Raw genomic sequence first — 57671 nt, 5'->3', positions numbered from 1 at the left:
GATGAAAGAATATGCATTGCTAGGCTTACGTCGAGGTATCGCATTAGTGGATGTTTCAGACCCCGTAAACCCGGTCATTATCAACGCAATTCAAGGTCAAAACACCACTTGGCGTGATATTAAAGTGCTTCAGTATTTCAATCCCGACGCCAACAAATGGGAAGCCTACGCTTATGCAACAGCCGACAGTACCGCTGAGGGCTTAAGCATTATAAACTTAAGCAACCCAGAAACTGGCTTAGTCTTAGTCAGCCGTGATGTAACTGATGCCTCAGCCCACAATATTTATATTTCCAATGTCGATTATGGACTCAACATTAAAGATTCAACGGCCTTACCGCAAGTCCATATATTGGGTTCAAATCAATTTGGCGGCGCAATGCGCAGCTATAGCCTGACCGATCCGGAACAACTCCAACCCACCTATATTCTTTCCGGAGCTACTCGCAGCGACTATTCACACGACGCATCATCATTTTTAGTCAATGACGAACGCGCTGAGCGTGATTGTGTTAACACCACCTCGGCCGGCTGCACTGTTCTGCTCGACTTCAATGAGCAAACATTGCGACTATGGGACCATTCCAACCTTGGAAGTGCTGTTGAGTTATCCGCCGTTAGTTATCCAGATGCAGAATACACGCATTCAGGTTGGTGGAGTGAAGACCGTCAATATGTGATTTTACATGACGAACTCGACGAACAAAGAAGAGGGTTAAATACAACGGTTCATATTTTTGATATTTCTGATTTAAACCAGCCAACGCTAGTATCTACATGGAGTGGCCCAACGCGCGCCATTGATCACAATGGCTTTGTTCGTGGCAATAAATATTACATGTCCAATTATGAGCGCGGCGTAACAATACTCGACTTATCAAACCCATTAGCACCCGCTGAACTGGGTTATTTTGATACCTTCCCATCGTCGACTAATGCTTCATTTAACGGTGTTTGGGGTGTGTATCCTTATCTGCCCTCAGGCATTATATTGGCCAGTGATATACAAGGCGGTTTGTATATTTTAAAAGATGAAACTAACAGCGACGCGAGAGACGATATTAACTTCTCATCTGCGTTATATGAAGTAACAGAAGGCGGCGTTATTGATATATCCGTCATACGCTCGGGCACAAGAGCAGTTTCAGTTGATTATAAAATCATGCGAGGCGCAGCAAATGGCAATGACTTTTTAGCCCAAGAGAGCGGCACACTCACTTGGAATGCCGGCGACTCCGTTGCGCAAACCATCAGCATTGAAGCGCTTGATGACGGCAATGGCGAAGGGCTTGAGTCACTATTTATTCGCTTGGAAAATGCATCACCGAGTGCTGAACTAGTCACGCCAAATATTGCCAAAATAGATATTCAAAGTTTAACCGGTCTCGCATCTTCAATCGTGTTGGACCAAGACACCTTGACTGTAAAAGAAACTGACAGCAGCATTACGCTAACGGTGACTCGTTCTGGCGCATCTGATCAAGTCGCAGCTGTCGGTTTACGTATTGAAAATGGCTCCGCCCAAGCGGATGCTGATGTCACGTTAGCGATCGACACGCTGGAGTGGGCTGCCGGCGAATTAGGCGGCCAAAGTTTTGCTATTACGATCGTCAATGATGATGTAAATGAGGAAAATGAAAGCTTCGCCCTTGTCTTAGACAATCCCCAAAACGTCACGATTGCAGGTTCAGACAGAGTTGCAGTAACTATTCGTGATGATGACTCAAATCAAGCGCCACAGGTAAATACTGAAACTAGTTTGAATGTGAACACCCTTCAGTCAATTACATTAACAGCCTCGGCGACTGATCCTGAGGGGCAGAGCATGACGTTTGCTTGGGCACAAACATCAGGTACAAACGTAACGTTGGCAAACGCCGATAGTTTATCAGTGAGCTTTACTGCCCCCGATATAGCTGGCAGTTTAGGCTTTACTTTCACTGCAACTGACGACTTCGGCGTTGCAACGTCAATGAGTGTTAATGTGACTGTTGAAGCGCCAGCACCCGCACCTTTGCCAGTGCCAACACCCGTCAATGCGACTAGTTCCGGTGGCGGTGCAATTTGGTTGATCAATATTTTGCTTTTATTAACCTTGGTGAGAAGAGTGAAATAACAAATTTGACCTTATTTAGAGATAAAGAGTATTAATAAACACGTTATAATACAGCTTAATCAACCCCAAAAGGCACTTCATTGAACAGCAGTACTTCAATACTCTCATGGCTATTTTCACATTTACGTCCATACACGAGCAAAGTTGTTTTTGCATTAATAGCACTGGTCGTCGGCGCCATGGCTTGGTTGGTTTTAGGCCAAGGCATTAAGTTAGTAGTTGATCAAGGCTTCGTCGCGGGTGATGAGTCGATGCTGTTCAATTCGCTTTTACTGGTGTTAGTTATCGCCTTCATTGGCAGTATTGCTACCTACTGCCGATTTTATCTGATGGTTTGGCTAGGTGAAAGGGTGTGCGCGGATATTCGCAAGGCCTTGTTTTCACATTTAGTCACCTTGTCACCAAGCTTTTTTGCTGAATCTCGCACAGGTGAGGTTATATCTCGCTTCACCAGTGATACAACACTACTGCAATCGGTGGTTGGCACCGGTGTTTCAATGGCACTGCGCTCATTTGTTATGTTTGTTGGTGCACTCGTTTTAATGGCGATCACCAGCACCACATTGACCCTTTACGTGTTTATTGCCGTGCCCATCATTTTATTACCGATAAAATTACTTGGCAAAAAAGTCAGGTATTTCGCTAAAGTAAGCCAAGACGATGTCGCCAGTATGGGCACATTAATTGACGAAAGCCTACACGAAATCCATACATTACAATCATACAATCACGAAGACCAAAGCGTTGAAAGTTTTGACGCCAGCGCAGAACAAATAATGCAAAGTGCTTCAAAGCGCATCCATTATCGCGCCCTCCTAATTGCGATGATCATGTTTATCAGCTTAAGTTCTATATTTATTGTTGCTTGGGTTGGTGCATTAGATGTTATATCTGGTGCTATTACGCCTGGTGAACTCGCGGCCTTTGTTTTCTATGCCGTACTCGCAGGGGCGTCTATTGCCACCATAAGCGAAGTGATTGGCGATCTGCAAAAAGCGGCGGGTGCCAGTGAACGTATCGTTGAATTGATGAATACGTCATCTGATATTCCGATCGGGTCAACATTTCCGGACGCCACCTTAGCGCCATTTGAGCCTATTGAAAAGCAACCGCTAAATGTCAATATCAAAGGTTTCAGAGTTAACGAGCAAGCATTAGTTGATGCCAACAAACCCATATTAACCCTGCATAATATCGGATTTAGCTATCCTAGTGTGCCTGAAAAACAAATTATTCATGAAGTCTCGTTTAGTGTCATGCCCGGCCAAAAAGTGGCGATTGTAGGCCACAGTGGTGCTGGTAAATCGACGTTATTTGATTTACTTATGCGCTTCTATGATATTGATTATGGTGAAATTTTGATTGGTGACTCAGCGCAAAAGACCATTAGCACCTACGATATCCGCCGCCAATTTGCGCTGGTACCGCAAGATGCGGTTATATTTGCCACCACGGTACTCGACAACATTCGTTTATCTAACACCACAGCCACTAAAGAAGAGGTAATTGAAGCAGCAAAACTTGCCTTCGCACATGAGTTTATTTTGGATTTTGTAGACGGTTATGAAACTCAATTAGGCGAACGTGGCGTTAAACTCTCAGGTGGTCAAAAACAGCGTATTGCCATTGCCAGAGCCATCTTGGCCAAACGCCCTATTCTATTATTAGATGAGGCAACCAGCGCATTAGATGCAAGCAGTGAAAAATACGTCAAACAAGCGTTAGATTCACTGATGACCAAAACCACCACATTGATCATTGCACACCGTTTATCCACCGTGATCAACGCCGATAATATTATTGTGTTAGAAAAAGGAAAAGTAATAGGACAAGGCAAGCATGCCGAGTTGATGGCAGCGAGTCCTGTTTATAAAGAGTTTGTTGAATTGCAGTTAAGTTAAACTATTTTTTTGAAAAAATGAAAAGTTTTGTAACAATTAAGCTACATATTAAGCGTAAAGCGAACTAAAAGATCCAGCCCAAAGTAGTAAGATAACGGACTTGCTTCAAAGAAGCATCCGCGCCTTCGACACAAAGGCACAGACTAACTAGCTTGGGATGGCATCATGTTTGTAAACTTGACACGAAAATCACTACTCGCCCTCTTTTTATCCTCGATGGTATTTGTTGCCATTGCCGAAGATGCAAAAGATGAAAAGAAAGAAGATGAAAAAGAGAAAGAAACACTTACCGAAGTATTAGACAAAAAAGATGCTTTTAAAGGCTTCGTCGATATTTACCGTGATAAAGAAGACGGTAGTGGTTTAGTTGTCTTTGATGAATCACAATTGAACAAACCGTTTTTGTACTTTGTATCCACTGTTGATGGCGCAGTCGCCGCAGGGACTTTTAGAGGCCAATTTAGAGGCTCTCGTTTAATTGAATTTCGTCGCAACTATGATCGCATAGAAGTAGTATCAAAAACCCCACGCTTCTACTTTGACCCAGAAAAAGCCATCAGCCGAGCTGCTGAAGCGAATATTAGTGAAGCTATTTTACTGTCAACTAAAATAGAGCACGAAGAAGACGGTAAAATCGCTATTTCTTTAGGCGAATTATTCGCAAATGAAGACTTGCACAAAGTTTCCCAAACGCCTTCAGACGACCCCAAAGTAGAAAAACGTCGATTTAAGCCAGGTAAACTCTCAGAGGACAAAACCTCTATTAGCGAGATCAAGAACTTCCCTGAAAATACCCACGTGGTTGTCCGCTACGTTTACGAGAATAGCGATCCTAAAGTAGACGGCGGTAATGAGGTTTCTGACTCACGTTATACCACCTTGCAAATTCAACATGCCTTTATTAAAGCGCCTGAGAACGACTTTCAGCCACGCCGTGACGACCCAAGAATAGGTTACTTTTCGCAACAGTTTGATGATCTAACCTCTGACCAAACGGCAAACTATCGTGATGTGATCAACCGTTGGGACTTGCAAAAGAAAAATCCGGGTGCTGAGTTATCAGACCCCGTTCAACCCATTGTTTGGTGGATTGAAAACACGACCCCAGTCGAATGGCGTGACACCATTAAAAACGCAACACTGGCGTGGAACACCTCGTTCGAAAAGGCCGGTATAAGCAATGCTATTGAAGTCAAAATTCAAGCTGACGATGCCGACTGGAGCTCGGATGACGTGCGTTACAACGTGCTGCGTTGGACTTCTTCACCGCGTCCCCCATTTGGTGGCTACGGTCCAAGCATTGCGCATCCATTGACGGGTCAAATCATTGGTTCTGACATTATGCTGGAATACAGCTTTATGAAAGGCCGTTGGATTGCGGGTGAAATGTTCACCGATGGTTACGCTTCATTGAATGACGGTTTACAAGGCGATGAGCGCATGAACTGTTCACTAGGCCATGCACTAAACCTTGGCATGATGTTTGGTCAATATGCTGGCATGGCAGATGGTATGGGCAAAATTGAAGAAGAAAAATTACTTCGTCAATCCATGGCATATCTTATCCTGCATGAAGTCGGTCATACATTAGGCTTGAACCACAACATGATGGCGTCGCAACTGCATGGTCATGATGAAGCGCATGATGCTTCGGTTACTCAGGGCATACTTGCTGGTTCAGTTATGGATTATCCATCAGTTAACTATGCGCCAGTAGGCAGAGAACAAGGCGACTTCTACACTGAAAAGCCAGGTCCATATGATGATTGGGCTATTTTGTATGGTTACTCAGAAGCCCTCGCCGATCCAACTGCTGAAGAAAAGCGTCTTAGCACTATTTTAAGTCGCTCTGCAGAGCCACAATTAGCCTTTGGTAATGACGCTGACGATATGCGTGCAGTTGGCCGTCATGTCGACCCTCGTATCAATATTTTTGATATGTCAGGTGAGGCTGTTGATTACGCGCAAGACCGCTTTGAATTAATCAAGCATATGGCCGGTAAACTAAAAGAAAAAACATTGGTTGATGGTCGTTCACATAACGACTTAACGGTTGGCGTAAATGTATTGTTTGGTGAATTTGCGCGCCAAGCTTCAGTGGTATCGCGCTATATTGGTGGTGTTTATGTAAACCGCGCTTTTGTGGGTCAAGCGGGTTATACACAGCCATTAACGCCGGTCCCAGAAGCCGAGCAACAAAATGCGATGGATACGCTAAGCGCGTTTGTTTTTGCACCTGATGCGATTGATGAAATGGCCCCCTTATTTGCTTATATTCAGCGCCAACGTCGCGGTTTCAGTGGTTGGGGAAGAGACGAGTCACCTCGCCTACATGACATGTTGCTAGGCGCTCAAAAGAACGTACTTGATCATGTGATGCACCCAAATGTATTGATCCGCCTGACTGACACCACCTTATATGGCAATACGTTTACCGCTGAGAAAATGCTGGCCAATTTAACTGACTCTATGTTCAAAGCTGACATCAAAGGTGATGTGAACTCATACCGTCGTAACCTGCAGGTTGAATACGTAGAGCGTTTGATTGCAATGTCGGGTTTAGAGGACAAGAGTAAGTACGACAACTTTGCTCAAGCTTCTTCTATGTATCAGCTTGGCAGAGTAGCCGATATGGTTAACAAGTCACGCGGTGATCAGGCCACTAAAATCCATAAGGCGTTCTTAAAGGACCGTATTGAGCGGGCTTTTTATAAGGGTTAAGCCCCTTTTAAATTTGCTGATTGCGCTCTTTTTGATTTATATTGGTATTCAAATCGAAAATTGGGAACAAGAACTTGAAACATAGTTTTTTTACGGGTGCGTTGTTGTTACTGCTCTGGATGCTTCTAGTTATGGTTATGGCTATGTCTATGGTTATGAGCTCTGGGGCTGCGTATGCACAGTCTTCGAACCAGTCGATAATGAAGACGTCAACAGCTCACTCTCTTGCTCCCCCAGTAATTACTGCTTCTGGCTTATACATACGTGAAAATCATTTCTTTAATGCGGTGGTCGATGCGCTGCATTAAGCTTGAGGGTCTTATCCTGTTATTCGGTTATAATAGATGATACTCGTCAGGCGGTTAAGGCAAACATTGATTGACGTTTATTTACCTTTCAAATTTTACTATTAACTTAGCTCCGCCTAGTTTTTCCGATTCACCAATACTGACCTCAGCTCTATGCCAAGCGGCTATTCTTGCCACTATAGCCAAACCCATTCCATAACCCGTTTGCTCAGCGGTATTTTGCCCTCTGGTGAAGGGACTGAATAATTCAATACGTTTTTCAGGAACTATCCCCGGACCGTCATCACAAATAGTTAAATACACAAATCCATCGATATTTTGTGTGCTGACAAGGATATTTTGTTTGGCGTATTGCTGCGCATTATTAAGTAGATTATTAATTAACATACTTAAAAAATGAATATCGCCCTTGATGATTGGCTGTTTGGCTTGAAGGCTAAAATCGGTATTTTTGAGCTTACTAGTATGCATTGACTGATTAAAATGAATACATTCTTCGACTAGTGAATTCAAATTCACCGGTATACGCGCCACGCTAACCATGCTTTGTTCCAGCCGAGCGTAGTTGAGTAACACTGCGACAAGCTTTTCCATTTCAGCAATGTCACTGTTTAGATGCTGAATATATTTTTCTTTAGCTTCAGGCTTATTGGTTTCACTTAAGGCTTCAATACCAAAACGCAGTCTGGCCAGCGGCGTGCGTAGATCGTGCGACACCGCATTACTTAATAATTTATTGTCTTCTATTAAGGTTTCAATCTTTATTGCCATACGATTAAATTCATTTTCAATATCAACAATATAAGAGGTAGAAGAAATATGAATACGTTTAGAAAAGTCACCTTCTCCAAAGGTTTTAGCGGTTATTCTAAGCAGTCGTAATCGTTTTATTAAGGGATAAAGCCATATAAATACACACAATAAAATGCCCGCATAAAACACGGTGGTCAAGGCAACTTGTAATCCTAAGTTGTCTTCTTGCTTGCTTTGTTGATAGATGCTCAGGCTTAACACTTTTTGCTGTAAGGGCAAAAGCTGGTTCACGGTAATGACATTCTCTGATTCGAGAACCAGTGGTTCGCCTTTATAGAAATTATCTCGAAGACTCGCTGGTAAGGGAAACTCTGCTAGCGGGATAAGCTCGAGTTTCTGCTGGTTGTGCTTTTGCCATGTGGTGACAAATTGTTCAAGTTTGTCACTTTTATCTAAGGTATTAGCCAGTGGCGTTATGATTTCTCTGTAGGCACTAAATTCATCAGCGCCTTTTTGTTCTTGATATTCATTAAAAAACGTATCCAAACCCCATCCTAAAAAAATGATGGCAGTGAGTATGGCAACGACGAGCGAAAGTGTAAGTTTTTTCATTGATCACCGAAACGTGAAAATTCAATAGACGCTACGACCATGAATCTGCCACTAACAAATATCCTTTTCCCCAAATAGTTTTTATTCGATATGGGTTGTTTGCATCATCGCCGAGTTTCTTGCGCAGCCTAGAGATAGTAATGTCGACGCTGCGGTCAAAACCATCGTAATCAATACCACGGAGTTGGTGCACAAGTTCGGTACGATTCACCACCTGACCTGCTGATTTAGCTAAATGCCACAGCACATCAAATTCGTTGGACGAAATGGCAACTGACTTTCCGTTTAACTTTGTCGTGCGCGACAGAGCATCTATATGAAACTGTCCAAATTGTATGTGATTTTCGCTGACGCTTACATTATCGTTTGAGGTATTTGAGCGCCGTAACAAGGCTTTTATTCGGGATAACAATACGCGGGGTTTGACGGGTTTAGTCACGTAGTCATCGGCGCCTAATTCAAGGCCTAATACTTCATCCATTTCTTGATCGCGTGCAGTCATCATTAAGATCGGTCCGTGATAGAAGCCGCGAGCTTCTCGGCACACATCGAAGCCGTCTTTTACTGGTAGCATAATATCTAACACTACTAGGTCAGGATTATCTGTTTTTATCAATTCAACTGCGACATCACCACGGTTTACTAAAGTGACCATATAACCGTGTTCAGTCAGATAGTCGCTGAACCATTCGGCCAGAGACATATCATCTTCGACCAACATAATATGTTGGCGCTCAATCTCTTCAATCAAAATAATTTCCAACTGGCTTTTGGGCGCTTAGAGGATTGAAACACCCAAGACACGGTAATAGTGATTGTGGAGAGATTAATCTGTTCATCTTTTTTGCGTATTCCATAAGTTAAACTAGTATCAGACTGAAAATCAAAATTAACTTCGCCCGTGTTTACTTGTGACCAACATTTTATATTGTTCAGGCTGGATAACTCCACCAGGCAGTAATTTCCCATTTCTGCCTGATGCCATTTAATGATGACCTCTTGGTAGCAAACTTGACCTTGCCGTAAGGCGACGCAGCGTAAAGGAATACCGACCAGTTCACTGTCTTTTACATTATTACCTTGGGCATGCGTACTGCCCGTAAATAAGCAGACAGTGACACACAAACTAAAAGATAATATTGGTAAGTATTTCTGATAGGTGAGTTTCATCGTCTGGATACTCAACTAGAAAACGTAATTAATGCTGGTACTGATACCAGAGTCAAAGTTTCTTCTTTTCTCAAACAAGGTGCTATCATTTTGTCCAAAGTTTGAACTAACACTAATATCCGCGCGGTAAATCCAGTTTTCACTCAGTGGGTAAGTCACTCCTACAGACGAGCTGAAGTGTATTGATGCTTTACCATCGTAGCTTTCGATACCGGTTACTACCGACTCTTCTTCCGACACTCCTAGGTAATAATCATTGAACTTAGAATCTGATATATTTAAGCCTATCAAGCCGTGGAAGTTCCAATTCCTGTATTGCCAATTACGTCCTAACAAGGCCGTGGCAACTGTACCATCACTGATGCCTCTGACATCACGTTTGAGTGATACTTGTAGAATGTTTTTTCCAAAATATCCGGTTAAACGTGCGCCCACCATAGTGCTACTTTGTCTTTTCATGATACCGATAAAACGATCGTCTGTGTCTTCAGATACTCCGCCTTCGGTCGTGCCTAACACCAAGTCAAAAGACCACTTATCACTGTTGTGAAGATTATATCCTATGACCAGAGGTTCGGCTGTTTCTGAGCCTAAATCAATGAAGAACCCATTCCAGTTATAACTAGAACTTAGGTTAATGAATAAGCCAAGGCCTTTGGCTTTCTCGTCAATCAAAGATGAACCAATGCCAAGCGACGCACCCAAGCCGATCTCTATAAAATTATCGGGATCATTATTATCTTGGGTGTTGGCACGCAATGTGTGGGCAATATCTGCTGAATGAGTAAAGGATGAAAACGCGACTAACACTATCGCAACCAGCGATAGTTTAGTTATGGGGGAATACAACATGTTAACTTCCATAATTCTGAACACCCATAGAGTATATGTTTAACTAAATACTAGATACGTATCAAGATACAGCGTCTTTAACAAAACAAAGTGTAGCATAAGATCATTCAATGTGAGTGATAACTGCCAAGCTTCAACTATATAATTTAATTATATTTGCTTTAAATAAACTCATTATTGCTGCTGCATAATCCACGCCTCGGCTTTTTCCAAGCCTAAATCAATACCTTGTTCACGTTGTTCTAAGGTAAAAAATGCCTGTTCAATATCCACCGGTACTCCCACGCCTTCAAACTCTTCATTGTCTGGTGTGAGGTAAAATTCATTCGACAAACTAAATTCAGTGCCATGGGGTAGTACTTTATCAAGTCCATCAGAGAAACCACCGGCAGTTGCTTCGCCTACTAACGTGGTATTTGCTCGTTGACGCATGCTCATGGCAAAAGTTTCAGCCGCACTAGAGGTGGATGCACTCGTCATCACTGCTACAGGTCCAAGAAACTGTCTACTACCTTGGGAGCCAATGATAACTTGTTGCAGGGGCGTGCGACTGTCACCCAGCCTCGCCTGTTTACTGTACACATGTAAAAATTTATCAATGAAGCGGCTGACGATCATCGTACTCGCAAAATCATCTCCGCCAAGATTGTATCGCACATCAATAATGACGCCGTCTACATCAGCAAAGTATTCCATCACCTCATCCAAGGTCTCAGCCAACAGCGCTTTATTTTGTTCCACGCTATTATCGCTATCTCCAATTTCATTTAAGTCCATAGTGTCCACATTTAGATAACCAATATTATTCTCAAATGTTGCCCAAAACAGAGTTTCGTTGTCATCCGTTTCAATATCCGAGTCAATCACAAAATGGCTGCCAATGGCTTCACGATATTGCTGTTCAGCATTTTCAAAGTAAATCTCAAAGGCCTCTTCTTGCTCCGGCTCAAAGGGTAATTCAACTTGCTGGGTAAACATAAAGTCTTGTAGCGCTATGTCGTATAGATTGTCTTTTCTGTGCACCGAAAATTGGATATCTAATTCTTCGTTGTTCACATCCACATGAAAATCTTGTAAGGGCTCCACCATTTGAGTCAATATATCAACTAATTCAGCTTCAGTGGTCTGAGGGCTAATTTGGTTATTAGCTAATTGAAAGACTTCGTCCCAATCTACATCTTCAATGTCAAAAAATGCATAGTATTGACTAAAGGTTTGCCAAAATATTTCAAAATCTTGCTGCGCATCGAATTGATAATTGGCTTCGCCTTTGTTTGCTGTTAAGTCGTTTACACAAAGATCGGGCAAGCTATTTTGTTTGTGCATCACGATGCCAGGATTTTTGACACCGGTAAAAGTGTTAACAATAGAGTTGTTATCATTACTGACCTGCATACTGCTTTTTAATTTATCATGCGCCATGTCAAATTCAATTCTTTGGCAAGACACGGAGGTAAGCTGATATAACTGATGGCTGTCGGCTTGCATATCTAGCACTTGCCCGTAGGCGGGTGCTTGCCAAATTCCAACTAATGGATCAGCACTGGTAGCTGGGATATCCGGTGTATTATTATCATCTTTACAGCCACTTAGGATCAAACTAAGTGTGATGCATGAGAACCAGGTTAATTTTGCAAATTGCGAATGTCGCATGGGTATATTCCTGTAATTTTAGGTGTTTTTTTGTTTTCTAAATGCCCCCGAATTGTTCGAGGTATCATTTAGAAAAGTAGTAAGTGACGTTAATGAAAAAGGGCTATATTTTGCTTAGCATCTTAAAATTCGTAGGTAATACTTGAACTAATACCCGTATAAAAGTCTCTCTTTTCGCTAAACAAAGGGCTGTCATTATATCCAAAATCTGAGCCTACATGAGCCGCTGCTCGAAACTCCCAACTTTCTGAAATAGGGTAAGTAACACCGACTGATGAATTAAAGTGTACTGAGACTTTGCCATCGTATGCTGCAAAGTTAGTTTGGTTTGATTCTTCGTTTGATACACCTAAGTAATAATCGTTGAACTTAGCATCCGCCACAGTTAGCCCTGCTAAGCTCTGAAAATTCCAGTCATTAACTTGCCAATTGCGCCCTAACAATGCTGATGCAACCGTACCTTTACTTCGGCCTCTGACATCATGCTTAATGGATACCTGCAAAATATTTTTTCCAAAATATCCAGTTAAGCGTCCGCCCAACATAGTGCTACTTTGTCTTTTTATGATACCGATAAAACGATCGTCGGTGTCTTTAGATAGACCCCCTTCGGTCACGCCTAATATTAAGTCAAAAGACCAGTTATCACTTTTGTACGCGTTATATCCTATGACCAATGGTTCGGACGTTTCCATCCCGACATCGATGAAAAAATCATTCCAGTTGTAACTTCCACTGAAGCTAATGCCCAAATCAGATCCTTTGCCATCGTCGTCAGTGAAAGATGAGCCAACTTCAAGTTCTGCATTTACGCCTATCTCAAAGAAATTTTCAGGAACGCTATTGTTATCTGCATTGCTGCGCAATTCGCGTGCAATATCTGCGGAGTGAGTAAATGGTGAAAAAGCGACTGACAACATCGCAACAAGTGATAATTTTTTTATGTGTGAAGACTGCATGTTTACTTCCTAGTTAGTTGAATACCCATGCAGTATATTTTTCATTAAACACAAAAAACGTATCAAGATGCAGCGTTTGTAACAATGTGTAGCCTCACTTACGAAGGCTATTTTTTGATTGTTGATAATGTAGACGTGGGGGGACTTACCTTTTGGTTAATTTCTTGGCCTGTTGCCAAAAACACCAAGAAACGCTTGCCAATCATCCTGATTAAATACGTCAAACTCGCGGCTACTCATTGCGGTGTCTTTATAGCGTATTCGCGTTTCGCCTATGTTTCTAATTTCAGGTTCGCCGTTTACAAAAAACAATGATTGGGGTTTTGAACGCAGGTTATCTACTACAAATACGGAGTTATTGAAGCTAGCAGTCAAACTATCTATGGAGTTGTGACCTACGACTATTCGTTTAATATCAAAATGTGCTTTCGTTTGTTGAATTAATTCAGCGTTTGCTAATGGATATTCATCTCCGGCTTGCACATATCCTCGATATTGAGTGGGCGATTCATTACCATGCATTAATGTAAATTCATCATCAACTACATCGTCTTTTGTTGCATAAGCTTTTAAGACCCTAATATGCATGTTGTTAATCTCTGTTAATGATAAACCAGCGGCGAGTAAGGTCGGACTGATGCCCCCGTGAGTAAACAAAATATCACCTAATTTGAGGACAACGGGCTGAGCGAGTAGCCACTTCCCTAAAATTGTTTTTTCACTGTAGACGTCAGCATAACCTAAGGGCGAAACAGCTGCTAAGCCGGCGTGGGTTTTGCTTATTTGTGATGCAGCCCACAGGTGCTCTGTTTCGACACTTTTTATTTGGCTTACAAATGCATATTGTTCATGGTTACCAATTAGCATATGCACACGCCCGCCAGCATCAAATGCTTGTTGCTGCAGATGATACAAATGCCACAATAAGTCAAATACTTGTCGCCCTCTATCCACGCTATCGCCTGCGATGACTAAGTGACCATCGCCAAAAGCCCAGTTACCATTTTCATCGGTCACACCGGCTAAGCGCGCCCATTCATTAAAAAATGCGGCATCACCCTCTAAGTCACTTATTACCGCAATGTCATTAGGCATAGCATATTCTGCCTTGGCGAAGGTTTCAGATAACAATGCAGTGTGCAATTGATAAGAGTAGGAACGGTCTTGGCATTCAATTGAGAATGCAGGTTTACTGGTTTTGACTTGTACTTCGCTTGCGCAAATCCAATGCGCTACATATTCGTTGTTATCAACATAAACGATAGGTCCTTGTAAAGAAGCTAAGTTGGGATTTTCTGCATGTATTGAAAAATTAGCTCGCCATTTTATCCCGCCTCCGTCAAAACCAATGGGAAGAAGAATAGAATGATAAATATCGCCCGATGTTTTTATTACCGTTGACTTCGAAAACCAAATAGCCGTCGAAAAGGCGATAAAAATAATGATGCTAAAAAGTAAAATTAGAATTTTTTTCATATAATGTCCGTATCTTTTTGCAAACCACACATGTGCTCGCTTGCAATTCCCAAGGTAAAGAGCGAATTCAATGCAAACAGACTACATCGAATTAAGTTAACGAGAGCTTAACTTATTATCACTTGGTTCCTATTGTCGTCCAAATCTACGCTGAACTGGGCATAATAGGATGGGCATTAATAAAAACCATATCTCGACCCTGTGGCGACGAGATAGCCTTCCTCTATCGTGCACGTGGCAGTCAACTAAAGTAACCGCCATGAAGGCGCAGCATGTGGGCATAAAAAACCGAGGCGTCATCAAATTAGGTGCTTTTGCTGACCTCGTATTATTTGACGCTAACGCGGTTATTGACCAGGCAACTGTGGAAAACGTGATGCGATTATCAGGAGGGAACTCCTCAAGCCTATAAGTATATCTGCGCCAATGATCATCCTTAATCTCTTTGGAAATTGGCGTAGCTATCTGTCGAGTTAGGTTCGTCGATAACCTTGATAATGATGCACTATGACTCAGTCATTTTTTGCAATTTGGTGATCTTACGCTTAACACCCACTTTCGCATCGAGTGCTAAAGCCGTCTCGTAATAGTCTAAAGCGGACACCACATTATCATTGGCCTCATACAACTCCCCGAGCAATCGGTAAGTTTTTGCACGAAGCTGATCATCAGCGTCGACATGATTGGTTAGCGCAATAATATCATCGACAATCGTGGGTAATTTAGGCCCCGGTGACGCGCAATAGGCTCGCGCTTCTATTTCATATAAGTTATAGAGTGCATAAACGTCATGCGTATCTGGTTTAACCTCGACTTCGGGATCAACAGTTTCTGCTCGCAACTCTTCAACAACATCAGCCTCTTTTGCTTCTTCAGATGTTGATCCTGACGTAGGAACGGACGCAGAGACCTGATCGATCGTGACACCTTTGCTCGAATAAGTCACATTGGAGCCCTTTCCGAAATAACGCAGATAAAGCCAAACTAAGCCAACGGCGGCAGCCAGACCAGCAAAAATAACAAGGCCGGTCATTAGTAAGTAAAAACCCACTACAATTACTGCTAACAAAACTAAAAAACGAATTATTTTCTTCATGATATCCTTAAAAACGATGACTTTAGGGAGTAATTAAGTGCAAGCTAGCCATAAATCGGCGTTGAATCTTTATTCTTACTAGATTAGTACAAAATTTAACACATTTCCGCTCCTCGTTACAGTCGGAGCAATTCAAGAGCTTCGTCAAGAAAAGGTAGCATGGCAATAGGAGTTTGAGTAGAAAACACGCCGGGTTTGTTTTTAGCAATATTGTAAAAAAAGGCTGATTTTTGAGCGTCCAAATACACGGACAGAATAGGGCAATGATTAACCTTGGCTATTCTTAAAAAGCCACTTTGCCATTTTGTGCCGCGAATACCATACGGGCGTAATCTAGATACTTCTCCAGCAGGAAAAAAATCAGTGCGCCTCCATTCCGCAGATGTAGGTTAATGTTTTGAATATTCTCTTCGGCTTAGTTCTTTACAAAAAAGTGAACCGTTAGTGACATTTTTATGACACTGCATTTGCTTTGGCTCAACTTGGTTTGATAGCTAAATTAGTGTGGAAGTTTGAAGTGCACGCTTCTATATAGCAGACATTGCATCTTGTTTAAAGCCTATAGAGCTAGGCAGTCTTAGATGTCTTAACGTCAATTTATTGCTTTTGTAATCCCCGAATGCCTCGTCTTTCCGATATCGCTCTTCAAAGAACGTGCATCGTTTATAATAGGTTGCTCATTCACTCAATTTTTTCAAAACACCGCAATCTTTTATTTTACCTTCACCATCACACGCACTCGACATCCCAAGCAATGTTACTTTTAATGCTGTTAAATCTTCAATCCGAGCGCTTACTTCTGCAAGATGCTCCTCTATAGTGTCCGTAATTGAGGCACAGCTACTTTCAGGATTTTCTCGGTTTTCGATCAGTTGCTTTACCTCCTGAATTGACATGTCTAGCGCCCTGCATTGCTTTATAAAAGTCAGGCGCTGGAGAGCGTCTTTCCCATACAGCCGATAGTTGCCTTGGGTGCGCTTCGTTTGGGCAAGTAGTCCTTCACGCTCATAGTATCGAATTGTTTGTATAGAACAGCTAGTTTGTTTTGATAACGCACCAATTTTCACGAAGACCTCAATAAAGTATTGACTCTATACTAAGTATAGACTTTACAATCATTCTATTCAATTGCAGTACGATAATTCAGTATGTGTGGATGTGATTGCGGCGTACAAATTAATGATGCCTCGCAAAACAAAGTTTATATCAGATTACTCATTAGAGAAGAACAAACATGACCTTTAATCAAGCAGCAAAACCATACATTGAAGATAAGTTTAAACAAGCTTCGAAGGCTCAGGCGTGCCGTAAATACGATAAAAGCTTTGCATTACTTGAAGATGCTCATGTTATCGGGCAGCAGTCGACATATTTCCATTCGCTTGTGCATCTTAAGATGCTGCGACATGGACTAGCAATGCGTAATTACAAAGAAGTCACCGGGCAACTATGTAGACTAATCGGCGCGTTCACAAAAACGGCGATAGGACTCATTCCCACAGGCAATACCGGTGGCGCCAACGTCAATCCGTTTAGACCGATGCCTATATCAGCACAAAACAAAGAAACGATAGCGAGAATTAAACATGCACAGTCACGACCATAGCCATCAGGGTAGTGGCGATAATGCTTCGAAACGCATTGGGTGGGCGTTTTTTCTTAATGTTGTATTCACTATCATCGAATTTATTGGTGGTTGGCTCACTAACAGTACGGCCATCATGGCCGATGCCGTGCATGATTTGGGCGATAGTTTATCTATTGGCACTGCATGGATACTTAATAAGCTCAGCGATAAAGAGGCTAACAACACCTTCTCTTATGGCTACAAACGCTTTTCATTGCTCGGTGCGTTGATTAACGGCTTAGTACTCACGGTTGGTTCTGTGTGGATATTATTTGAAGCAATTCCTCGACTCGCAGCACCTGAAATGCCTCACGCTGAAGGCATGCTGTTGCTGTCTATATTCGGGATGGCTGTAAATGGATTTGCTGCCTATAAATTAAGTGATGGCGACTCTTTGAATGAACGTGTTCTCAACTGGCACTTACTTGAAGACGTGCTAGGTTGGGTAGCTGTTTTTATTGTATCGGTCGTCTTGATGTTTAAACCTTGGCCTATATTAGACCCTATATTATCAATCGGTTTTACCCTGTTTATCTTATTTAATGTTGTCCGCAATTTAAAAGAAACACTCTTGCTTTTTTTGCAAGCGACACCCGATAGTAAGCAAGTTGAAAAAGTGCGCAGCGTATTACTCTCAAAGTCAGAGGTAGACGCGCTTCATCACTTTCATATATGGTCATTGGACGGCGAACAAAACGTGATGACGGCGCACTTAGTGTTAACTAATGAGGCTACTGTATCGCAGATTCAAACGCTTAAACGTCAGCTTCAAGAGGAGCTTGCTGTATTTGAATTTGTGCATACGACGATTGAGCTAGAGTTTGCTGATGAACAATGCCGAGATGACAATACAAATGCGTAACTATACGAAAGTAATCATGGTGGGCTTTTCAAGCACATTGATTTCCACTATAGTGCCAAACGAAATGACTATTACCTTAACCATGGCTTGTACATGACACGTCAACGAATAATCGGATACTGCACAATACTGCTGATTTTGTTTCAGTCATTTTCTGCTGTCGCCAATTCATTAGACTTTCATGCAATGGATACAGAGCATTTACAACAAACGCATCAGCACAGTGTTGATGACAAAACGCCAAGCACCCCGCTTCAGCAAGTTGATGATAAGAACGATACAACGGTTAATCAGCATAATCCGGCTGACTGTCATCACTGCGGCCACTGCCATGGCACCCATGTACAATGGGTCACTCAACAACATTCTCAAAAAATCCTATTGGTGGCGCAGGTGCATGAATTTTTCTATCTCAAAACCATGATTGACGGCCAAGTCAGTCGATTATTACGCCCCCCAAAAGTTTAGCTCACTATCAATATTATAAAAAAATAGATAACAACAAATGCCTTTGGGTTTTGTTGCTCGTTTTATATTAATTAGATCATGAGTTCAAATAATGACATATACATCAGTAAAACATACTGGAGCCTTAATATGCTTCGGTTTATCTGTGATTTTTTCTCAGAGCATAAGTGCTGCGCAGGAACAATCTACAGATAAAACAAAAGAAGTATGGTTGGCCCTTCAAGTTAACAAACATCCAGATATTGTGGCTGCCAGAGAAACCATGAATGCAATATTTTCTATGGCACTGGGGAACAAGCAACCTCTATATAATCCTGAATTACAAACGGGATATGAACGAGAGGGAGATGCTAATAATTTCACTATCGGTATAAACCAAAAGATTGATTGGTGGAATAAACGAGAAACCAAAGCACAAATAGCTGATTTCAGTTTAACGCAAGCGAGCAAACACTTTAATTACCTAGTGCAAGAAAAAACCGCTCAAGCATTACAAGCATTAGTTACTTGGCAGGCAACTAAAAAGCAATCCGTTGTCGCGCTGGAGCAGGAAAAGCAACTAGGTACCATCCTTGACTTAGTCACAAAGCGTCAACAATCCGGTGATTTAGGGCAAATTGATGCCGAATTAACTTTCTTGAGTTTAACTCAAATATTGAACGTAACGGCAAAAACTCAAGTTCAACTAAAGCAAGCTCAAGCTCAAGTTAAAGAGTTATTGCAAGATTGGACGCCCGACACAGTTGTTTTGCCTGCACAAGGTTTAACGTTCAGTAACTATGAATCATCACCGCAGTGGCTTGAACAACACCCCTTGGTAGTTGAAGCAAAAGTACAGTGGCAAATAAGCAAAGGTGATGCTCAACTTGCAATTCTAAACACCAAAGCAGAACCAACCATTGGTGTTAACGCAGGCAAAACAGCTAGAGAAAATACGCTGGGTCTCACTTTTTCTATGCCACTGAATATCCGCCAAGATTTCTCGGCTCAAGCAAAGGCTGCAAACCAGCAGTCTATAGCGGCAGAAGCTAATTTTCGCTCGGTGTTTCGCAAACAAAAGTATGCGATCCAAGCGGCAGCAGACACTTTAATGGTTTATCAACAGAACTATCAACGTTGGCAAAAATTAATGGAAGGCAGAGGTGAGCGTAGTGGTGATTTACTGCATAAACAATGGCAAAGCGGTGACTTAAGCACGACAGAGTACTTACTTGCTCTACAACAACGTGCAGAAGGTCTTAATGCGGGTATTGAGTTACAAAGCCAATACCATCTAAGTCAAATCGAATGGCTATTGCAAGTTGGACAGGTAAATCAAGCAATCGAGCAAATGTCGCATTGATAGCATTACTTAACTTGGTTTTCAGCATAGAAACAAATTTTGGAAAAATAAATATGAACAAGAAAATTACATTAATTGCCCTCACCAGCTTATTTTTTGGATTGGCTTCTCTAAGCGCTATATCATCAGCGAATAGTCAAGGGGCTGAAAAAGCGCCTAAACATCAAGAAAATGCCGGCGTTCATGAAGCAGAGCAGGTTACTGAAGGTAAAGATGACCACACCACTGAAGGAAAAGATGACCACACCACTGAAGGAGAAGGAAAAGGAGAAGATGAGCATGGTCACGGTGGTAAAGAGGAAGAAAGTGCTGGTGTTAAGCTTACCAGTGGCCAGCTTTCATTAGCTGAAATTGAAACAAAGCCACTGTCTTTACAAACGCTATCATATGATATTTATGCACCGGGCGAAATAAAGGCTAATGATTACACTAGCTATTTAGTGTCACCCCGGGTTGATTCTATCGTACTTAAGCGCCACGTAGCCTTAGGAGATCATGTTGAAAAAGATCAAGTCTTAGTCACACTTTTTAGTGAATCGGTAGCTGACGCCCAGGCAAGTTATTACGTCGCTAATGCAGAATGGCAACGTGTGCAAAAATTAGGACGAAAAGCGGTTGGTGATAGACGTTATGTTGAAGCACAAGCTGATTTTGAATCTGATTATGCCCGTTTATCAGCCTTTGGTTTATCCACAGCGGCCATTAAAACCTTAACAAAATCACGGATGAAAAAACTCGGCGAGTATACGCTAAATGCAGAAATAGCGGGCGCGGTGCTTTCAGATAATTTTCGCCAAGGACAACACTTTGCATCTGGTGACACCTTAATTGAGTTGACTAATGAGCAGACTCTATGGGTTGAAGCGCGTTTAGCACCCACCATGCAGCTTTATATTCCAGTAGGCTCTGCTGCCCAAGTTGTGATTGGCGACACCAGCTACACCGCAAGCGTTACCCAAAAAGCACACACTATAGACCCAATAACGCGTACGCGTATTGTTCGTTTACAAGTTGAAAATGATGATCATAAGCTTCATCCGGGCTTATTTGCCGATGTTTACTTTTCTTTTGCTACCGAGCAGCAAGTGTTTGCAGTACCTGAAGAGGCACTCATGCGCGGTAGTGATGGCGACTGGCAAGTATTTGTTGAAGAAAACGGCCAATACAAAGGCGTTGAAGTTGTATTAGGACGTACCTTATCTGATATGGATACCTCACAAAAAATGCGTGAAATATCAGGCATCACCGCCGGTACAAACATTGTTGTAAAAGGTGCATTTTATGTTGCAGCAGAAATCGCCAAAGGCGGCTTTGATGCCCACAACCATTAGGAGTAAGACAGATGCTAAACAAACTTATTGACTGGTCTGTCACAAATCGACTATTGGTGATCATCGCCTTAGTTGCCTTGACAGCATCGGCCCTATTTATGATCCCTAAATTAAATTTAGATGCTTTCCCTGATGTAACCAATATACAGGTTACTATTAATACCGAAGCGCCAGGACTTGCTTCCGAAGAAGTTGAACAACTGATAACCTTCCCCATTGAAGCAGTTATGTACGCCCTTCCCGATGTAGAAGAAGTTCGCTCAATTTCCAAAACCGGGCTTTCAGGCATTACTGTTGTTTTTAAAGAAGGTACCGATATTTACTTTGCCCGATCGCTTGTATTTGAACGCTTGCAATCAGCCAGAGAAATGATCCCCGATGGCGTTGGCACGCCTGAAATTGGTCCTAACACTTCAGGTTTAGGGCAAGTATATCAATACGTACTGCTTGCTGATAAAGACTCTGGCTATGACAATATGTCATTACGTAGTTTGAACGACTGGGTTGTCAAACTTTTACTCATGCCTGTTGACGGTGTTACTGATGTATTAGCCTTTGGCGGACATGTTAAACAATACCAAGTCAATGTAAACCCATCAGGTTTGCTTGCTTATGAGTTAACTCTAGAAGATGTGGCTAATGCACTAGACGCTAACAACGGCAATGCGGGTGGCTGGTATATGGACCGGGGCCAAGAGCAACTGGTTATTCGTGGTGTTGGTTTGTTAAGTGCTAACCAACTAGGTTTAAAAGAAATAGGGCAAATTCCGTTAAAGACCATTAATGGTACTGTGATTAAAGTATCTGATGTGGCTAGCGTAGAGTTTGGTAGTGAAATTCGCCAAGGCGCAGTCACCATGACTAAGCGCACTACTGATGAACAAGGACGTGAAACAGGTATTAAACACTTAGGTGAAGTGGTGTCGGGTATTGTACTTAAACGCATGGGTTCAAATACTAAAGTGACTATTGATGGTATTAAATCTCGTATCCCGTTAATTCAACAAGCTTTGCCTGATGGTGTTACTTTTGAGCCTATTTATGACCAAGCTGATTTAATTGAAAAAGCCGTTAGTACGGTAACAACCGCACTAGTACAGGCTTTCATCTTTATTATTATTGTTTTAGCGTTGTTTTTGCTTAATGTCCGTGCGGTAATTTTAGTTTTAATCTCCATTCCATTGTCAGTTGGCATGGCATTAACGCTCATGGCTTACTATGGTTTATCAGCAAATTTAATGTCATTAGGCGGTTTAGCAGTCGCTATTGGTATGATGGTGGATGGCGCTGTTGTTATGGTGGAAAACATCTTTAAACATTTGTCACAACCTGATCGCCGCCATGAAGGCAGTCATCACTTTGACGCGGGTGAAGATAGAGGCGTTGGTCTGAGAATTCAGGTAGCTGCACGTGAAGTTGCCAAACCTATTTTCTTTGCGGTAAGTATTATTATGGTGGTTTTTGCGCCATTATTTAGTTTAGAAGGCGTGGAAGGTAAGTTATTCCAACCCATGGCCATGAGTATTATGCTCGCCATGGTCGCCTCTTTAATGGTGGCGTTAATCGTTGTTCCTGCGCTGGCCAGCTTTTTCTTTCAAAAAGGTATTTCTCTTGGCAAAGAAAAAACGAAGGTTAGCCCGATTGTTGCTTATTTAGAAAAAGCGTATCGAGCAAGCTTAAGTAAAGCAATGCAATCAACCAAAGCCGTATTGATAGGTTCGGTATCATTGTTAGTTGCCGCTTTATTATTAGTAACGCAACTTGGTACCGAGTTTGTGCCTGAGTTAGAAGAAGGCACTATTAACTTGAGAGCAACAATGGCACCTTCAACCAGTCTAGAAACCGCATTGAGCGTTGCCCCTAAGCTTGAAAAAATTCTAATGACATTTCCAGAAGTGACTTATACAACTAGCCGCATTGGGCGTGCTGAAGTTGGTGGCGACCCTGAGCCGGTCAGTAATATAGAAATATATATCGGCTTAAAAGACCATAAAGATTGGGTCAGTGCGTCAACACGTCAAGAGTTACAAATATTGATGGAACAAAAGCTTGAGCAATTTCCAGGTTTACTACTTAACTTCTCACAGCCTATTGCCACGCGCGTTGATGAATTGTTATCAGGGGTAAAAGCGCAATTAGCAATAAAACTTTTTGGCCCTGATTTAGACGTACTAGCACAGCAAGGCCAAGCTATCGTCGACGCAATACAAGGGGTCGAAGGTGCGCGTGATATAGCGATGGAGCAAATTGCAGGTGAATCACAATTAGTGGTCATGCCAAACCGTCAACAACTCTCTCGATATGGCTTATCGGTGAGCGATGTTATGGAATTGGTACGAGATGGCATTGGTGGCCGCCAAACAGGGCAAGTGATCAACGGTAACGAGCGCTATGACATTTATTTACGCCTTGCTAAAGAATTTCGCGAAGATCAACAAGCGATTAGCAATTTACGTTTACAAGCGCCCTCTGGTGCATGGGTTCGTTTAGGTGATGTGGCTGATATTTCAATACAATCCGGTCCACCACAAGTACGTCGTGACGATGTGCAACGTCGAGTAGTTATTCAGGCCAATGTACAAGACCGAGATATGGGCAGTGTAGTAACGGACATTCAACAAGCCATTAAAGATAAAGTGGATTTACCTACGGGTTATTCGGTTGATATTGGCGGGCAGTTTGAAAACCAACAGCGGGCGCAGCAGCGTCTCGCCATTGTTGTGCCATTGTCTATTGCTATGATTGCTCTACTGCTTTATTTTGCTTTTGGTAGTGTAGGACAAGCAGCATTAATACTCGTTAATTTACCACTGGCGATGATCGGCGGTATTGTTGCTCTTTATATTTCTGGGCAATATTTGTCTGTGCCGAGTTCGATTGGCTTTATTACACTATTTGGTGTCGCCGTTCTAAACGGCGTGGTGATGGTAGAGTCAATAAACTTAAGAGTAGAAAGGGGCACGGACAACATTGTTGACTCGATTTACGAAGGAGCAATATCAAGACTTCGCCCGGTATTAATGACCGCAATAACAACAGCGTTAGGCCTAATTCCCATGATTTTATCAAGTGGTGCTGGCGCAGAAATTCAACGCCCGCTGGCTATTGTTATTGTCGGTGGCTTAGTATCTGCAACCTTCTTAACCTTATTTGTATTACCCGTGCTCTATGCATGGTTTTCAAAAGATAAAATAGAAGAAATGCAGAGATAGTAATTTCGCTTTACTCTAAAGGTCAAATTGCAGCCACAATTTGACCTTTTTTTTAGCAACTACTTTTACGCATCAATTTTATAAAAATCTTTATACCATTCAACAAAAGCAGCAATACCGTCATCTAGGTTAGTACTTGGGCGATAACCCACTTCCTTAACCAATGCTTCAACATCAGCGTAGGTTGCCACTACGTCACCTGGCTGCATCGGCAATAAATTCTTTTCAGCGGTTTTACCGAGTGCTTTCTCTATCGTTTCAATAAACGTAAGCAGGTGTACTGGTGTTTGTGCACCAATGTTATAAATACGCCATGGGTTTTTGCTTGAACTAGGAGAAGGTGACTTAGCGTCCCAGTTTGGATCAGGCTTAGCGACATGCATCATGGTTTTAATAACGCCTGATACAATGTCGTCAATATAGGTGAAATCACGGCGATGATTGCCAAAATTATAAACATCGATAGGTTCACCCGCGCTGATCGCCTTGGTAAATTTAAACGGCGCCATATCAGGGCGGCCCCAAGGACCATATACCGTAAAGAAACGTAAGCCGGTTGTTGGTAAATTATATAAATGGCTATAGGTGTGAGCCATCAATTCATTGGCTTTCTTGCTAGCTGCGTAGAGTGAAACCGGATGGTCAACATTATCGTCAACACTGAATGGCATCGTTTCATTAGCGCCATAAACCGAGCTTGATGAGGCATACACTAAGTGCGCTACCTCATGATGGCGACAACCCTCAAGTATATTCATAAAGCCAACAATATTAGCGTCGATATACGCATGTGGGTTTTCAATCGAAAACCTAACGCCCGCTTGTGCTGCAAGATGAATAACACGATCGAATTTATGCGCTTCAAACAAGGCTTCCATTGGATCACGATGCGCAATATCCATCTTTATGAATTCGAAACGAGCGGCATTTTCATGCTCTGCTATCCAATCCAACCGCGCTTGTTTAAGCGATATGTCGTAGTAATCATTGATGTTGTCTATACCGATGATATCCATGTCCATATCAAGTAATTGACGACATGTGTGGGCGCCGATGAAACCTGCTGCGCCGGTAACTAAAATTTTCAATTTATTTCCTTGGTGACAAATTATCGTTCGATTGAACATCTTTCGGGGTAAAGATATGCTCGCCGAATATTTTCTCAATAATACCCCGACCCGACTTCATGAGTAAATGGTAAGTGAGTAAATGTAGCGGCATTTTAATAAAATGTCCTCGCACCGTTGCCAGAAAATACCGAATGGGGGTCGCATCGCAGTGTAATAATCGATGTTGAGGTAGTAACACCTTTGCGAAAATAAATTGATCAAAAGCAACGCGTAATGTCGACTTATTTAGCAATAAATCAATCGTCGGTGTCGGTAATGATAATTCAAATATGTTTTGCAATGCACGCAAAGCCAAGCCTACTTCGTACTTGAAGCCAAGTTCCTCAGCAACATCAATAATATCACTTAAGTTATTGGGGCCTATTTCTATCAACATAAAGTACAAGTCTAGTACATCGCGAAAAGCGGTTTTGTATTCTTCATTTCTAAATAAATGTACCGCACTGTGCACAAACTGAGCCGGTAAGCTGAGGGTTTGAATGCCGTCTTTATTGCTTATTATGTAATTTTTCAAGGCTGAAGCACTCGGTGCATCATTGGACACAATCGGAATAATATTATGATGGACATCAATGATAGTGCCACGATGCATATGCGCTAGAGGCGGAATTTCATGCGCCCACTTACGATAATAACGTTGATCGTAATCGCTAATTTTTTCCCCAAACCAACCGTGCAAGGCCAGTGTTTGCTCGCACTCGATAAGTTGTGCTTTGTTTACCAAAATATCGATGTCACTGTATATTCTGCCCTGCCCCGCCAGTGAATGATTAAGGCTATATGCTGCCCCTTTTAAAAACACCACAAATTCTGATACTAGGTTGAGAATATGGCTTATCTCATTGGCTTCTAAAAACACCTGTTCTTTTTGTTTCTCAGCTACCCTCAACGCATTTTTTAAATGCCGTATGGTCTTTTCATCTAATAGCAGTGGATTTTCATTTACCGGCAGTGGCTTTTCATTTACCGGCAGCAGCTTTTCATTTACCGGCAGCGGCTTTTCATTTACCGGCAGCGGCTTTTCATTTGCCGGCAGCAGCTTTTCATTTACCGGCAGCGGCCTTTCATTTACCGGCAGCAGCTTTTTATCTGCTTGCAGCGCATGTTCATCTGAGCTAAAGGGCTTTTCATGTAATTGCTCATCAAACGTTTTATCGAAGATCAGAAACGCTAATTTAGCCAACACTTTTTGCTTTCTAAGTACCACCATTACCTTTGAGCGTTCAGGTTCGGTTAATTCGACCAGCATCTGGGGCTTCAAAAACAGCTGAACAATGAAGTGTTGATCAAGAAGCATTTATAATATCTTCAGTTAAAAACAGGTCCACTTCGTTTAGATCGTTGTAAAAAATTTCGAAGTGCTTTGTTTTCTCTATTAATGAAGTAATAGTGTCGAAGCTGGACTCTCCAATTGCAGTAAAATTGAACGAATTATCAACTAACTGCATAAAACTCTCGGTCATATTCAATTGATAGATGTCTAATTTTCTATCTACCTTATAGTTAGGATAAACAATCCCTACAATTGTAGCAGCTGTTCTATTTTGCTCAAACGCTGCTTTGGGCGCCGCCATGTGGATCACATCGCCTTTGTGGGTGTCGGCGGCTACAGTAGAAAAAACACACTCAGGAAACCATTGTTTGGCTAACGCTATCGAGCTATTTTTTAAACAAATAGGCCTTACAAATGGAATAACTTGATTCGTACCCGGTATAATTAAGGCCATTTCATCCGATAACAACCGCCATCCGTTCTGCGATAGATGCGCCGTTAAGGTACTTTTACCTGAGCCTGGCGGTGCCGGAAATAAAATGGCTTTATCGTCTTTGGCAAGCACAGCAGAATGGACTATTGCATACTGTAATTCATGCGCGGCAACGGTCCAATTCATTCCCCATTCAAGCATTGCATATGCCTGATTTGCCTTTAGCGGCTTAAAGGGTTCACGCTCATCACATAAAAAACGAGCTTGGGGTTTATAAAAGCGCCTGATCCCGCCTGAGTAGGTCGCACTCAAATAATAATCAACATAAACCAATGGATCTATTTCATCGCTATAAGCACTGCCATATAAACTGTTAGCATTACGGGCGACCAATGAAATATTGGTTTCAACTTGAAACGTGAATGGGGGTAAGCTTAATTGAAAAGTTTGCATTTACTCTGCCACCGGCGACTCGACGATAAAACCTTGCTCTATGAGTGTTCGCAATTTGCTTAAGTCTTCTTTGCGCAGCTTTTGTGGACAATCAAGCCACTCTTTAAAAATCGTTTCATTAACGCTAATGGAAGTGACAACCGTACTTTGCGTATTAAAAAAAACCAGCCCTGACTTATCTAAAAAAGGATGCTTCAGCATCCCTTTTTTATATTCTAGCTTGGTTTTTTTACCAATATATTTACTCATCCAGTCGCATGTTGCAAACTTTCAGGATGATGATGTAGCGCTTTAAGCGTTCTCAATGTACCGACAGGGTCAGCCACTGCTGATATATGTAGTTTACTTAGAAATAGCTCGGCACTTTGATACGGTGCATGATTTCCATTTATTGCATTCACTATTGGGTAATGAATGCCATGACGACCGCTATACTTCGCATTCAAGTACGCGCTTACTATATAGCTGTTAAGGTCTGTTGGAGAGCCATCTTCGCTGCCCAGGTGGCTAATTAACTTTCCCCAAGTGTACCTGCGTTCTTTGTTGCTGCTGAAGCCGCGTTCTGTAAGTTCAATGTCATAGTGGCGACCCTTATGCTTTTGGCTAACCACTTTACCTCTCACTTTGTGCTCGATAAAATGTTTTAACTCAATTTTGTCACCTAACAAATGGCACAAACGCAGTTTAGATTCCTTACCATTGAAGCATCGTCTCAGCTTCCAGTTAATAACGGGAGAGGCGGTGTATGTAAGACCTGCATAGACTCGACCCAAGGCAGAAACACCAGAGCGAAGCCATTGATCAGGCAATTTCAAAATCAAGGGGGTCCCACCAGCAAAATCAGAACCGTGACCGGACGCAACAATGCTGTTAGTTAATCCAGTTGCCCACACCGATTTAGCGGGAATTGTCGCCAATGCCGCACCAACAGAAGCTCGCGTTAAAAATTTACGGCGGCTACTTGCTCCATCCAAATTTTGGTCGGTCAAATTTGAATTTTTGTCTAGCATTCGATATCACCTATTCACTAACTATATTGAGTTAAATAATGCAAAAATCAAGCCAATAAATAACTCTCTGTTTTTATTAGGTTTTTATAAAGCCCATTTAAAAACTGATAAAAAACCTGACACTAATATAAAAAACCTTTGATATTACAACGCGATATCATTGCCTTTGGCTAGCTTTCTCAGATCCCTAATTGGGATTGCATAAGTGATCCCACTAGGGTTTGTTAGCGCCGCTTCCTTGCCTGCTGATACAAATACTTTGTTTATAATGGCAATTACTTCGTTGTTGTTGCGATTGAAAACCGGACTGCCACTGTTGCCAGGATAGGCTGTGGCATCTAATTGATAAACCAAAAAGGGTGTTTTAAGCCGGTCTAACATTTGCAGCGTTAACTGATTTGCATTGCTAGCAGGGTTAACGTCTGGCGTAATGGCGGCGATAATTCCCTGGTGCGTTGCCGGGTATAAACCTAAAACAGCACCAATAGGAAAACCTGTAAAGAAAATGGACGTTCCTTGGTCTATCAGTTTATCGTCAGCCAATTTTAATGCAGGCAATGCTGTATCGATAGATAAAATAGCAATATCATGCACTGGGTCTATCGCGATAATATCCATTTTATGAATCGCGGGGTTTTGGCCTGTACCACTTAAGGCAACGAAATTTTGAACAATTTTCGGGTCTAATTCTTTGGAAACCACGTGGTAGTTGGTCACAATATACTTACCATTGCCCACTACAAAACCAGTACCTAATATTTGCGGTGCTTTTGACTCGATTGGCGTAAGAATAGCAATGCCGACAATCGAGGGCTTTATCTGTTTTATTGATCCAGGCAACGATTGAGTTTGCTGAGCCGATGTCATAGATGAGAAACACAAACAAAGTAAAGCGAAAATAGTGCTCCCCCAATATCCATCAGTAACTGCACTTCCTTTTTTGATTTGCATTATCATTCTCTTCTGTTGATTTGTGCGTTAGCATAACTAAAATCACAACACTAACCAATCAAAAAATATGCTGACTCAGATTTTAAAAAGCTACGAACTAGATCATGTAAACGCATTGCTAGCACAAGTAGCGAATTCAGATGACAGTGTATTTTTAAGTCAGTTTTGGCTGATACCTTGGCTAAAAACACTGCCTAAAAAACCCCTTTTAATGGTCTGTAAACGTGACTCAAAAGTTACCGGCTTAGCCTTTTGGGGCTGTCAACAGCATTGGCTTGGTGACAGATATTATTTAAATCAAACCGGGGTGCATAGCGAGGATCAAGTTTGGATAGAGCAGAATGATATTATTTGTCGTCCTGATGATCGTCCTGCCGTGCTTGAAGCGATGTTGCAAAAGCTCAGTGAGTTGAGAAATTTTGCAAAAGTGACCGCCCAAACATGCCTCAGTGATCAATGGCAGCATGCTCGGTATTTAGAACCAGAAATCACCTCAGAAACTAATTTTTATGCTGACCTCAAAGTGCCAGGCAATTATCTCGACAGCCTTTCAAAAAATACACGAGCGTCGATTCGACGTTCAAATAAGCTAATTGAAGATAAATTTGGCGCTATTTCTGTCACTATTGCCCAGCAAAGTGAACACCACGACTTATTCAATAAAATAGCCCAATTGCATATCCTTAAATGGGGAACCAGCGAATATGGCAGTGGCTTTACCAATCCAACGTTTGTTCAATTCCATGAACACTTACTGGGCATAAGTGATCACGACTACTCGCAGAAGGCTAAACTACTCACCCTCACAGCAGGCGATTTCATCCTTGGGTATTTATACGTTTTAATTAGTGAGAATCAGATACTGTTTTATTTGTCGGCTATTAACTATGTCGACTTAGGCAATAAATATAAGCCGGGCTTAACCATGCACTTTCATGCAATAGAGCATTTTAAACACCTTGGGTACGACAATTACGACTTTTTAGCCGGCCCGGCAAGATACAAAGAGCAAATGTCGAATAGCTGTTATCCGGTTTACCACATCTCGATGTATAAAAACACGCGTCGCAATAGACTCTTAACAAAGCTAAAATTACTGTTACGACGCTAACACTTGGTCTAAAATATGTTTTAGGCTGATAGTCTAGTTTATCAACTCACGTTATCAAAAAAAATACGTATAGTTTTACAATAAAAATTTATACTCATTGGCGAGAAAATGAGCAAACTCCAAAAGCAGGTGCAGCGTTACAATGATTCATGCGTTTAATTTTGATGGAACAAATGGAGTCCCCACCCCATTTTCAGTTGGGTTGCCGCTACCTAAGGCGACTTTTTGGCCTGAACAAAAATTACAGATAGTCACCGAGGCCGGTTTACCTGTTATTTCGAGTGTGACTGCAATCTCTTTGTGGGATGACAAATCTATTCGGTGGTGTCAAATTGAAGGTTATTCGGACCAAAGCGAAAGTCAAAAGTACTTTGTAACCGTGAGCCAAGCAAGTATCTTCAAAAAACAAGATTGTGCATTTGAAAAAGAAGGCGCCTTCTTTCTTAAATCTAAAGATTTAACGCTTCAAGTGTCCGCCGACACTTTTTTATCAGTGAAACAATTAACTAGCACCGACATTGTGCCACTTGAATTATCCCCAAAATTTTCCTGCAAAGGAGCAGACTCTGTATTCAAGTTGATCAATTCAAGGTTGTTAACCAAAACCAGTTCATGCAACCACCCCCTTTATGCCACGTTAAAACAACAGTATAAAACCCAATTAGATACGCATAAAAAATACCTATACGTGACGGTTGAATACAAGCTTGATTATCCCACCAACAAGCTCAAAATAGCATTGTCTGTGCATAATCCAATGCCACTTATTCAACAAAATGGTCAATGGGATCTGGGTAATGAAAATAGCATTGAGCTCTCTCAATTTGGATTGAAAATAGCATTGCCTAAGAGCGATTTCTCAGTTGCTAATACAGGCGCTAATGTAGATGCTGAAACTCGTGCTGGTGCAGCTACAAATACTAGCGCTGATGCTGACACAAACCATAAAAGCGAAGCATTCAAGCACTTTGAACAATGGGCGTTGCTGGTAAACAACAGTGGTGGTGAAAACTGGTTATCTAAAAATCATATCGATAAAAATGGCGTTGTTCCGCAAAAAGAACGCGGAGCCGTGGTTTTTGAAGTGGAAAACCAGCAAACATATACCTACAGAGAATTAAGACCTTCACTGGCATTTATGATGGCTGATGAAGCGCAAGGCTTTGCTATTCATATTGATAATATGTGGCAAAAGTTTCCTCTGGAAGTAACAGCCATGAGTGGCGAAATGGACATCAATTTTTGTGAAACAAACATCGGTGGTGCTATTGAATTACAACCCGGTGAAATAAAGTTTCATTCGTTGAATATCGCCTTATCACACACGCCGGCGCTAACCAATGCCCATTCACAGCCCCCTATTCTGAAGCTTAACCCTGATATATTTTGCAGCGCCAATACCATTCCGTGGTTAACCCGGTCAATTACCCACAGCCCGTTAACTAACATCGTTAATTTAGGCTTAACGGGAGAAAGAAACTTTTTTGCTAAGCGAGAAGCGGTGGATGAATTTGGCTGGCGAAATTTTGGTGATATTTATGCTGACCATGAAGCAGTAGGATACAAAGGCGATGATATTTTTGTGTCGCACTACAATAATCAGTATGACCCTTTACAGGGTTTTCTAAAACAATGGGTCATTACTGGTGATGCCAAATGGAAGCAATTAGCAGATGACCTCTTTGAACATATTGTTAATATTGACATTTACCATACAAAGCTAGATAAACAGGAATATAATGGCGGTTTTTTTTGGCACACTGACCATTACGTAGAAGCTGAAACGGCGACTCACCGCACTTATTCAAAGCGCCAACAAAAAGGCGTCTACGAAGATCATGCCGGCGGCGGCGGGCCCGGAAGTCATCATTGTTACACCAGTGGTTTGGCCTTGTATTATCAGCTAACTGGAAATGAGAGTGCAAAAAACGCAGTCATCAAATTAGGTAACTGGATCACGTATTTTTTTGAAGGTGACGGTACGTTACTCGGTAGCTTGTTGCAATATCGAAATAGGGCGATTGTTAGAAACCCGCTAACCGGCCGTTACCCCTTAGACCGAGGTGTTGCAAACTACGTCAATGTGCTGCTTGATAGCTATGAACTAACGGCTAACCGCCAGTATGTGAAAAGAGCATCAAGCATCATTACCCAAACATTTCATGCTACCGATATTATTGCTGAGCGAAATTTTGAGGATATTGAAAATACCTGGTACTACATTGTTTTCATGCAGTCGGTTGCCAAGTATTTGTGGATGTGCGAAACCGTTTATGGCATTGATCATGACTATGCCAGCATCAAACAGTCATTTCTACATTACGTTGAATGGATTGCAACGCAGGAACAACCGTATTTAGTTAACCACCAGAAACTTGAATATCCAAATGACACGTGGACAGCCCAGGACCTAAGAAAAATAATGGTACTAAACGTGGCCCTAAATTACGCCGATACACAGCAATTAAAAGACAGTATTGGGCTAAAAATTGATAGCCTAACGCAGTATGTAGAAGACAAGTTATGCAACAGCGACGAAAAAGACTCCACTCGAGTTTTAGCCTTAATAATGCAAAACAATATTGGCGATATTAGTCAAATTGGCATTACTAATAATGCCATGTTAGAGGTGAGTATTGAACATAGCACCACCCCCTTTAGCTTTGCCCGCTTCGCTTGGGGTTTTATAAAAAATTACTCGTTAACTAAAGAATTGAGGCACCTACTTATTCGCTTTCCTCAATTGAGGCTCAAATAATGCAACGGACAGCACAGCGTTGCAGTTTCATCATCCCTCATTTAGGCAGGGAGAATATGTTAATTGATACCCTCAGCTCAATTAGCCTGTTAGACAATACTGCAATTGATATTGATATAGAAGTGATCATCGTCACAAAAAACCAGGCGCTGCATTTCGATGTTGCCGCATTGTCTAATAACATGACCATACACATTGTTTATGCGCCGCAGCAGGTGACGATATCAGCGCAACGAAACTTAGGCTTTGCAAAGGCCAGCGGAAATTTAATCGCATTTTTAGATGCCGACATTAGCCTTGCCAGCAATTGGCTAACCGCGCTACGCCCATTGTTAACGGCGCAAACAAAGTTGGTTAGTGCAGTGCAAGTGGCCTCTGAACATGCTAGCCCACTTGAAATACTAAGAACCGAATTAAGTAACGCCAACGTCGATTGTCACGTCGAGTTTTTACCCGGCCGAAATTTACTCATGACCCGCGACACATTTATCACTTCCGGCGGCTTTCCTGAGCACCTAGTGACTTGCGAAGACTATGTTTTCACACAAAAAGTAGGTGAACAAGGCAAGTTATTTTATTCCACCGCGAGTGACTATGTTCACCTTGGTGAAGACAAAGAATTTATTGAAATGGCGAAAAAAGAAGTGTGGCGCGGGCAATCAAATTTAGCCTCGCTAAAAGGAAGAGATATCGGGTTGGCCGAGTATCCAAGCTTTATTGCACCACCGGTGTTTTCCTTTGGGCTGCTATTTGGACTGCTGTTTTTTGTTTTAGGACACAGTGTATTAGCCCTATTATGCATGGTCGCCAGCATTGGTGTGCTATCGCTGTATGTACTAAGATTAGTCAAGCTAGCATCACCTGCGCTTTCAACAGTGACTATTATTAAATTTTACGGTCTGTATTTTCCCGCGCGAACTTGGGGTACAATTTTAGGCTTAATCAAACCCATAAGAACGAGTAGCCACAGTTGATTAATACGTCACGCAAGATGCATATATTACAGTTTATTTGTTCAACCGGATTTTACGGAGCAGAGCGCTGGATACTGGCCCTGTGTAACAATACACAAGACCCTAACGTGACCTATAGCTTGGCGGTTACCGATGAAGTGGCATCAAAAAACCTTGAAATAGCAGCCCATTTCAGACGTGATTGCGGTGATGTATTTGAGCTACCCATGGCGCATAAATTTGATTACAAAGCGGTGTCTGCGTTAGCTAATTATATTACAACGAATAAGATTGATGCGGTGCACACACATGGTTATAAATCAGATGTGCTTGGCGTATTGGCAGCAAAAAAGGCCGGTGTGCCGGTTCTTGTGACTCCGCATGGTTTTGAAAACGCAAAAGACATTAAGCTTCGGCTGTTTATCTGGTTAGGCTGCCAAGCCATGAAGTTTGCTGATCATGTGGTTCCTTTATCACCGCAATTAGTGGAAGATTGTAAACAATACTCGATTAAAGAACCGCAATTAGTCTATATTCAAAATGGCGTGGATTTATCCGAAGTTGAAAAATTCAAAAACAAACCGGTGGCATCAAGCAAAACCAAAAGGCGCATTGGTTTTATAGGTCAAATGATCAGTCGTAAAAACATCCTTGATTTACTTGATGTGTTTGATGAACTGCACAAGACAATGGAGAATATTGAACTTGTGTTATTAGGTGATGGCGATTCGCGCGCCTCACTTGAACAGCATACGCAAACACTAGCGTCAAAAGATGACATTCATTTTTTAGGTTATCGCGATGATCGACTAGACTACTTAAAGAGCTTTGATTTATTCGTGATGACATCGACATTAGAAGGTATACCGCGTTGTTTGATGGAAGCCTGCGCAATGGAAACCCCCGTTGCTGCTTATGACATTGCCGGTATCGATCAGTTGATCACTCACGAACACACAGGTCTGTTAGCCCCCTTAGGCGATAAAGCCGCCTTATTATTAGCTTGGGAAAAGATCTTACAAGATAAAGATTACGCGAGCCAGCTAGGTAAAAATGCCTGCGACTACGTTAATGAACATTATTCAGCTAAAAGAATGGCCGATGAATATGTCGCTTTATTTAATGAAGTGTTGGATAACAAGGAAGTTAGCCTTTGAAAAACAAACCTGAATTAGTCTTTATACTCACCGTCGATACCGAAGAAGAATGGGATTGGGACGGCCCGTTCCCAGAAAAAGACTTTTCAGTGAAAAATTTAGTTCAAATACCGGCATTTCAGTCGTTTTGTGACGAGCACGGCATTCGCCCCTGCTATTTTGTCGATTACGCTGCAGCCAAAGGCGCTATCGAAAATAAAGTATTTGAGAATGCGATAAAGCAAAATACCTGCGAACTGGGTGCCCATTTGCACCCATGGGCAAACCCGCCATATTTTGATAAGCCCAATGAAGCCAATTCACATGTAGTTAATCTGCCTATTGAGCAAGTAGAAGCCAAGCTGGATGAATTAGTCTCGGTTTTTGTGACAGAATTTGATTATCAACCAAGCTCATTTAGAACGGGGCGTTGGGGTATTTCAGAAGCGATTATGCAACTATTGTGGTCGCGCGGCTTTACGGTTGATTCCAGCGTATATCCGTATTATTCAAATGAGTTTTTCAGCTGCCAAGGCTCGCCTATTGGGGCTTACTGGCCCGATACCAGCAACGTTCTCAAAGCTGGCGAGCAGCGCAATATAATGGAAATACAAGCGAGTGTCGGTTTTAATAGAAAGTACTTTTCATTAGCCAATGCAGTTCATCAGGCAGCAGAATCAGCGCCGCTGAAGTACGTAAAAACCGTTAGCATGCTTTGGCATTCTGCTATGCTCAGAAAAATTTACATGAGCCCAGAAGTAATGGAAGCCCAAGATATGGTTGCACTTGCCCGCAAGATGCATGAAAACGGCTCGCCTTACATTAATATGTTTTTTCATAGCTCAAACCTGATCGCTAATGGGACCGGCTTTTTTAATGTTGAAGACCCCTTTGAAGTCATTTGTTCTCGGATAAGTCAGGTGATCAACCTACTTTCTGAGGACTACACTTTGAATTTCATGACATTAAAAGAAGCCCAAGTCTACTTTTCACAAAATCCAACGATATTAAATACACATGACTATTGTTACAAAACTTAACCGTAATGACCGCCACCTTTGGGACCAATACGTAAGCGCCTGCGCAAAAACAACACCCTACCATCGGTTTGCTTGGGGCCAGGCGATAGAAAAAAGCTATGGTTTTGAAGCCATTTATGTCGGCGCCTTTTACTACGATAACTTGGTTGGGGTGATGCCATTAATTAGGATGGGCGTGCCGCTCAGACAAAAAAGCTTAATATCGCTTCCCTACTGCGATGGTGCCGGCGCTATTGCCGACAACCAAGAGGCGCTAGACGCGTTGATAGCTTTTGCTAACAATGACATAGCCAAGGACACTCAAGAGCCTGTTGAGTTGCGCAATGCCGACACCACCACGGTAGACCCTGATACTTTAGCGGATGGCCAAAAAGTCAGGATGCTGCTGAGTCTTGCGGCTACCCCCGACGAACAGATGGCCAACTTTAAATCAAAATTACGCAGCCAAATTCGCAAAGCAGAAAAAAACGGCCTGACGTCAAAGGTCATTGAGTATAACGACACGGATGATTTTGCAAAGCATGTGGATGAATTCTATGCGGTTTTCGCTGGCAATATGCATTCACTGGGCTCACCCGTTCATTCCAAAGCCTGGTTTATGGCAGTGCTGAGTGGATATGCAAATAATGCTTACATGGTGCTGGTATATAAAGACGAGACAGTGGTTGGTGGCGGTATTGTGTTGCTTAACAACAACACCGCATCAATGCCATGGGCGTCAACTAACGCACAGTACAATCGACTCGCCCCCAACATGCTGTTGTATTGGACCGTGCTGAGTGAAGCGATAACTAAAGGTGCCCAAGTATTCGACTTTGGGCGCTCAACGTTAAACGAAGGTACCTACAACTTTAAAAAACAATGGGGAAGCCAACCCGCGTCATTAAATTGGGCTAGGTATGAAAATGGTAACTTGGTTGAAGTAGTGGATTTAGGGAAGTCGACAGCGAGAGAGCTGCTTGAAACTATTTGGCAAAAGCTGCCGCTGTGGCTAGTTAATTATGTTGGGCCGAAGGTTCGGAAGTTTGTGAGTTTGTGATGAATACGCTTATCTGATAACCGCATGTTTTTAATATCAAAATCGGCACGTTATTTTCTAGTATCGATGAAATCGACGTAAACCCTAGTTCAAGGTCATAGCAAAGGTAAATGAATGAACCAGCATAAAAAAAACATTCTGCACATAACCTATGATATGCGCATAGGCGGCACAGAAATGGTTATCAAGAACATAATAGAAGGCAGCGATAATTCTGTTTGTATGTCTATATTTTGTATTGAAGAACCACTGGGGCCGTGGGGCCAAGATTTACAACAGGCTGGGATTAAAGTAAGCACATTTGCAAGAAAAGACGGATTTGATACCTCACTGATAAGCGCTATTAAAAAGCATGTTAAACAACACAATATTGATATTGTGCATTGCCATCAATATACCCCCTGGGTTTATGGCGCGCTTGCGGTTATAGGCTTATCCACAAAAGTCATTTTTACCGAACATGGGCGCTTTTATCCGGATTCCAGTAACTGGAAGCGACGATTTGTTAATCCGTTGTTGGCGATGATGACACACAGATTAACAGCTATTTCCGAAGCGACAAAACAAGCTTTAATAAAGTATGAGTTTCTTACGGCTGGTAAAATTGACGTGATTTATAATGGTATTAAAGGGCTTGAATTCAACGAAAGTGCGGCATTAGATATAAAAACTAGACTAAACATTCAAACAGACGATATTGTGTTTGGCACCATTGCGCGACTCGACCCGATTAAGAATCATAGTATGATGCTAAAGGCATTTGCTGAAGTCACTAAGAAAAACCCAAAAACCAAACTTATTATTGTCGGTGATGGCGAGTTAATGCCGGCATTGAAATTACTTATTCAAACACTTGATATAGAAGACAGTGTTATACTTACTGGGTATATACCGTATCCAAAAGACTATTTAGCTATTTTTGATATTTTTTTGTTATCGAGCTTAAGTGAAGGCACCTCAATGACTCTTTTAGAAGCCATGTCGCTCGCTAAGCCGTGCATTGTGACAGACGCTGGGGGCAATAAAGAGATCGTTACGCATGGCGAGACTGGGTTAGTTACGGATAATGATAATATGCTACAATTTGCCGATGCTATGCTTGCACTTGCGAACGACAAGAACACCAGAGAGCGATACGGGCAAAACGCGCGAGTGGTCTTTGATGAGAAGTATGATGTTAGGCATCTGTCTGCAGCGTATGCAAATATTTATGATCACTAAATGCTACGCATTATCTTATTCTTGATAGGAAAGTTACCAGTTCAGTGCAGCGAAGACTGTGGTGGCAAAAAGGTGAGTTCAATATGAAATTGGCTTTTAAAGCGTGTTTATCGTTTATATTAATAAGCAGTATCGGGTTAATGCTGCTTAATTTTTATGGATTAACACAAGACCTTCGTCCAAAGAATTTGACTCCCGACGTGCTCAGATTCGGTGACAGAGATGTGTTGCTTAGTAAACAAAACTTCTTTCAATTGGTCGAGAAAACCGCACAAGAAACGCCTCTAGAATATGCAAAACGAGTAACCAAAGTGATTGCTGATGGCACGGCCCATCTGGATTGGGAAACATATGATCCTGTTGCTTTTCATCAATTAGTGCCTGCATGGGAAAACTGGATCCTATTTTTGATGGGTAAATATTCAGGTATACCAGAATACGAACGCTACCACTTCTCAAACCCCTACAAAAGCGTAGAACGGGGCATTGGAATATGTGGCGATGCTTCGATTTTAATGAGTCAGATGCTAGAAAAAAATGGCATTGAAGCAGACATATTGACCTTTCCAGGACATGTAGTCGTTACCGCCAATATTGATGACCAGCAGTTCATATTTGATGCTGATTTTGGTGTCGTAATACCAACTTCAGCAGAGCAATTAAACCAGGACGTTGGGATTATTAAAGGACTATATTCAGGCCAAGGGCACCCTGAAAGTGATGATCGTTTTTTTCAATACACTTACTCGAAGCCTTTTCAAGTATGGGACGGCCCTGAGCATTTTATAACTAAAAAATTCTATTTTGAAAAGTTTGCTTATGTTGCGAAGTGGCTTTTGCCAGTTTTGGGCTTGTTGCTGTGTTTATTTAACATAAGGAAAAAACGCCTCGGTTAATTGTGATAAACTACTTAAGAAGTAATTATTATTGCAATATATACGTTAAACAAACAAAACAATTCTTTATTAAATTAATCAATTACATCGAACATTCCCTTACACTCCGCTTTCAATCGTAAAATAAACCGTATCTAATATTTTTTCTTTTTTCAGCCGTTTTATATATAAATTTTTATACTATTAACTAGGAACATATAACCCTGTGCCCATTCATTTCATTATCATCCATCTCTGACCCACGCGCGGATCCAAACGCGACATGAGTAGAAGCATTTGCATTCATATTGGAAATTAATGGGGAATTTCGTGAGACTAATTAACATCACTTTTATATTATCAACTCTAGTCTTAATAAGCGCTTGTGGCGGAGGTGGCACCGGGGACGTTGCCACAGAATCTCCACCGGCGGCGACGCCGCCCGCAATCGTGAACGAATACAGCGTTAGTGGCACTGTATCGGGCCTTGTTGCTTCCAACCTTGTAATACAGAGCAATTTAGCTGACGAAATCACAATTGATGCAGATGGCAGTTTTGTTTTCCCTACAGATTTTGAGAACGGAACGAATTACGAGGTAGTAATTACACTTCAGCCTCAAACCCAGACTTGCACCTTAAATAATGCTAGTGGTCAAGTTTCCAATCAAAATGTGACTGATGTTGCTATAAATTGTGTCGGTAATACGCCACCTCCGCCGCCTCCAGTCGAGAGCGAATATAATATTAGTGGCAGTGTGGCAGGCCTCATCGCTTCTCAAGTTGTAATACAAAGTAACCTAGGCGACGAAATAATAATTGAAACTGACGGTGGTTTTGTTTTTCCTACTGCGTTCGAGAATGGAACGAATTACCAAGTACTAATTGCAATTCAGCCTGAAGCCCAAACTTGCAGCATAAGTAATGCTAATGGCCAAGTTGCGGATGAAGATGTGACTAACGTATCTATAATCTGTGAGAATAATGCGCCAGCGCCAGCACCGCCTCCGCCGCCACCTACACCTCCCCCATCCGCAAGTTATAGCGTCAGTGGAAGTGTAACAGGCCTTGTCACTTCTCAACTTGTGATACAAAGCAACTTAGCCGAAGAAATCACGATTGATGTAGATGGTAGTTTTGTTTTCACCACAGATTTCCCAAGTGGCTCAGATTACGAAGTGATTGTTGCACTTCAACCTCAAACATTAACTTGCAGTGTAAGCAATGCTGCTGGACAAGTTTTGAATGACAATGTGACCAATGTAGCGATTAATTGTGAAGAAACGGCTTACGATATCGTTTATGTCAGGTATCCAAACGAGAGCGATGAGGATCAATTTATAAATATACCGCAGGGTGAACATGCTTATGATATCGCTGCTGGTGCGGATTTAATGTTATTAAAAAGTGACGGTAGTGAAGTCCTGCTGGTAGATTGTGAGCAATGTAGTGTCATGGACCCTTTTATATCATTTGATGGCAAAACGGTTTATTACTCTTTGATAGAAGAACCGACAATCGAATCTGCCAGTTGGATTTATAAAATTAACCTTAGTGAGGGTAATTATGAACCTATACGTTTGACTTTTAATGATGGCTTTGATTCTTCACTGTACTCTAACAATAATACACCAGAACATGATCAAGGAAGTGTCAGAGGTATTCGCGACATGGCTCCAGCTCCTCTTGCTGATGGGCGTATTGTTTTTACCTCGAATCGTTCTGCACTAACAGCGTTTCGGGCACACACCAACGCTATTGTAAAAGGCAGTGTCCAACAACTTTATGTAATAGATGATCACGACGGGACAGCAAGTACTAAAGAATTGTCTAATTTGCGTTTACTTGAAACTGGCAATTTACATTTAGTGCAGCATCCGTTTCAACTTAAAGATGGACGGATTATGTTCTCTACGTGGCAGGATGCAGGAACTAAATTTAGTTATGCCATGACGACATTGTTTACGATCTACCCTGATGGTACGAATTTAATGCAATTTACCGAACCTCATGACCATCATAAAAATGTAGATCATTTTGCAACGCAACTAGCGGAAGGAAGTATTGTTTCAGGGTACTACTACCCTTCATTTGATTATGGCTTTGGTCTATTAATGAAATATCCCATTGAGTCAGAGGGCCCAGACTTTTTACGCGGATCTTCCGATGCAACATACACTCATAGTCAACAAGGTAGAATTAGCTTTCGAGAGTTTGACAGAAAGGGAACTGAAAGCATAACTCCGCATACCACAGGTAAAGACATACCGGCACCAAATTTATCAGGCAAATATTCAATGCCTTCAGCAACTGTTCGTGATGGCTTGTTAGTTGCCTATTCATCTGGCTCAGTGAATCATTTTAACGCTGCATGTAACGGCGCCGTAAATTTGTGTGAGCCATTGAGATCAGGAATTTATTTAATAGAAGATGCCCCTAACGCTAGAGTGACAGATCCTGCATCTTTAATAGCGATAAAAGATGACCCTAATTACAATGAAATTTGGCCGCGAGTTGTTGCCAGCTACTACGATATACACGGCCAAGAAAAGCCTGATATCATCGAGTATGACGCGTTGGATAACAGATTAAACATAGGTGAAGCAGCTGGATTAGTAGGCTCTTCGTCGATGCTGAACAGAGAACCTCTAAATGAAGGTGCTCCGGATCCATTTAAGCCAAGCATTAAGCGTGAATTAAATGACGGTAACTGGAAAATCGAAGGGGCCGAAGCAGGAGTAGTTACTGATGCAGATATTTACGGTGTGCGAATTGTTGTATCCCCCCCGATACCTTTTACTAAGCCAATTCGTAAAGGTCGTAACAGAGGTGATTGGGACTCTATTGAGCGACATTTAGCAGATACTCGACTTGACGATGTGGTCGCTCGTTATGGCTCTCTTCATAGTGAAAGATGGGAAATACTAGGCGAGTTTCCATTGACTCATACTGACGTCATAGATGCACAAGGTAATCCTGATACTTCATGGGTAGCAAAAGTGCCTGCTGATACGCCATTTTTTATTCAAACCTTAGATGCTAATGGAATGACTGTTATTAGCGAGTTGACATGGAGGGGAGTGAAGTCAGGCGAAACAAGGACAGATTGTGGTGGTTGTCATGCACATTCAATTGAGCCTTTGGATTTTGCTACCACTCAAGCTGGATTAGGTACGCCTATTTCTAATGTAGCGAATTTAGATCTTTCTGACCCTATTATTCAAGAAGGTTTGTGGGATTTGACGCAAGGAGAAATTCCATTATTTGCTGATACTGGTATTGAGAAGCAAACTGGATACTCTTATGGCGTTGAATTTACTCGTGATATTTTACCCGTAATTAATGCCAATTGTGTGTCCTGCCACACTGCCAATACCAATGCATTAGTATTAGATGGAAGTGACAATTTAGTTGATGCATATAGTGCAATAACAGACAATAGTGAAAAAATTTACAAATCACCGCAAGTCAGCAAATACTTGCGTGTACCGCAAGCGCGACAAAGTCTACTAACTTGGATTGTTTGGGGTGAGCGTTTAGATGGCAGACAAAATAGTGACAGAGACGATGATGTAGATTATCCATCAAATCATCCAACAATGTCACTAACCGACTTGGAAAAAAGGACTGTCGCACGTTGGATTGATTTAGGTGCCCCAATAGATTTCCCTGAATTGAATATGTCTGGTCAAGGCGGCTTTCGCTACACAGATGATTACCAACTGCCTGTAATTAATATTCATCAGCCAAAACGAGGAGAAAACACTGAAAATGAAGCAATCATTGGTTTTTCTGACGCTAAATCTGGCCTAAATTGGAGTAGTTTAGCGATTTCATTCTATCCTGTTGATGAGTCTGAAAATGCACAGAGTATTAGTCAATTTAATCGATCGAACCGGGATGTGATCACTTTTAATTTGCCATCAATGGTAACGAGTAAAAATTATATTTTAAAAGTTGAAATCTTGGATATGGCAGGTAATAAAAACGTTCAAACTACCAAATTCAGCTGGGGCGGCTAAAATACACTAGCGATGTTTCGTTTGCGGTGACTATAAAAATAGCTTGAATTTAGTCACTGCAACTTAATTCTACTCTAAAAATTTTTCGTCAATTGAAAAACTTATTGCGTGTTAGTTCCTAGTTGTCAACGAACAGAGCTGCGGAAACGGCTAAGAGCAAACGCTTTTCAGCAACTTTTATTTTTTGTAAAACAAGAATAGTGTTTGTCTGAGTATTTTTTGTTATTGTCACTTTAATAGTAAAATGGCACAAAAAAATACTAACTTGGTAATTTTGCCATATGGACAGTTTGCTGTTCAACTCCATGAAAAAAAGTGCATTTAATAATATGATGAATAAAGACTTTGATAGAATATCAAACATATGCACGCGGCTAAACTCCCTTAATATCAATATAGAGTTTATATTTTGTTAAAAATTACCGTCTATTTATTACTCCTGTATTCAATTATATCACTGTTTCTTAATCCATGGGTTCCACTATTATTTTATTATCTAAACGGAATTATGCAACCACAATTTATATGGCCATGGACATTCCCTGAATTTTCAATTTCAGTATCAAAAATATTAGCAATTGCCAGTATATTAGCGCTTATGAAATCGATGATTTCAGGGCAAGTCGATTTTGCAATTTATAAATCAAAGCAAAATTTAGCGTTGGTAACGATGTGGATATTAATGCATATATCGGACTCATTGAGTCCTTTCCCTAATTACTTTGCAGGCGTTAAATCCGAAATTGTTCTTAGTGCAATGAACACAATTGTTATACTTTATTTTGTTGGTTTGGGTATTTTAAGTAACCAAGCAATGTATGAAAAAGCGTTTAAAAATCTTTGTATTATGTTTGCTTTTATAACTGTTTATTACGTTTATTGGGCTAATGACATGTATTTTAGTAATCGGTGGGATATGTTCACTGATGGTCGCTTGAACAGTCCAAGAGGCACGAGTATTGGTGATCAAAATGCCCTTTCTGCTTTGGTAATAATGGGTATGCCTTTTTTCCTCATTGGCTACTTTTATGTAAAGAATAAAATGCTCAAATTATTTTGTTTAGCATTGATTCCAATTTTATGGCACTCAATATTTTTATTTGGGTCCAGAGGAGCAATGATTGCGTTGGCGGTAACTACGTTTGCCACCCTAAGAATGCTTGGTTCACATAAAGTCGAGGGGTTAAATGCTCTAAATTTTAAACATGTGGGACTATTTAAGCAATTCATTTTAGTTGGCTTTGTTGCCGCTGCTCTTACTCAAGGTGGTATTATGCTCAGTAGGACTAGCGATACTGCTGACAAAGCTAGACAACAAACAGAAGAGCCACTGAATCCTCGGCTAGTATCTTGGATGGTAGGCAAAAAATTAATCTTAGAGTATCCTCTATTAGGTGCAGGTCCTCAACGTTTCCAAATGGCCTCAATGCAGTTATTTCCCGGAGAATCTGTTCATGTTGCTCACAATACATTTATCAATTTTTCAGCAAATACAGGTTTGCCTGTCGGCTTACTATTTTTATCAATGTTCTGGTTTAACTATAAGAATTTTCAATATTGTAAGAAAAATAAAATTGAAAAGTACCCAATTCTTGATTTTGTTGATAAAAGTTGTGCTTGTGCATTAATAGCGTATTTTGTTGCTGCGTTATTTTTGGATATGATTATATTTGAAGCGTTTTATTTTATTCTTATGTTAAATTTAGCTAAGCGGTTTGTTTTTGAAAAAGAACTAAAACTAGCCGCTTCCGTTGAAAATATAGATAGGCGAGAGACAATAGAAAGTGCTGAAGTTCAACACTTCACTCGTTAAACAGAGTCTAAAATGACCTAGATACTTTTTTATCGAAAAATCTTGACCAATATATGCTTAAACCTATTTTATAATCGATACTTATTAGCTTGATATACATCCATATATAGATTTTCAAACTTTGAAATAAAAACAAATTTGTTAAACTGTTCTACGACGTTTTCACGCGCGGCTAATGCTAGCTGCTCACATTTTTTTGGATTACCTAGTAACAACTCTATTGCTTCCGCAAGTTTTTCAGGACTATATGCAGGTACTAGCAAACCAGTTTTATCATGCTCTATGGCTTCTGGAATGCCGTTAATATCCGTACTCACAATTGCCTTTTGCATCGCCATAGCTTCTAAAATTGCTATTGGAAAAGCCTCTTGATGCGATGCACAAACGACTATGTCAAGTGCATCTATCCGGCTTAGTACATCAGGCACTTGTCCATGGAATGTCGTAATTCCTGTTAAACCAAGATCATTGGCCTTTGCTTTTAGATAGACTTCGCGGGGCTCTTCTAGGATATCACCACCAATTATGTGAAAATGTAGATCCTTATGTTTTTTAGATAAAATATAAGCCATGTCAAGGAAGTCATCGTGACCTTTTCGCTCTTGTAAGTTAGCCACAATACCTATATCAATAGAATCTCGCTTTAACCTTTGAGTAGGCATAAAACGCTCTACATCTACACCATTATGGATCGTTTCCAGCCTCATTTTTGGGGTTATTTTCGCGAGATGCCTACCAACATCTTGCTTTAGATCTTCGCTGCAAAATACACTTACATATGGTTTAGGAAGTCTTTTGAGCAACCATGATAGTTGCTCAAAGGAAAACGGAAAGTGATAATGAGAAAGTAATTTTACCCCAGCTAATTTGGCTGCAATTGAAATAGCTCTTGTGCAATATGGATCGGCAGTATGAACGATGTGTATACTGTTTTTTTGCAGCCAATTTTTCCATTTAATAGCTTGTTTAATTGTAACTAATGGATTGGAAATACTCGGTTGCGTTAATGGTAACATTGAAAAACTAATATTGTTTTCATTTGCCCATTCTTTGAGGGGACCGTCTTTTGGACAAACAAGATAGAATTTAAAACATTCAGGGTTTATGTTACTTAATAGCATCTGAGAAACACGTTCTGCTCCACCTATCTTGGCTACACTGTGCACAATCGCCACGTTTATCATTTTCAATATCCTCAGGTTTTCATCTCATGCAAGATACTTTTTTAACCTGTATTCGCAAATAGAATTACATTCTTACGGTGTTTGTCAAACCAGTTGTCGCTTGATTCATTAAATTAATTCGTTATTTACATCCGGGTTTAGCAGAACATTACCTGCTGGTTGCCAGTTTCGCGAATTTCCTGACCATCTACCTGGGTTTTCGTTGCGCTTTGTTTTATAAAGCGACTGTCTTTTCGCTAAAATATTAACGCCTTCACCAATGTGCCTTTGGTGTGGTGTCACGAACTTTATGCCGCTGTGACGATGTTCATAGTTGTACCAATTGACGAACTGTAAAGTCCAACTTCGTGTATGCTCAAGGTCAGAAAACCCTTCTGACGGTCATTTAGGATTGTATTTCACTGTTCTAAACAACGACTCAGAATAAGGGTTATCATTACTAACACTTGGTCTGCTGCGCGAGCCAGCCATGCCTAAATCACACATCTTTGCCTGCATGGTCATGCTTTTCATTGGTGCGCCGTTATCCGAGTGCAGCACTAATGAATCTTTATCGCATTTCTCACTTAATGCGGCGCGTTGAAGCAGCTCTGCCGCCAACTCACCCGTTTCGTTTTCGTGTACTTCCCAGCCGACTATTTTACGGCTGAATATATCTTCAATCATGTATAAATAATAGTGCTGACCTATTACTCTAGTTGCCATATAACTAATGTCCCAGCTCCAGACTTCATTGGCTTTTGACGCCACAAGGCACCGTGGTTTACTGCGCTTTTGGCGCTCGTTTGTGCGGCCTCGATGATGCACCATATTCAGCTTGTGCAATATCCTATAGAAGCTAGATTCAGAGGCAATATATTCGCCTCTATCCGCCAGCATCGGCACAATTTGGCTGGGTGGTAACGATGCAAACTCCTTTTCATTACACACTTCAACTATCGCTAACTCTTCTCCGTTGCTTAATCTATTGAGCGGTACTGGCCGCAATGAACTAGGTCTTTTGTCTTCGACTATTTCACCTGTCTGCTGCCATCGCTGCAAGGTTCTGGCGGTTAAACCAATGGTCTTGCATGCCTCTTCTTGTCTTGCGCCTGCCAACACGGCCTGGGCTATCCAATCGGCGTGTTTCACTCTTTCTACCAATGTGGTTAATCTTCCTCTTTGCCCTCCCAGTAGGCATTGAACTTTTTTCTTAGCACCAATAAGGCGGCTGTCTCAGCAAGTGCTTTTTCCTTTCTGTGTAACTCTCGCTCAAGCGATTTTATGCGTTTCTTGTCCGCTTTTTGCTCTGCACTTGTGCCTGGTCGTCCTCTTTTACTGTGGGTATTTCCAGCAATGCAGGCGTGCTTCCAAGACTTCACTTGCTCAGGATATAGCCCTTTAGTTCGGCAATACTCACTTAACTCAATTTCAGTGAGCGCCAATGTTTCAGCGACAACAGCAAACTTTTCTTCTGCTGACCACTTATCCGCTATTGTTGGTTTAGGCAAACCGCTACCTGCTTGTTTAAATCGCTTTACCCAACTATATATCGTTCCTGAATTTATGCCTTCTTGTTTTGAAAAAGCCAGCACCGACATCTCGGTGCTAAAGAGCTTTGCTAAAATCGCCTCTTTAAATTAAAAAGAGTAGAATTTTAACTTATGCGTTCAAATTAATAGTGTAACCTTCCTCTGCCGATTAAAACATCATCCGAGTATGGCGAATAACCTATCATTCAAAGGCTTAAAAAGAGATAATAGTTGCTGTCTTTTTTTCATCTATTGTATTGCCGCGGTTGGCTCCTTATTCAATTTGCGACTACGAATTTATAATCAAATTTTTAAATTTAACCTAATAAAATTAAAAATTTTATTGACCTCTTCTTCAGGATTTGTCTCGAATTCAATCGACGCTAGCACATGTTTATTTTATTTTATTTTATTTTATTTTATTTTGGGAATATATTGTGCCGTCTCTCTAATTGCTCTGCATATTTAACTTTTCCAGCGTAACTTTAGTATCTGTAAGGGTAATTAAATTCATTAACATCTAGTCTATTGTACCTCGTAGATTCGTTTGCAATTGTATCTCCAAATGACAATTTAGCAAATCCCGCAGTCCGGTCATTATTAAATTGTTAGTGTTACTGAGAATAAGTACTGCTCACAGATTCTTTGAGTATTACTATGATTTATAGCGCGTCAAGCAACTTGACCGGTCGTATTGCCTCATTTAAAAATCAAACTAGTAGTGACAGGCCAATCCTCATCTAGAAGTAGTTTAGTTTATACCTTTGGTAGTGTTGGTCAACATTCTGATTCTGCAACCATGATCTCTCTGAGCTTTTATTCTTGCGATTCTTGATCTTTGCGCCACGCAGCAATCCGTCTTTGCAATGTTCTAATCTGCCCTTTTTTATATTGGTCAGGATATTTTTCCATCAGCCATACAACAATTTCTTTTGCGTTAGTTGCGGGCATTATCTCTAGACGCAATCTAATCTCGTCCCAGCTTTTTTCGAAAAGGTCTGGTCTAGTTCTTTAGTTTCGTGGTGCACTTCGTAAATCTATTTTTTTACTCGTGCGATATTGACGATTTACAATTGACAATTGACAATTGACAATTGACATAATTTTAGATTCATCGATTATTGACGCGCAAATATCTTTTTCGGTGACGACCAGACTCGTGTCGACTTTGGGACTTTTCTTCCACGCATATCACCATAATTCTGTTCTGGTCAAGTCCAACCGGACACTTTCCTAAAGGAATTTTCATATTCAACGGGTGATTGATCGTCGTTCGAAGAATGCAACCGCTCTACGGTCTAATATTTGATATATGCAGCTACATCTTGCTTCATATGCTCTCTCGTTGGTTGCGCAACTTTGAACAACCAATCATGCTTGAAACGGCCGAAAAACCTTTCAAAAACAGCATTGACGCTCCTATGTCAACACTAAGTTAAACACGATAGATCTGAGACTATGATTGGAAACAATTCCCTAGCAATGTAGCGTTAAAGGCAACGCTGTATTTCTTTATTTGATTTGCCTTCTGTAACACGTTTTTCGACATACTTTTTAGTTCTGGCATCAATGCGCATTCGTATTAATGTTACCGTCCATAATGCATTGTTGGCATCTCTTACGCCGCCACGGTTGAGTCTATGTCGTTGTGTTTTGCCAGATGATGCTTCCATTGGACTTACACCGCAAAGTGCAGCAAACGAAGATTCTTTTTTTAGACGCTCAGGGTTATCTCCTGCAGCAACTAACAGCGTTGCCGCCACATATGTACCGACGCCATACTGTTCAATTAGATTAGGCGCGCAAGACGACGTCAGGGCTTTGAGTCGCTTATCAATTATCCGCAGTTCTGCAGCTAATCCTCGCCCTCAACTTAACTATGATGGTTAAATTTTAAACGCGACAGATAGTCTGACAGAGAGGGTTCTTCACACGCTACAATGCATTGAAACGGTCTTGGAACGTAACATTTTTGTCTTATTGCTTCAGGTGCGGTTACTAACAATGCTCTTATTTGATTGATAGTTTGCGTTTCTGATTTTACTGAACTTTTTCGTGCAACCACCATAAATCGTAATGCTTCAACAACGCCGTCATGTGATTTAGGGATGGCAGTTGATTCTTTTGCTAACACAGATCGAGCCGCACTTTCTGCGTCCGTTGGATCTGATTTCCCTCTTAGTCTACGACGTGCTCTATTAGGTCTATTAACCTCATACACATCGACACCTTTATCTTGAAGATATTTGCACAAACCTGCACCGTATGTACCAGTACCTTCGATGCCAGCTTGTTTAACCGCGCCAAATGATCTGCACCACTTAAACAGTGCACTTTATCCAAGCGTGGTGACGGCAACTTCTTTTGTGTCAACGACCTGGCCAATGTTATTCACCAAAACGGCAACGTGTTTTTCAAGATGAGTATCAACGCCTAAAGTAAGCGTTTTAGCATTGCTTTGAATATTCATATTATTATCCTCTAGCAATCAGCTCAGGACTGGACACAGACGATGCAAAAACAATGCTCCTATTAGGTCACTGACGCTGAATATAAATAAGTTACTGGATAGTAATGATCGACAGGTCAATACAAAGATATACTTTCATCAATCCCAGCACGGGTCAGATCAATACTCCCAGTAAGTATAGATTATAATCTCTATATCCGAACACGCCCCCAACATCACCCATGCTGGTCCGGCAATTAAGGTCTTTAAGCAGCTTTCTATAGCGCTTACTTGTATATTGCGAGCCTCTGTCGCTGTGAAAAACCAAACTCTTTGGTGGTTGCCGGAGGCGATGAGCCTTTAAAAACGCAAGCTCAACTAAGTCCGTGGTCATGCGTTGTGATGCATACCAACCTACAATTTTGCGACCAAACAAGTCCATAACCACAGCCAAGTGTTGCCAACCTTCGCCAGTTTTCAGATAAGTCACATCACCAGCCCACACCTGGTTAGGCCCTATCGGATTAAAATTCATATTCAACAAATTATCAGCAACTGCATCACTGTGCTTGCGCTTTGTTGTTACTTTATAAGCAATCCGCTGCGTAACGACTAAATCTAATCGCTTCATCAAGTTAATGACGCGATGGCGAGTTATTTTAAAGCCTTCTTTGCGCAGTTTTTTCCCAAGTTCACGGCTTCCCAAACTCTCTCGACTCGCTCTGAATAGCACTTTGGCTCTGCGATGCATGTTAAGTGTTTCTGCACTTATTATTATCACGGGGCGTCTGCGCCAAGCATAGTAGGCTGATTTACTTACTCGCATCACTTTGCACGACATAGCAACTGGGTACTGTTTACCTAAACTTGCTATGAATGAATACTGTACTTCATTTCCTTTGCAAAAAAAGCTGATGAGGATTCAAGTCATCAAAGCAACAGTTATACTAAAATACTGATTTGCATGAGGACATTGAATGAAACGGTTAAAGCGTACATTTACCACAGACGAGAGAAACCTTGTTTTTGACTTATGGAAAGACGGCGCTGGATTCAGCGATATTGGTCGAGTAATTGAGGCCAAGCCAGGTTCTGTTTTCACCATCTTACGAGAATCAGGCGGTATTAAGCCCAAGCCCAGGCATCGAAATATTACTCACTTATCAGTGAGCGAACGCGAAGAAATACGTGTCGCGTTATCAGCAAAGAAGAGTATTCGGGCAATCGCTAAAATGTTAAATCGGTCTCCGTCTACTATATCTAGAGAAGTTGCTCGCAATCGAGGGCGCAAGTATTATAAGGCTGTAGACGCAGACAATAGGGCTAACCGAATGGCGAAACGTCCGAAGCTTGGCGTGCTACAGCGTTACCCTGAACTAAAGCAAATAGTCATAGATAAACTCGAATTGAAATGGTCACCTGAGCAAATTTCTGGGTGGCTAAGCTTCGAATATTAAAGGCGTAAAAAGATGCAGGTATCCCACGAAACAATTTATAAGTCACTTTATGTGCGGTCAAAAAATATTCTTGATCATTCGCTTTCAGAACATTTGCGCAGAAAGCGTCCTATGCGCCACAGTCGCTTTCATTCGCGTAAGGGTCATAGGGGGTCAATTAATATTGTGAATGGCGTCTCTATTCATGAGCGCTCAAAGCATATTGATAATAGGCGCTCACTTGGACACTGGGAGGGCGACTTAGTATCCGGGTCAAAAAATACACACATTGCTACGCTAGTAGATAGGAAGTCACGTTTCACTATCATTCTCAAACTAGCTGGAAAAGATGCTGGTTCTGTTAACGATGCACTGCTAGCTATATTTAGACAAATGCCATTGGAATATCGAAAGTCTTTGACTTGGGACAGAGGTATGGAATTGGCTAAACATAGCGTTCTTACTAAAGAGTTTGGTATGCCTGTTTACTTCTGTGACCCTCAATGTCCATGGCAGCGAGGCACAAATGAAAACACTAATAGCCTTATTCGACAATACTTCCCCAAAAAAACAGATTTATCTCCTCATAGCCAAGCACGACTAAACGAGGTTGCAACTCAATTAAATGAGCGCCCAAGAAAAACATTGAAATTTAAAACACCATCACACATGATTGAAAAGCGTGTTGCTTTGTTGGCTTGAATCCTCAGAAGCCTTTTTTAATATTTCGCGCTCCATTTCTAAGCGTTTTTTGTCTTTCCTGAGTTGAATGAGTTCAGCTCGTTCATCCGTCGATAACTCATTATCTTCGCTTTGTTGCTTAGATTTCGCAATCCAGTTATAAAGAAACTTATCGGTTATATTTAGTGAAGCGGCAGCCTCAATAACTGAATAACCTTGCTCAGTTACCAGCGCCACTGCTTCTTGCTTAAAATCGTTCGGATATTTCTTTAAAATACGTTTAGTCATTTTGACACCTCAATAATTGAAGTTTATCCTTTATTGAACTGCCCGGCTAATTCAACCACAACATTCGTCTTGTAACTTTTGCAATTGAGACATGAGGCCAATAGGGTAAAGTGATTCATATTGTATAGTAAGCAGCTTTTTCTTTTTATCGCCAATATGCTCAGAAAGCAGAATTCGTTGAAACGGCGTTTTTGCGCTATCGTATTTTTTGATACTTTTGCGCCAATTCGCTCTTTCTTCAGTAATTTCAGCGACGTTTGGGAAAAGTTGACATACATTCTTAGCACTCTACTTGCTCATCATACTTCTGGGAGGCGTGTCGTTTTCTCGGTGCAGTCGTTGTTTCATCAGTATTGAGAAGTCGTATTGCATATTTGCGCTCATATCCAGTGGCAGCAGCAAAGCCGTCCAATACTCGCCCTTTATCAATCCAATCAGCGTTTTCATATCGCTGCCTAACGCTATTCAGCAACTCGCGTCTTGTTGTTAAGCTCATTGTTCCAATCATCAAATATCCCCTACATCGCAATGTACAAGTAGTGTTATATTAGATGAGGCAACGACCTATGGGTAGTGTGGTATTTTGTGAGGCAATGCGCTAATTAACTCGAACCAACTTGGCACTAAACTAAAAAGAACGTATGCTCTAATAACTAGCACGTTTACACTGAATACTTAAACGAAAATGACTTCCAAGGCAACGGGCGTTTTGACATAAGATCCGGATAAAAAATGACTATCAAAATAAAATGAGTAATCTAAGAAAAGGGGCGTTGAGTAGTATATTACTGCTGGGTGAATCTATCTTAAAGAAAATGATTGGTTTGGTCAGTACTCTAATTTTAGCCCGCGTTTTATTGCCCGAAGATTTCGGTATTGTAGCGATTGCAATTTTAATTATTGGTCTTATTGAAATTCTCTCAAATACCGGTTCCCTGCAATATCTCCTCCGTGTTGATGAAATAGACGAAGAAAAAGTAAATACAGCTTTTACTATAGACGTTATTTTTAAAGGCTCTATAGCGACACTTATAGCAGCTTTATCTTTTCTTATTGCTGACTACTATGATGATCCCAGATTGATTAATGTTATATTGTCATTAACATGTGTGTTCATGTTGAGCGGCTTACGAAATCCAGGAGAAGTATTTTTAAGGCGTGAACAAAACTACACAAAGCTTATTAAGATTAGTTTAGTAGCGAAGGTTATATCAGTAATAGTAGCAATTTTTTCTGCATTAACTTTGCAGAACTATTGGGCTTTAATATTTGGCCAAGCTACGAATGCTGTTTTGATGCTAGTGGGCTCTTACTTTGTACATCCACATCGTCCAAAGCTGACCTTGAAAAATGCCCGAGAACAGTGGCAGTTTTCAAGCTGGATTATACCGCAATCGATTTTTGGATATATAAGGACTCAATTAGATACATTTATCGTCAGTTCGACTTTTGGAAAGGCTGAGTTGGGTTCTTACCATACTATGAAATATATTGCTTTCATGCCAAGTTCACATATTGTTCTGCCGATTATTCAGCCATTTTTAGTTGAGTTAAGGAAAACTATGCACAATCCAAATGAATTTGCAAAACAATTTAATACTTCCTTTATTATAACAATGCTAATTGCTCTGCCAATTACCTGTACAATGTATTTTCATCATGAAATTGTTACACTCGTTTTGTTGGGTAAGAATTGGCTTGAATATTCTGTCCTTTTAGGTACATTTTCGTTGTTAGTACCCGCTTTTGTTATGCTTAATCAATGCCTTAGAGTATTAATAGTATATGGTAAAACGAAACATATTTTTATGTATGAATGTGTAGCCTTTGTTATTCTTTATTCTTCACTTTTTGCCGTAGGTATTGAAGATTTGTTACTTTTTACATCTGTAAGAGTTGGAATAGAAAATATAATGTGTTTTGTATTTTTAATACTTATTACAGTCAAATACACTAGCATTAAAAACACGCTTTCTTTATTAGCTTCCATAATTCCTTTTTTGCTAGGAGCAGTTTTAGCCGCAATTTCTTCTAGTTATTTTGTGACACTAACTAATTATAGTTTTCTAAAATTACTCATAGCGACAATGTTCACATTTTTAACTTTCTATGGAACAGTATTTGTTTTTCACTTAATCTTTCGCCATCGCTTTCAGGAATGGAAATATCTTGAAACGCTATTACTCAGAACTATTGAACCGATCAAAAAAAGATTGCAACGATGAATAGCATAGTTAAAATAAAACAAATAACACAAATAACACAAATAACACAAAGGTTTGATAGTTAAAATGAAATTATCAGTTTTTGACAAAATCAAGCTTAAATTTTCTAAAAAAAGTAGAGTTCTGGTATTAGGTGACTCACACACTGCCGTATTTCAATGTCCTGAATTCAATCTATTTTTCAAACAACATTATACAACTTATGTGGAAAATGTTGGTGGTGCAACTATCTCAGGTTTGACTAATCCAAATTCGAAGACTAATGCGAAAGATCTGTTCGAGAGAGCATTTAAAGAAATAAAACCACATACTTTGATAACTCAACTAGGTGAAGTTGATACAGGGTTTGTGATTTGGTACCGAGCAGACAAATACGATACCACAGTAGAAGAGATGCTAGAGACTTGCGTTTTGAATTATCAAGAGTTTTTGCGAAATCACAAAGGTTCCGATAATACGATTGTCGTTAGCGCACCTATCCCTACAATAAAAGATGATCAGTCTTGGGGCGAAATTGCTAATTTGAGAAAAGAGATCAAAGCTACCCTGAGAGAGCGGACTGAACTTACATTGCGATTTAATTGTCGGATGAAAAAAGTTTCAGAAGCTCAGGGATGCCACTTTTTGGATTTAGATAACGATTCAATTGGAAAAGATGGTTTGATCTCTGAACAATTATTAAATGACAATCCAAATGATCATCATTACAACCAGTCGATTTATTTAAATTTGTTAATAAAACACTTGAGTAAAATCCTAAAATCCTAAAAATTATAGGTACTGAAAGTCGCTGCTAGGGATATAAGTTTGAAATTTGATCTGTTAAGAAAACTTCCGAAGAAATGTTACCTGCTCGTAAGGTGGTATGATTTTAAATTTACTAGAAACAAAGTCTTTAAGCGATTGCAATTATTGCGACTTCAAGATGATAAACTCTCTGGTGGATATCTCCCATTTGACAACGCAAAAGCTATTTTTGTCCATATTCCTAAATGTGCGGGTATCTCAGTAAATAAGGCGCTTTTTAAAAGTATTGCAGGAGGACACACCCAACTTGACCAATACATAAATGTGTTTCCTCCAAGCAAATTTTTATCTTATTTTAAATTCACGATTGTCAGAAATCCATGGGATAGACTCGTATCCGCTTATACCTTTTTAGCAAAAGGAGGAATGAACGAATTTGACGATGCTTTTTTCAAAGCTGAGCTAGCGTCATTTGGCAGCTTTGAAAACTTTGTAAATGAATGGCTAACGGAAGATAACATTAATAAATATCACCACTTTAAACCCCAGTGGACATATATTATTGATAGGCACAATAAAGTTACAGTTGATTATATTGGATATTTGGAATTGTTAGAAGATGACTTCGATTTTATTGCAGGGAAATTGGGAACAAAAGGTGATTTGAAAAAAGATAACGTTGTAAAGCGTGCTGATTATAGAGACTTCTATGATGAAAAAACGAAAGCTAAAGCAGCAAAAATTTATGCAAAAGATATAGACTTATTGAATTATAGTTTTGATGGCGTTATTGAACCTGTGCGCACAATTCAACTGTAGTTTAGCTAAGGTGTTTTTGGTAAGACAGATAAAACGAACTGTTTAAATGCTAGCAAGCCGGTTTAATGGATGTCGCTAATGCTCTTTTTTGCTTTTTTTTGGGAAAGTATCTAATATTTCGTCCAGCCCAAATGAATTAATAAGATTATTAAGACAAACATCATTACCATTATGTGCCACATTAGTTTGCGCCAATCCAGAGTCATGAGTACCAATCCAGCATACCGTGTTAGTTTTATGAGGTGTCATGACGGTTTTAACTCCATTTATTCGCGACATCCAAAAAAACCAAATATCATCTGCCGTCGGGCATAGCTCCATGAATAAATCTTTTTCAAGCACCTTTTCATTGAAGCAACCAGGTGGATATAGAACCCCTCCAACCCCTGTTGCCATAAGCACATCATTGTTGGTGCCATTCGAGGTTTGAGCCCATTGTTGATAAGGAAATATACAATTGGTATCATATGCCACTTTGTGAGTTCGGTGGGCTATTATTTGACTGCTATCAGTGTAGCATGATGTCAGTTGATGCAACCAGTTTGTTGAGTAATAAGCATCATCATCGGCAATGGCAACAAACGCCTCAGGATGGAAAGTTAGAGTTGGTATCAGTTTTTTATAGGATCTAATGTTTTCACAACATTTTATTTCAA

47 protein-coding genes and 4 pseudogenes (2 of these 51 running past the window's edge) are annotated in these 57671 nt (G+C 40.9%); 25 read left to right on the top strand and 26 right to left on the bottom strand.

Annotated elements, in window-relative coordinates:
• The 4 genes from G399_RS0113215 to G399_RS0113200 all read left to right on the top strand — a co-directional run.
• Positions 1–2116 carry the 3' portion of a choice-of-anchor B family protein gene (locus G399_RS0113215; RefSeq protein ID WP_006013226.1) on the top strand. The gene continues 623 nt to the left of window position 1, outside the view, so the window shows 2116 of its 2739 coding nt (coding positions 624–2739); its start codon lies beyond the left edge, outside the window; its stop codon occupies positions 2114–2116.
• A gap of 80 nt (positions 2117–2196) precedes the next feature.
• Complete coding sequence (locus G399_RS0113210; protein WP_026843726.1) at positions 2197–4017, top strand: ABC transporter transmembrane domain-containing protein; 1821 nt, start codon at positions 2197–2199, stop codon at positions 4015–4017.
• A 165-nt stretch (positions 4018–4182) separates the two neighbouring features.
• Positions 4183–6738: a zinc-dependent metalloprotease gene (locus G399_RS0113205; protein WP_006013217.1), complete on the top strand. Its 2556-nt coding sequence runs from the start codon at positions 4183–4185 to the stop codon at positions 6736–6738.
• A gap of 74 nt (positions 6739–6812) precedes the next feature.
• Positions 6813–7046, top strand: a complete 234-nt coding sequence (locus tag G399_RS0113200) for a hypothetical protein (RefSeq protein ID WP_026843725.1) — start codon at positions 6813–6815, stop codon at positions 7044–7046.
• 81 nt (positions 7047–7127) lie between these two features.
• On the opposite strand, the gene G399_RS0113195 is transcribed toward G399_RS0113200, so the two are convergent.
• The 7 genes from G399_RS0113195 to G399_RS0113165 all read right to left on the bottom strand — a co-directional run bounded on the left by G399_RS0113195 (position 7128) and on the right by G399_RS0113165 (position 14521).
• The gene (locus G399_RS0113195) at positions 7128–8411 is read right to left on the bottom strand and encodes an ATP-binding protein (protein WP_006013213.1); all 1284 of its coding nucleotides are present in this window, start codon (positions 8409–8411) and stop codon (positions 7128–7130) included.
• A gap of 31 nt (positions 8412–8442) precedes the next feature.
• Positions 8443–9132, bottom strand: coding sequence for a response regulator (locus G399_RS0113190; RefSeq protein ID WP_193362917.1), 690 nt, complete (start codon positions 9130–9132; stop codon positions 8443–8445).
• Positions 9133–9158: 26 nt separating this feature from the next.
• Positions 9159–9581: a DUF3019 domain-containing protein gene (locus G399_RS0113185; RefSeq protein ID WP_006013209.1), complete on the bottom strand. Its 423-nt coding sequence runs from the start codon at positions 9579–9581 to the stop codon at positions 9159–9161.
• 15 nt (positions 9582–9596) lie between these two features.
• The gene (locus tag G399_RS0113180; protein WP_026843724.1) at positions 9597–10433 is read right to left on the bottom strand and encodes a MipA/OmpV family protein; all 837 of its coding nucleotides are present in this window, start codon (positions 10431–10433) and stop codon (positions 9597–9599) included.
• Between the two features lie 174 nt (positions 10434–10607).
• On the bottom strand, positions 10608–12086 hold the full coding sequence (locus tag G399_RS0113175) for a S41 family peptidase (protein WP_006013205.1): 1479 nt from the start codon (positions 12084–12086) through the stop codon (positions 10608–10610).
• Positions 12087–12208: 122 nt separating this feature from the next.
• Positions 12209–13045 (bottom strand): MipA/OmpV family protein, encoded by an 837-nt coding sequence (locus G399_RS0113170; protein WP_006013202.1) that lies wholly within the window; start codon positions 13043–13045, stop codon positions 12209–12211.
• A gap of 156 nt (positions 13046–13201) precedes the next feature.
• Complete coding sequence (locus G399_RS0113165; protein WP_006013200.1) at positions 13202–14521, bottom strand: metallophosphoesterase; 1320 nt, start codon at positions 14519–14521, stop codon at positions 13202–13204.
• Between the two features lie 259 nt (positions 14522–14780).
• On the opposite strand from G399_RS0113165, the gene G399_RS22370 reads away from it, so the two are divergent.
• Positions 14781–14933 carry a hypothetical protein gene (locus G399_RS22370; RefSeq protein ID WP_154658922.1) on the top strand — a complete coding sequence of 51 codons (153 nt, stop codon included), beginning with the start codon at positions 14781–14783 and terminating at the stop codon, positions 14931–14933.
• 93 nt (positions 14934–15026) lie between these two features.
• Here G399_RS22370 and G399_RS0113155 read toward each other — a convergent pair whose 3' ends face one another.
• Together G399_RS0113155 and cadR are read right to left on the bottom strand one after the other, a co-directional pair.
• Positions 15027–15617: a tetratricopeptide repeat protein gene (locus G399_RS0113155; protein WP_006013197.1), complete on the bottom strand. Its 591-nt coding sequence runs from the start codon at positions 15615–15617 to the stop codon at positions 15027–15029.
• 677 nt (positions 15618–16294) lie between these two features.
• Positions 16295–16684, bottom strand: coding sequence for a Cd(II)/Pb(II)-responsive transcriptional regulator (gene cadR, locus G399_RS0113150; RefSeq protein WP_026843723.1), 390 nt, complete (start codon positions 16682–16684; stop codon positions 16295–16297).
• A gap of 167 nt (positions 16685–16851) precedes the next feature.
• On the opposite strand from cadR, the gene G399_RS0113145 reads away from it, so the two are divergent.
• From G399_RS0113145 to G399_RS0113120, 6 genes are all read left to right on the top strand, one after another.
• Entirely contained in the window at positions 16852–17223 is a 372-nt protein-coding gene (locus G399_RS0113145) for a DUF3703 domain-containing protein (RefSeq protein WP_006013190.1), read from the top strand.
• A complete protein-coding gene (locus G399_RS0113140) occupies positions 17204–18106 on the top strand; it encodes a cation diffusion facilitator family transporter (protein WP_006013189.1) in 903 nt (300 codons plus the stop codon). The genes G399_RS0113145 and G399_RS0113140 overlap by 20 nt, the downstream gene beginning before the upstream one ends.
• A 93-nt stretch (positions 18107–18199) precedes the next feature.
• Positions 18200–18574 carry a hypothetical protein gene (locus G399_RS0113135; protein WP_006013187.1) on the top strand — a complete coding sequence of 125 codons (375 nt, stop codon included), beginning with the start codon at positions 18200–18202 and terminating at the stop codon, positions 18572–18574.
• 91 nt (positions 18575–18665) lie between these two features.
• Positions 18666–19916, top strand: coding sequence for a TolC family protein (locus G399_RS0113130; RefSeq protein ID WP_026843722.1), 1251 nt, complete (start codon positions 18666–18668; stop codon positions 19914–19916).
• Between the two features lie 53 nt (positions 19917–19969).
• Positions 19970–21247 carry an efflux RND transporter periplasmic adaptor subunit gene (locus tag G399_RS0113125; RefSeq protein WP_006013181.1) on the top strand — a complete coding sequence of 426 codons (1278 nt, stop codon included), beginning with the start codon at positions 19970–19972 and terminating at the stop codon, positions 21245–21247.
• An 11-nt stretch (positions 21248–21258) separates the two neighbouring features.
• Positions 21259–24459: an efflux RND transporter permease subunit gene (locus tag G399_RS0113120; protein ID WP_006013178.1), complete on the top strand. Its 3201-nt coding sequence runs from the start codon at positions 21259–21261 to the stop codon at positions 24457–24459.
• A 65-nt stretch (positions 24460–24524) separates the two neighbouring features.
• Here the strand turns inward: G399_RS0113120 and G399_RS0113115 are convergent, their stop codons facing one another.
• The 6 genes from G399_RS0113115 to G399_RS0113090 all read right to left on the bottom strand — a co-directional run bounded on the left by G399_RS0113115 (position 24525) and on the right by G399_RS0113090 (position 29709).
• The gene (locus tag G399_RS0113115) at positions 24525–25547 is read right to left on the bottom strand and encodes an NAD-dependent epimerase (protein WP_006013175.1); all 1023 of its coding nucleotides are present in this window, start codon (positions 25545–25547) and stop codon (positions 24525–24527) included.
• Between the two features lies 1 nt (position 25548).
• Entirely contained in the window at positions 25549–26886 is a 1338-nt protein-coding gene (locus G399_RS20740) for a nucleotidyltransferase family protein (RefSeq protein WP_006013172.1), read from the bottom strand.
• Positions 26876–27748, bottom strand: a complete 873-nt coding sequence (locus G399_RS0113105; RefSeq protein ID WP_006013170.1) for an HprK-related kinase A — start codon at positions 27746–27748, stop codon at positions 26876–26878. The genes G399_RS20740 and G399_RS0113105 overlap by 11 nt, the downstream gene beginning before the upstream one ends.
• Positions 27749–27997, bottom strand: coding sequence for a hypothetical protein (locus tag G399_RS0113100; RefSeq protein WP_006013168.1), 249 nt, complete (start codon positions 27995–27997; stop codon positions 27749–27751).
• On the bottom strand, positions 27994–28758 hold the full coding sequence (locus tag G399_RS22365; protein ID WP_006013166.1) for a hypothetical protein: 765 nt from the start codon (positions 28756–28758) through the stop codon (positions 27994–27996). Before G399_RS22365 ends, G399_RS0113100 begins: the two co-directional genes overlap by 4 nt.
• 144 nt (positions 28759–28902) lie before the next feature.
• A complete protein-coding gene (locus G399_RS0113090) occupies positions 28903–29709 on the bottom strand; it encodes a S1 family peptidase (RefSeq protein ID WP_006013162.1) in 807 nt (268 codons plus the stop codon).
• Between the two features lie 67 nt (positions 29710–29776).
• On the opposite strand from G399_RS0113090, the gene G399_RS0113085 reads away from it, so the two are divergent.
• The 10 genes from G399_RS0113085 to G399_RS0113035 all read left to right on the top strand — a co-directional run bounded on the left by G399_RS0113085 (position 29777) and on the right by G399_RS0113035 (position 45675).
• Positions 29777–30820, top strand: a complete 1044-nt coding sequence (locus G399_RS0113085; RefSeq protein WP_006013160.1) for a GNAT family N-acetyltransferase — start codon at positions 29777–29779, stop codon at positions 30818–30820.
• A gap of 142 nt (positions 30821–30962) precedes the next feature.
• On the top strand, positions 30963–33578 hold the full coding sequence (locus tag G399_RS20730; protein WP_051288557.1) for a glycoside hydrolase family protein: 2616 nt from the start codon (positions 30963–30965) through the stop codon (positions 33576–33578).
• Entirely contained in the window at positions 33578–34552 is a 975-nt protein-coding gene (locus G399_RS0113075; protein ID WP_081585829.1) for a glycosyltransferase family 2 protein, read from the top strand. Before G399_RS20730 ends, G399_RS0113075 begins: the two co-directional genes overlap by 1 nt.
• 17 nt (positions 34553–34569) lie before the next feature.
• Entirely contained in the window at positions 34570–35688 is a 1119-nt protein-coding gene (locus tag G399_RS0113070; protein ID WP_026843720.1) for a glycosyltransferase, read from the top strand.
• Positions 35685–36707 carry a polysaccharide deacetylase family protein gene (locus G399_RS0113065; protein WP_006013150.1) on the top strand — a complete coding sequence of 341 codons (1023 nt, stop codon included), beginning with the start codon at positions 35685–35687 and terminating at the stop codon, positions 36705–36707. The genes G399_RS0113070 and G399_RS0113065 overlap by 4 nt, the downstream gene beginning before the upstream one ends.
• Complete coding sequence (locus tag G399_RS0113060; protein WP_006013148.1) at positions 36685–37746, top strand: FemAB family XrtA/PEP-CTERM system-associated protein; 1062 nt, start codon at positions 36685–36687, stop codon at positions 37744–37746. Before G399_RS0113065 ends, G399_RS0113060 begins: the two co-directional genes overlap by 23 nt.
• Positions 37747–37860: 114 nt before the next feature.
• Entirely contained in the window at positions 37861–38967 is a 1107-nt protein-coding gene (locus G399_RS0113055) for a glycosyltransferase (protein ID WP_006013146.1), read from the top strand.
• 83 nt (positions 38968–39050) lie between these two features.
• A complete protein-coding gene (locus G399_RS0113050; RefSeq protein WP_006013144.1) occupies positions 39051–39863 on the top strand; it encodes a transglutaminase-like domain-containing protein in 813 nt (270 codons plus the stop codon).
• A gap of 309 nt (positions 39864–40172) precedes the next feature.
• On the top strand, positions 40173–43862 hold the full coding sequence (locus tag G399_RS20725; protein ID WP_148277441.1) for an HzsA-related protein: 3690 nt from the start codon (positions 40173–40175) through the stop codon (positions 43860–43862).
• Positions 43863–44271: 409 nt separating this feature from the next.
• A complete protein-coding gene (locus G399_RS0113035) occupies positions 44272–45675 on the top strand; it encodes an O-antigen ligase family protein (protein WP_148277440.1) in 1404 nt (467 codons plus the stop codon).
• Positions 45676–45743: 68 nt separating this feature from the next.
• On the opposite strand, the gene G399_RS20720 is transcribed toward G399_RS0113035, so the two are convergent.
• The 8 genes and pseudogenes from G399_RS20720 to G399_RS20705 form a co-directional block, all read right to left on the bottom strand.
• Entirely contained in the window at positions 45744–46859 is a 1116-nt protein-coding gene (locus tag G399_RS20720) for a glycosyltransferase (RefSeq protein ID WP_006013131.1), read from the bottom strand.
• Between the two features lie 108 nt (positions 46860–46967).
• Positions 46968–48439: pseudogene (locus tag G399_RS21710) on the bottom strand (IS3 family transposase).
• Between the two features lie 747 nt (positions 48440–49186).
• Positions 49187–49336, bottom strand: a complete 150-nt coding sequence (locus G399_RS22055; RefSeq protein ID WP_154658921.1) for a hypothetical protein — start codon at positions 49334–49336, stop codon at positions 49187–49189.
• 245 nt (positions 49337–49581) lie between these two features.
• A pseudogene (locus tag G399_RS22050) lies at positions 49582–49782 on the bottom strand (IS3 family transposase); the annotation flags it as partial.
• Between the two features lie 78 nt (positions 49783–49860).
• Positions 49861–50160, bottom strand: coding sequence for an IS110 family transposase (locus tag G399_RS21705; RefSeq protein ID WP_226989000.1), 300 nt, complete (start codon positions 50158–50160; stop codon positions 49861–49863).
• Positions 50161–50243: 83 nt separating this feature from the next.
• Positions 50244–50699, bottom strand: a complete 456-nt coding sequence (locus tag G399_RS21700; RefSeq protein ID WP_081585827.1) for an IS110 family transposase — start codon at positions 50697–50699, stop codon at positions 50244–50246.
• 6 nt (positions 50700–50705) lie between these two features.
• Positions 50706–50840 carry a hypothetical protein gene (locus tag G399_RS22780; RefSeq protein WP_006013122.1) on the bottom strand — a complete coding sequence of 45 codons (135 nt, stop codon included), beginning with the start codon at positions 50838–50840 and terminating at the stop codon, positions 50706–50708.
• A gap of 208 nt (positions 50841–51048) precedes the next feature.
• A pseudogene (locus G399_RS20705) lies at positions 51049–51723 on the bottom strand (IS3 family transposase); the annotation flags it as partial.
• 73 nt (positions 51724–51796) lie between these two features.
• On the opposite strand from G399_RS20705, the pseudogene G399_RS20700 reads away from it, so the two are divergent.
• Positions 51797–52957: pseudogene (locus G399_RS20700) on the top strand (IS30 family transposase).
• Here G399_RS20700 and G399_RS0112985 read toward each other — a convergent pair.
• Both G399_RS0112985 and G399_RS0112980 read right to left on the bottom strand, forming a co-directional pair.
• Positions 52919–53224, bottom strand: coding sequence for a transposase (locus G399_RS0112985; protein WP_006013118.1), 306 nt, complete (start codon positions 53222–53224; stop codon positions 52919–52921). The pseudogene G399_RS20700 and the gene G399_RS0112985 sit on opposite strands and share 39 nt — an antisense overlap.
• Before the next feature lie 280 nt (positions 53225–53504).
• A complete protein-coding gene (locus G399_RS0112980; RefSeq protein ID WP_006013116.1) occupies positions 53505–53732 on the bottom strand; it encodes a hypothetical protein in 228 nt (75 codons plus the stop codon).
• 265 nt (positions 53733–53997) lie between these two features.
• On the opposite strand from G399_RS0112980, the gene G399_RS0112975 reads away from it, so the two are divergent.
• The 3 genes from G399_RS0112975 to G399_RS20690 all read left to right on the top strand — a co-directional run bounded on the left by G399_RS0112975 (position 53998) and on the right by G399_RS20690 (position 57015).
• Positions 53998–55449, top strand: coding sequence for an oligosaccharide flippase family protein (locus G399_RS0112975; protein WP_244877402.1), 1452 nt, complete (start codon positions 53998–54000; stop codon positions 55447–55449).
• Between the two features lie 66 nt (positions 55450–55515).
• Positions 55516–56217, top strand: coding sequence for an SGNH/GDSL hydrolase family protein (locus tag G399_RS0112970; protein ID WP_006013113.1), 702 nt, complete (start codon positions 55516–55518; stop codon positions 56215–56217).
• A 39-nt stretch (positions 56218–56256) separates the two neighbouring features.
• Positions 56257–57015, top strand: a complete 759-nt coding sequence (locus G399_RS20690) for a sulfotransferase family 2 domain-containing protein (protein WP_051288553.1) — start codon at positions 56257–56259, stop codon at positions 57013–57015.
• A gap of 75 nt (positions 57016–57090) precedes the next feature.
• On the opposite strand, the gene G399_RS20685 is transcribed toward G399_RS20690, so the two are convergent.
• Positions 57091–57671, bottom strand: the 3' portion of a protein-coding gene (locus G399_RS20685; RefSeq protein ID WP_006013109.1) for a hypothetical protein. Its footprint extends 283 nt past the window's final position; 581 of the gene's 864 nt are visible here — the last part of the coding sequence; its start codon lies off the right edge, out of view; it ends in the stop codon at positions 57091–57093.

This window comes from Brumicola pallidula DSM 14239 = ACAM 615, assembly GCF_000428905.1.
In the GTDB taxonomy this organism is placed as follows: Bacteria; Pseudomonadota; Gammaproteobacteria; order Enterobacterales; family Alteromonadaceae; genus Glaciecola; species Glaciecola pallidula.
This window is presented reverse-complemented; position numbering and strand designations above follow the sequence as displayed.

Coding starts and splice junctions, on each gene's coding strand:
- G399_RS20730 (WP_051288557.1), top strand. CDS start 30,963: ATGATTCATGCGTTTAATTTTGATGGAACAAATGGAGTCCCCACCCCA.
- G399_RS0113190 (WP_193362917.1), bottom strand. CDS start 9,132: ATGTTGGTCGAAGATGATATGTCTCTGGCCGAATGGTTCAGCGACTAT.
- G399_RS0113155 (WP_006013197.1), bottom strand. CDS start 15,617: ATGAAGAAAATAATTCGTTTTTTAGTTTTGTTAGCAGTAATTGTAGTG.
- G399_RS22365 (WP_006013166.1), bottom strand. CDS start 28,758: ATGCTAGACAAAAATTCAAATTTGACCGACCAAAATTTGGATGGAGCA.
- G399_RS20720 (WP_006013131.1), bottom strand. CDS start 46,859: ATGATAAACGTGGCGATTGTGCACAGTGTAGCCAAGATAGGTGGAGCA.
- G399_RS0113105 (WP_006013170.1), bottom strand. CDS start 27,748: ATGCAAACTTTTCAATTAAGCTTACCCCCATTCACGTTTCAAGTTGAA.
- G399_RS0113145 (WP_006013190.1), top strand. CDS start 16,852: ATGACCTTTAATCAAGCAGCAAAACCATACATTGAAGATAAGTTTAAA.
- G399_RS0113050 (WP_006013144.1), top strand. CDS start 39,051: ATGAAATTGGCTTTTAAAGCGTGTTTATCGTTTATATTAATAAGCAGT.
- G399_RS0113180 (WP_026843724.1), bottom strand. CDS start 10,433: ATGTTGTATTCCCCCATAACTAAACTATCGCTGGTTGCGATAGTGTTA.
- G399_RS0113165 (WP_006013200.1), bottom strand. CDS start 14,521: ATGAAAAAAATTCTAATTTTACTTTTTAGCATCATTATTTTTATCGCC.
- G399_RS0113135 (WP_006013187.1), top strand. CDS start 18,200: ATGACACGTCAACGAATAATCGGATACTGCACAATACTGCTGATTTTG.
- G399_RS0113195 (WP_006013213.1), bottom strand. CDS start 8,411: ATGAAAAAACTTACACTTTCGCTCGTCGTTGCCATACTCACTGCCATC.
- G399_RS0113060 (WP_006013148.1), top strand. CDS start 36,685: ATGACTATTGTTACAAAACTTAACCGTAATGACCGCCACCTTTGGGAC.
- G399_RS0113140 (WP_006013189.1), top strand. CDS start 17,204: ATGCACAGTCACGACCATAGCCATCAGGGTAGTGGCGATAATGCTTCG.
- G399_RS0113100 (WP_006013168.1), bottom strand. CDS start 27,997: ATGAGTAAATATATTGGTAAAAAAACCAAGCTAGAATATAAAAAAGGG.
- G399_RS0113090 (WP_006013162.1), bottom strand. CDS start 29,709: ATGCAAATCAAAAAAGGAAGTGCAGTTACTGATGGATATTGGGGGAGC.
- G399_RS0113070 (WP_026843720.1), top strand. CDS start 34,570: ATGCATATATTACAGTTTATTTGTTCAACCGGATTTTACGGAGCAGAG.
- G399_RS0113185 (WP_006013209.1), bottom strand. CDS start 9,581: ATGAAACTCACCTATCAGAAATACTTACCAATATTATCTTTTAGTTTG.
- G399_RS22370 (WP_154658922.1), top strand. CDS start 14,781: ATGAAGGCGCAGCATGTGGGCATAAAAAACCGAGGCGTCATCAAATTA.
- G399_RS0113120 (WP_006013178.1), top strand. CDS start 21,259: ATGCTAAACAAACTTATTGACTGGTCTGTCACAAATCGACTATTGGTG.
- G399_RS0113125 (WP_006013181.1), top strand. CDS start 19,970: ATGAACAAGAAAATTACATTAATTGCCCTCACCAGCTTATTTTTTGGA.
- G399_RS0112980 (WP_006013116.1), bottom strand. CDS start 53,732: ATGATTGGAACAATGAGCTTAACAACAAGACGCGAGTTGCTGAATAGC.
- G399_RS0113085 (WP_006013160.1), top strand. CDS start 29,777: ATGCTGACTCAGATTTTAAAAAGCTACGAACTAGATCATGTAAACGCA.
- G399_RS0112985 (WP_006013118.1), bottom strand. CDS start 53,224: ATGACTAAACGTATTTTAAAGAAATATCCGAACGATTTTAAGCAAGAA.
- G399_RS0113170 (WP_006013202.1), bottom strand. CDS start 13,045: ATGCAGTCTTCACACATAAAAAAATTATCACTTGTTGCGATGTTGTCA.
- G399_RS0113075 (WP_081585829.1), top strand. CDS start 33,578: ATGCAACGGACAGCACAGCGTTGCAGTTTCATCATCCCTCATTTAGGC.
- G399_RS20740 (WP_006013172.1), bottom strand. CDS start 26,886: ATGCTTCTTGATCAACACTTCATTGTTCAGCTGTTTTTGAAGCCCCAG.
- G399_RS0113175 (WP_006013205.1), bottom strand. CDS start 12,086: ATGCGACATTCGCAATTTGCAAAATTAACCTGGTTCTCATGCATCACA.
- G399_RS22780 (WP_006013122.1), bottom strand. CDS start 50,840: ATGAATATTCAAAGCAATGCTAAAACGCTTACTTTAGGCGTTGATACT.
- G399_RS0113130 (WP_026843722.1), top strand. CDS start 18,666: ATGACATATACATCAGTAAAACATACTGGAGCCTTAATATGCTTCGGT.
- G399_RS0112970 (WP_006013113.1), top strand. CDS start 55,516: ATGAAATTATCAGTTTTTGACAAAATCAAGCTTAAATTTTCTAAAAAA.
- G399_RS0113055 (WP_006013146.1), top strand. CDS start 37,861: ATGAACCAGCATAAAAAAAACATTCTGCACATAACCTATGATATGCGC.
- G399_RS0113205 (WP_006013217.1), top strand. CDS start 4,183: ATGTTTGTAAACTTGACACGAAAATCACTACTCGCCCTCTTTTTATCC.